The organism is Dactylosporangium sp. NPDC051485, assembly GCF_040682015.1.
Lineage (GTDB): Bacteria > Actinomycetota > Actinomycetes > Mycobacteriales > Micromonosporaceae > Dactylosporangium.
Genome location: NZ_JBFAZW010000088.1, coordinates 1 through 45,688 on the forward strand (window position 1 = coordinate 1; position 45,688 = coordinate 45,688).

The following is a 45,688-nucleotide window of genomic DNA, read 5'->3' on the forward strand; positions in this document are numbered from 1 at the left end:
CCGCGGCGCGGCAGCCCGAGGCGATCGACAACGGTAGCTGTCATGTGGGCTTCCGCCCACGTCCACCGGCCGGCCGGCGCGGCTGCCCAGCAGCGCGCCGATGCGGTGGACCAGCAGTGACGTGCCGCCGTACTCGGTGAAGGCGACGTCGACGGAGACGGTCTCGACCTGGAGCACCTCGCGCCACACGCCGGCGACGAGCTCCTCGGTGCCGGAGGCGGGGGCGACGAAGCCCGCCGCCGCGGTCGCCTCGGCGATCCGCTCGGCGGCGAGGCGCTCGAGCCGGCGCCGGTCGAGCTTGCCGTTGGGCGTCAGCGGCAGCTCGGTGAGGCGGACCAGCCGTCGCGGCACCACCTCGGCGGGCAGCTGCCGGCGCAGGTGGGCCACGACGGCCTCGGTCTGCGCCTCGCCCGGCGGCCCGGCGGTGAGGAACGCGACCAGGGACCGGGCCGCGCCCTCGCCGGTGGCCACGACGGCGGCGTCGCGCACCCCGGGCACCTCCAGCAGCGCGCGCTCGATCTCGGCCAGCTCGATGCGGACCCCGCCGACCTTCACCTGGTCGTCGCGGCGGCCGTCGAAGCGCAGCAGGCCGTCCGGGCCGACGTGGCCGAGGTCGCCGGTGCCGTACAGCTTCGGGCCCGGCACCGCCGCAAAGGGGTTGTCCACGAAGGCCAGGGCGGTGCGCTCGGGGTCGTTGAGGTAGCCGGCGCCGACACACTCGCCGCCGATGAAGATCTCGCCGACCTTGCCCGGTGGCAGCGGGCGCAGGTCGTCGTCGAGCACGAGCGCGGCGGTGTTCGGGATCGGGGTGCCCAGCGGCACGCCGCCCTCCACGGGGCCGCCGTCGAGGTCGATGTCGTGGAACACGGAGCCGATGGAGCACTCGGTCGGGCCGTAGGTGTTCGTCACCCGCAGGTCCGGCAGCAGGGCGTGCAGCCGTTGCAGGACGTGGTCGTTGGCCGCCTCGCCGCCGATGAGCATGCGGCGCAGGCCGGACAGCGCGGCGACGAGGTCCGGGCGCAGCTCGAGCAGGGTGACGAGGGCGCTGAGGACCGAGGGCACGAAGTCGGTGATGGTGATGCCGTGCCGGCCGATGGTCCGGCAGGTCTCCTCGAGGTCGAGGATGTTGCGCCGGTCGGGGATCACGACCCGGCCGCCGGTGGTGAGCGGCCACAGCACCTGCCACATCGAGGAGTCGAAGGTCGGCCGGCTGTTCTGCAGCACGACCTGCGAAGCGCCGTCGCCGAAGTGCCCGGACATCGCGCTGAGCCGGTTCACCAGGCCGCGGTGGCGGTTGAGCGTGCACTTCGGGGTGCCGGTCGAGCCGGAGGTGAAGTACCCGTAGATGAGGTCCTCGGGCCCGGGCCGGGGTCCGTCGAGCGGGAGCGGGGCGGCCGGCAGGTCGTCGACGGCGAGGACGACCGGCGCGGCGCCGGCGTCCGGTGCGGGGGGCACGCGGTCGGCGGTCGCGCGCACGGCCAGCACGACGGCCGGGGCGAGCTGGCGCAGCGCGCCCTCGATCCGCGTGGCCGGCCAGTCCGGGTCCACCGGCACGTACACGGCGGCCGCCTTCATCGCGCCGAGCACGGCGACGGGGAAGTGCAGGTCGTTGGCGACCAGGATGGGCACCAGGTCGCCCGGGCCGACGCCGTGCCCGCGCAGGGCGGCGGCGACCGCATCGGCGGCGGCGTCGAGCTCGGCGAAGGTCAGCCCGGCGGCGGCGTGCTCGACCGCGGGGCGGTCCGGCGCGCGTCGCACGACGGCCTCGAAGAGGTCGAGCACCGACCTGGTGCGGGGGAAGTCCCGCACCGCGCCCACGCCGTGCGTGACGGCGTCGGGGTCGGCTGGATGGTGGTGGTCGGTCGTGGGGCTGCTCGTCATGGCACCGCTCCGGACGCACTGGATCGCCGCCGGCACGGTCGCGCCGGCGTTGCGACAACAATTGGGCTTGTGACCTCGGGTTATGACGGATTGATGAACGGGGAGAGCGTGGGCCGATTTGCCGAGAAATTGGTCCGTTAACAAAGCCGAGGGTATGACGTCGATGAATGTTAACGTCGGGCTCCAGTGAGGACGGCGAATGACGTTACCTTGCGTCGTCGGGGGTCAACAAGTGGTGCCGGGTTTTCGTCGGATCGCCGTCGGCGGCGATTCGCCCGAACGAGAATCCGACACTTCGCAAATGGCATTGCCATCGTTCCATGTCTCGCATATATCATATCGAACATGTATGTTGGAGCACTCGCGGAACGCCGAGTCGGCGTGCTGCAGGGGGGCGGGCTGTCGAGCTCCGCCCTGGGCGTTTGGCTGGCTGAGCGGGGCATTGACGCCTATCACCTGGTGGCCGACATCGGGCAGGCGCCGGCGGCCGAGCTGGAGGCCACCGTCGCCGCCTGGCGCGCCCGCGGGGTGCCGGCCGCCCTCGTCGACCTGCGCGCCCCGATGGCGGCGCTCGCCCTCGACCTGGTGCGATACCAGGCCCGCCACGACGGCGGCTACTGGAACACCACCGGCGCGGCCCGCCTCGTGCTCGTCGAACACCTGGCGCCGCGGCTGCAGGCCGAGGGGCACACGGTCCTCGCCCACGGCTGCGTCGGCGGCGGCAACGACCAGCGCCGGTTCGCCCGGTACACCGCCCGGTTCGCGCCCGGCCTGGACGTGTACGCACCCTGGATCGACCCCGACGCGCTGCACCGGTTCCCGGGCCGCGAGGCGATGCTCGAGGCGGTCCGGGCGGCCGGGCTGCCGCTGGACGAGGGCAGCGGCGCAGACTGGTCCACCGACGCCTCGCTCGCCGGGGCCTCGCACGAGTCGGCCAGCCTGGAGGACCTCGCGGTCCCCGTCGACGCCAGCACGCTGCGGCCCCGCTGGAGCAGGTGGCCCGCCGACGCCCCCGCCGAGCCCGCCACGACCACCGTGACCGTGACCGCGGGACGCATCACCGACATCGACGGCAGCGGACCCGACCCGATCGCCATCGTGCGGCGCGCCGGCGAGCTCGGCGCCCGCCACGGCGTCTGGCTGCGCGACGTGGTCGAGCGGCGCATCATCGGCACCGTCTGCCGCGGGGTCTACGAGGCCCCGGCGCTGGAGGTGCTCGGCGCGGCCTGGCAGCGGGTGCTGCAGACCAGCCTCGACCAGCCCTCCCGCGCACTCTACGACCAGCTCAGCGCCACGCTCGGCGCCGCCGTCTACGAGGCCTGGTATGCCGACCCGGCGGCCCGCTCGGCCCGCGCCGCGCTCGACGCGCTGCTGGAGCGCGCCTCGGCCACCGTCACGCTCACCCTGCACCGCGGCACCGCCCGCCCGACCGCCGTGGACGTCACCGCGTCCGGCGCGCTGCAACAGACCCGGTTCGGCACCGGCGGGAACCGCTGGCGCGAGCCCGTCGCCGTCTGATCACGATTGGAGCATCGATGCGGTACCGCACCTTCGGCCGGCTCGGCTGGCCGGTCAGCGACATCGGCTACGGCATGTGGGGCATCGGCGGCGGCGAGGGCGGCTGGACCGGCGCCGACGACACCACCGGCAAGGAGGCCCTGCTCGAGTCCGTCCGGCTCGGGTGCAACTTCTTCGACACCGCCTGGATCTACGGCCGCGGCCACAGCGAGAAGCTGCTCGGCGACCTGGCCGCCGGCGTCACCGAGACCCCGGGGCCGGGCGGGCTGAAGATCGCCACGAAGATCCCGCCCAAGGACCGCAACTGGCCCTCCACCCGCGACTCGCGCATCGCCGACGTGTTCCCCGAGGAGCACATCCGCGAGTACGTCGACCGCAGCCTCGACAACCTCGGCGTCGAGCGCATCGACCTGCTCCAGTTCCACGTCTGGGAGGACGCCTGGGTCCGCGAGCCCGAATGGCAGCGGGTCGTGGCCGACCTGCGCGACCAGGGGCTGGTCGAGGGCATCGGGATCAGCGTCAACCGCTGGGAGCCGTGGAACGTCCTCGACACCCTCGGCACCGGCCTCATCGACGCCGTGCAGGTCATCTACAACATCTTCGACCAGGCCCCCGAGGACAAGCTGTTCAGCGTCTGCGCCGAGCTCGACATCGCGGTCATCGCCCGGGTCCCGTTCGACGAGGGCACCCTCACCGGCACGCTCACCCGGGAGAGCACCTGGCCCGAGGGCGACTGGCGCAACAGCTACTTCGTGCCCGAGAACCTCGCGGCCAGCGTGGCCCGGGCCGAGGCCCTCCAGGCCGTCCTGCCCCCGGACCTGACCCTGCCCGAGGTCGCGCTGCGCTTCATCCTCGCCAACCCGCAGGTCAGCACCGTCATCCCCGGCATGCGGACGCTGTCGCACGTGCGGTCCAACATCGCCACCAGCGACGCCCCGCCGCTCGACCCGGCGCTGCTGGACGAGCTGCGCCGGCACCGCTGGGACCGCGGGCCGACGGAGTGGTCGCAGTGACCCGTCCCCAGATCATCGCCATGTGGGCGGTACCACGCTCCCGCTCCACCGCCTTCCTCCGCATGATCATCGAGCGCGGCGACCTCGACGTCGTGCACGAGCCCTTCTCCAACCTGGCCGCCACCGGCCGGTTCGAGCTGGGCGAGCACACCGCCACCTCCGTCGAGGAGCTCTTCGAGCTGCTGCTGGAGCGGGCCAGCACCGGCGGGCGGCGGCTCTTCGTCAAGGAGACCACCGACTACCGCTACGACGCCCTGCTGGCCGATCCGCGGCTGCACACCGAGCTCACCAACACGTTCATGATCCGCGAGCCGGCCGCCGTCGTCGGCTCGCACTACGCCATGAACCGCGACGTCACGCGCGACGAGATCGGCTTCGAGCGGGTGTACGAGATCTTCAGCGCGGTCCGGGCGGCCGGCGCCCCCGCGGTCGTCGTCGACGGCGACGAGCTCGTCGCCGACCCGCCGGCCGTGATCGTGCGCTACTGCGAGCTGACCGGCCTGCCGTTCCTGCCCGAGGCGCTGACCTGGGACCGCGGCGAGCGCCCGGAGTGGGCCCGCACCGAGGCCTGGCACCGCGACGTGTCGCGCAGCAGCGGCTTCAGCACCGGCTCGAACGAGCACCCGATCGACCCGGCCGACGCCGAGCGGGTGGCCGCGCTCGTCGCGTACCACCGGCCCTTCTACGAGCGGCTGCACGAGCAGCGCATCGCCGCGGCGGCGGTGTGATGAGCCGGCCGCCCTACCGCGTCTCGCATCTGGACGCGCTCGAGGCGGAGAGCCTGTTCATCATGCGCGAGGTGGTCGCCGAGTTCGAGCGGCCGGTGCTGCTGTTCTCCGGCGGCAAGGACTCGATCGTGATGCTGCGGCTGGCCGAGAAGGCGTTCGCGCCCACCCGGATCCCGTTCCCTGTCATGCATGTGGACACCGGTCACAACTTCCCCGAGGTGCTGGAGTACCGGGACCGGCGGGTGAACGAGCTCAACGTGCAGCTGATCGTGGCCAGCGTGCAGGAGGCGATCGACGCGGGCACCGTACGGGAGGCCGCCGACGGCACGCGGAACCGGATTCAGACGCCGGTGCTGCTGGACGCCGTGGAGAAGTACCGCTTCGACTCGCTCTTCGGCGGGGCGCGGCGGGACGAGGAGAAGGCGCGGGCGAAGGAACGGGTGTTCAGCTTCCGCGACGACTTCGGCCAGTGGGACCCGCGCAACCAGCGGCCCGAGCTGTGGGCGCTGTACAACGCGCGGATCGCCCCCGGCGAGTCGATCCGGGTCTTCCCGCTGTCCAACTGGACCGAGCTGGACGTGTGGCACTACATCGCCCGCGAGAACATCGACCTGCCCAGCATCTACTACGCCCACGACCGCGAGGTCGTGGACCGCGGCGGGATGCTGTATGCGATCAACGAGTTCCTGCCGCTCAAGGCCGGGGAGACGCCGTTCGTGGAGCGGGTGCGCTACCGCACGGTCGGGGACGCGTCCTGCACCGCCGCCGTGCGCAGCGACGCGGACACGACCCAGAAGGTGATCGAGGAGGTCGCGGCGACGCGGATCACGGAGCGCGGCGCCACGCGCGGCGACGACAAGGTCAGCGAGGCGGCGATGGAGGACCGCAAGCGCGAGGGGTACTTCTGAGCATGGATCTGTTACGGTTCGCGACCGCCGGGTCGGTCGACGACGGCAAGTCGACGCTGATCGGGCGGCTGCTGTACGACTCGAAGGCCATCTTCGAGGACCAGCTGGAGGCCGTCGAGGCGACGTCGCGCTCGCGCGGCGACGAATACACCAACCTCGCGCTGCTCACCGACGGCCTGCGGGCCGAGCGGGAGCAGGGCATCACCATCGACGTGGCGTACCGCTACTTCGCCACCCCGCGGCGCAAGTTCATCATCGCCGACACCCCTGGCCACACCCAGTACACCCGCAACATGGTCACCGGGGCGTCGACCGCCGATGTGGCGCTGATCCTGGTGGACGCGCGCAAGGGCCTGGTCGAGCAGTCCCGCCGGCACGCGTTCCTGTGCTCGCTGCTGCGGGTGCCGCACCTGGTGCTCTGCGTGAACAAGATGGACCTGGTCGACTACTCGCAGGAGGTCTTCGAGCGCATCGCGGACGAGTTCACCTCGTTCGCCGCCAAGCTCGAGGCGCCCGACCTGACGGTCATCCCGATCTCCGCCCTGCACGGCGACAACCTCGTGACGCGCAGCGAGAACATGCCCTGGTACGAGGGGCCCTCCCTGCTGCACCACCTGGAGCACGTGCACATCGCCTCCGACCGCAACCTCGTCGACGTCCGGTTCCCGGTGCAGTACGTCATCGCGCCCGGCCGGTACGCGGGCCAGGTCGCCGGCGGCGTCATCCGGGCCGGCGACGAGGTCATGGTGCTGCCCTCGGGGCTGACGACGACCGTCACCCACGTGGAGACCGCCGACGGCGAGCTCGACGAGGCCTACCCGCCGATGTCCGTCACCATCCGCCTCGCCGACGACGTCGAGGTGGGCCGGGGCGACCTCATCTGCCGCCCGCACAACGCGCCCGCGGTCGTGCAGGACGTCGAGGCGATGGTCTGCTGGATGGAGGAGTCACGGCCGCTCACCGTCGGCGCGCGGTACTCGATCAAGCACACGACCCGATCCGTGCGCACGGAGGTGCGCGGGCTGCAGTACCGCCTCGACGTGAACACCCTGCACCGGGACGAGTCCGCAACCGGTCTCTCACTGAATGAGATCGGCCGGGTTCGGCTGCGGACCACGGCGCCACTGCTGGTCGACGAATATCGCCGCAACCGCACCACCGGCGGGTTCATCGTCATCGACGAGACGACCAACCGGACCGTCGGCGCCGGCATGATCGTGAAAAACGTCCAGTGATCCACAAACGTCATTGTCGTATTGTCCGAGTTCGGTACCGGCGGGAATCATGACCACACTGGCCGGCCGCGGCCTCGCCATCCACTACAGCTCGCCGCTCGACCCGCTGGCCGAGCCGCTGCTGCGCGAGCTCGACGAGGAGTACCACGCCCGCTACGGGCCGAACGAGGAGATGCGCCGGCACCCCGCGGCCGAGTTCGCCGCGCCCGGCGGCGCGTTCCTGCTCGTGCTCGACCGCGGCGTGGCCGTGGCCGGCGGGGCGTTTCGCCGCTACGACGCCACCACCGCGGAGCTCAAGCGGATGTGGACGAACCGGCCGTACCGCCGCACCGGCCTGGCCTCCGCCGTGCTGGCCGAGCTCGAGGGCGAGGTGGCCCGGCGCGGCTACCGCCGGGTCTACCTCACCACCGGCCCGCGCCAGCCGGAGGCGATCGGGTTGTACCAGCGGGCCGGCTACCGCGCCCTGTTCGACCTGGCCGACCCGCCGCCGGACGACCTGGCGTTCGAGAAGATCCTGACGGCGGGCGTCGGATGAGCGTCGGCCCGCCGCCCGTCCGGGAGGAGCTCGAGGACGGCATCGACCTGGAGCGGCTCAAGGTCGTGCCGGCCCGCTACCCGTGGCGCTGGATCGCCACCGGTGTCGTCGCCGTGCTGCTGGCCATGGCCGGCCACGCGCTCGTCACCAACCCCGCCTGGGACTGGAAGGTCGTGGGCGAGTACCTGTTCTACGAGACCATCCTGCGCGCGGTCTGGCTCACGCTGAAGCTCACCGCGCTCGGCATCGTCCTCGGCTTCGCGATCGGCACCGTGCTCGCCCTCATGCGGCTGTCCCGGGTGCCGCTGCTGACCTCGGTCGCATGGACATACGTGTGGATCTTCCGCTCGGTGCCGCTCATCCTGCAGTTGCTGTTCTGGTACAACCTCGCGATCCTGTACCGCTACCTGTCCTTCGGCGTGCCCTTCGGCCCCTCGTTCGTCCAGGTCGCCACCATGGATCTCATCGGGCCGCTGACCGCCGCGAGCCTCGGCCTCGCGCTGCACCAAGGCGCCTACGCCGCCGAGATCGTGCGGGCCGGCGTGCTCTCCGTCGACCAGGGGCAGCTCGAGGCGGCCGCCGCGCTCGGCGTGCCGCGCGGCCGGCAGCTGCGCCGGATCGTGCTGCCGCAAGCGATGCGCACCATCGTGCCGACCGCCGCCAACGAGATCGTCGGGCTGGTCAAGGGGACCTCGGTGGTGTACATCATGGCCCTGCCCGAGCTGTTCTACCAGGTGCAGGTCATCTACAACCGCAACGGCCGGATCATCGCGCTGCTGCTCGTGGCGACCATCTGGTACATGATCATCACCTCGATCCTGTCGGCGGCGCAGTTCTACGTGGAGCGGTACTTCGCCAAGGGCAGCGCCCGCGTGCTGCCGCCGACGCCCCTGCAGCGCCTGCGCGCCGCCGTCGCCGGATGGCGCGGATGAGCGCGGCGATGGTCGAGGTGCGGGGCGTGCACAAGAGCTTCGGCGCGCTGCACGTGCTGCGCGGCATCGACCTGCGGGTCCGGCCGGGCGAGGTGACCGTGGTGCTCGGCCCCTCCGGCTCGGGCAAGTCCACGCTCCTGCGCAGCATCAACCATCTCGAGCGCGTCGACCGCGGGTACGTCACCGTCGACGGGCAGCTGATGGGCTACCGCCGCGCCGGGAACAAGCTGCACGAGCTCAAGGAACGCCAGATCCTCAAGCAGCGCACGCAGATCGGGTTCGTGTTCCAGAACTTCAACCTCTTCCCGCACCTCACGGCCCTGGAGAACGTCGCCGAGGCGCCGATCTCCGCCCAGCGCCGGCCCCGCGCCGAGGCCCACGCCGAGGCCGAGGCGCTGCTGCGGCGCGTCGGGCTGCAGGACAAGACGCGGGCGTACCCCAGGCAGCTCTCCGGCGGCCAGCAGCAGCGCGTCGCCATCGCCCGCGCCCTCGCCCTGCGCCCGAAGGTCGTGCTCTTCGACGAGCCGACCTCCGCCCTCGACCCGGAGCTCGTCGGCGAGGTCCTCGACACCATGCGCGACCTCGCCCGCAACGGCACCACCATGATCGTCGTCACCCACGAGATCGGCTTCGCCCGCGAGGTCGCCGACACCGTCGTGTTCATGGACGCCGGACGGGTTGTCGAGCAAGGCCCGCCGTCCGTGGTGCTCGACCGTCCGCAGCACGAGCGCACCCGCGCCTTCCTCAGCAAAGTGCTCTGAGAGGACTTCCATGTCATCGTCGTTCCGGCGGGTGCTGCCCGCCGCGCTCATCCTGCTGTCCCTGTCGGCCTGCGGCACGCCGAGTGACATCGCCGCCGGCTCGCCCGCGTCCGGCGGTGCCTCCGCCGCCGGGCAGCTCCAGGTCAACCTGAGCCCGGACCAGCACCGCGTCCGGGCCCAGAAGATCGACGCCATCGCGAACAAGGTCCCGGCCGCGATCCGCGACAAGGGCGAGCTCGTCGTCGGCGTGAACCCCGACGGCGCGCCGCCGCTGGAGTTCCTGGCCACCGACGACCGCACCCTCATCGGCTCGGAGCCCGACGTCGCCCAGCTGGTCGCCGACGTGCTCGGCCTGAAGCTGGTGCTGGTGAGCACGTCCTGGGAGAACCTCTTCCTGTCGATCCGCTCCGGCAAGTACCAGCTCGGCTTCTCCAACATCACGGTCACCGAGGAGCGCAAGGACCTGTACGACTTCGCCACCTACCGCGTCGACCAGCTCGCCTGGGAGGTCCGCAAGGATAGCAAGATCACCAAGATCTCCGGCCCAGCCGACATCGCGGGCCTCAACGTGTCGGTGGCGTCCGGCACCAACCAGGAGAAGATCCTGCTGACCTGGGACGAGGAGAACAAGAAGGCCGGCCGCAAGCCCGTCAACATCTCGTACTTCGAGTCCTCCGACTACCAGCTCGCGCTGCGCTCCGGCCGCACCGACGCCCACTTCGGCCCGAACCCGACGGTCGCCTACCACGTCGCGGTCGCCGGCGAGACCCGGATCGCGGGCACGTACTCCGGCGCCGGCGCCAGCATCGACGGGCGCATCGCCGCGATGACGGTGAAGGGCAGCGGCCTGGTCGAGCCGGTGGCGGCGGCCCTGAACGCGGTCATCAAGGACGGCAGCTACGCCGAGGTGCTCAAGCGCTGGGGCCTGGCGAACGAGGCCGTCCCGCAGGCGCTGGTCAACCCGCCCGGCCTGCCGCGCGAGAACACGTGACCTTGCGCTGAGACCGGCAACGTCGCGCCGGTCTCCCTGACGACGACCGGCACGAGGTCCTTCGAGCCGTCCGGGCCGCACTGCGCCCGGACGGCCACCCCGATCCGGCGCCTCAGCCGAGGGCGTCCAGCAGCAGCCGCAGCCCGGCGGTGCCGGCGACCGCCGCCACGATGCACGTCAGGTGGGAGCGTCCCACCGCGCGCAGGGCGATGGCGACGCCGAGCCCGGGCAGCACCGTCCAGTCGAAGTCCCGCCAGCCCGGGCCGAGCACGTCGACGGTGAGCAGGCCGGCGAGCAGCACCACGGGCAGCGCGTCGGCCACCGCCCGCAGCCGGGGCGGGAACTCCCGGCCGCCGAGCAGGGCCGGGCCGACCGCCTTGTAGAGCGCGTTGAGCACGGCGAGGGCGACCGTCGCGACGATCATCGTGGTCACGGCTGGGGCTCCTTGATCCGGGCCGGCTGGCGCAGGGCGAAGGTGGCGGCGGCCGCGGCCAGGGTGAGCGCGATCCCCGACGGCAGGAACCGGCAGGTGGCGGCGATCGCGGCGGCGAGCAGCCCCGCCGGTGCCAGCCGCGGGCTCGCGCGTAAGGAGTCGAAGAGCAGCAGGCCGAAGAAGCCGGGGAAGATGACGTCGAGGCCGGTGGCCTCCAGCGCCGCGCCGCCGGGCACGACGAGGGCGCCGAGGGCGGTGCCGAGGATCCAGGCCGGCCACTGCACCAGGGTCGCGCCGAACATGAGCTGCCGGTCGAGGCCGCCGCCGGGGCGCTGCGCGGCGACCCAGGAACCGTCCACGACGGCCTGGCCCTGCGCGGCCCGTTGCAGCGGGCCGCCGGGCAGGAAGCGGGCGGTGGCCGCGGCCATCGGCACGAAGCGCAGGTTCATCAGCGCCGCGCTGGTGAGCGCCGGGCCGAGGCCGCCTCCGCCGGCGAGCGCGGTGACCAGCGCGAACTGGGCCGAGCCGGAGAACACGACCGCGGACGTGGTGATGGTCAGCCAGGCCGGCCATCCGTGCGTCACCGCGAACGCGCCGAAGCCGACCGCGAGCAGGAACGCGCCCGCGGCGAGCCCGACTCCGACCCGTAACCCCTTGGGCCAGCCTCCACCGTCGTCCACGGCACCTCATCTCCGTCGCTCACATGGCCTGACTGACGCAACCGGGCGCGGGTGCTACCTGGTCCAGCCGACGTCGACGTACTGCCGCTCGCTGCGCAGCCCGAAGGCCCCGAAGTTGGCCAGGCCCGGGCGCACCGCCGAGATCTGCGGGGTCTGGAACAGCGGCACGGAGTGCCCGGCCTGCCACAGCAGCGCGTCGGCCCGGTTGAGCAGTTCGGCGGCCTTGGCCCGGTCGGTCTCCGCGCCGGCCTGGTCGATCAGCTTGTCGATCTCCGGGGTGGCGACCCCGCCGTAGTTCTGGTCGCCGCCGGTGCGGTACACCGGGTAGAGCAGCGACGGGAACACGTTGTCGACCTGGCGGAACGAGGCCAGGTCGAACGCGCCGACGTTGACGTACTTGGTGAAGTAGTCGTTGCCGGGCACCTTGCGCAGCTCGACGGTGATGCCGGCCTGGCCGAGCATGTTCTGCACCAGCTGCGGCAGGTCCGTGCTGCCGTTGCCGTTCACGACGTAGACGAGCTTGAGCGCGGCGCCGTCCCTGGTGCGGGTTTTGCCGTCCGCGGAGGCCTTCCAGCCGGCCTCGTCGAGCAGCCGCTTGGCGCGCTCGAGGTCGAAGCGGCCCTCGTCGCCGCTGTTGTCGCGGTATCCGTCCTGGCTGGGCATGAAGAAGTGGCTGCCGAGCGTGTTCACCTTGAACGGCAGCCCGGCGGACTGGGCCGCGGCGATCGCGGCGCGGTCCACGGCGTTGGTGACCGCCTGGCGGACCCGCACGTCGGCGAGCGGCCCGGCGTGCCCGAGCGTCAGCTGTGTCTCGTCCCAGCGGCCGCCGGTGCGCATGACGGTGTTCGCGGCCCCGGCGAGGCGCCGGTAGGCCTCGGGCTGCCGGCCGGGTGCCTGGTCGATCTCGTTGTTGAGGTACGCCTCGGTGATCGCCGTGCTGTCCAGCGCCCGGAACACGATCGAGTCGAGCAGTGGCCTGGTGCCCCAGTACGACTCGTTCGGCACCATGGTGATCGTCTGGCTCGTCTTGTCGGCCGAGCCGATCTTCCACGGCCCGCCCCACACCGGGATCTTCTCGATCCAGCCGGTGTTGAACTTCTCGGGCGTGTCCACCGCGCTGCCGGGCAGCAGCGGGTCGAACAGCGTCTGCCAGTCCGCGTACGGCTGTTTGAACGTCACCTTCACGGTCCGCTCGTCGGCCCCGCGCTCGACGTTCGCGATGTCGTCGTAGCCGGTCGTGCCGGAGAGCTGGAACCGGTCGTCGGAGCCGTTGCGGGTCTTCCACTGCGTGGCGAAGTCCTGCCAGGTGATCGGCGTGGCATCGGACCAGGTCGCCTTGGGGTTCAGCTTGTACGTCACGACCTGGGCGCCCCCGGAGGTGCCCACCTCGGCGGAGACCAGCACCTCCGGGTTGGCCGCCGGCACGCCGTTGTCGTCGGCGAACCACAGCTTCGGCTCGGTGAGCGTCAGGATCGACGCGCCGTCGCCCTGCAGCCCGTCGACCTGCCCGATGTTGTACTGCGTGATCCACTGCTGGATCGACAGCCGCAGCGTGCCGCCCTTGCGCAGGCTGTCGCGCGGCTGCGGGTTGATGTCGGAGCTGCCGGTCTTCGGCGGCGTGCCCTGGTGGCCCGGCGCGCTGGCCCCGCCGCAGCCGCCGGTCAGGCCGGCCCCGGCGAGCAGCGCGGCCAGGGCCAGCGCCGTGGAGTTCCTCATCGAACCCGCCTCTCAATCCATACTTAGCATACCGTCTATATATACATCTTCTGGTACGTTCATCGATACGATGTATGTCAATTGAGGGGGTTCGTTGCTCGCCTTCCTCGCCCGCCGGTTCGCCTACTACGTGGCGCTGCTGGTCTCGGCCGCGTTCCTGTCCTACATCCTGGCGACGTCCGCGCTGTCCCCCCGCGCGTACTTCCAGTCCCGGCTGATCCCGCCGCCGGCCGCGCAGGTGGACCGGCAGCTGCGGGCCATCGGCCTGGACGACCGGCAACCGGTGACCGAGCGCTTCGCGGGCTGGGCCGGCCGGGCGGTCCACGGCGACCTCGGTACGAGCATCACCGGCACCTCCGTCAACGCCGAGTTCGGCCGCCGCGTCGGGGTGAGCCTGCGGCTGCTCGTGCTCGGCACCACGCTCGGCATCGCCGCGGGTGTGGCTGCCGGAGCGTGGAGCGCCGTGCGGCAGTACCGCCTCACCGACCGCTCGTTCACCGTGCTCGCGTTCCTGCTGCTGTCCACGCCGACGTTCCTCATCGCGCTGCTGCTCAAGATCGGTGCGCTGGCCGCGAACCAGGCCGCCGGGCGGCAGGTCGTCGCCTTCACCGGCGAGCGCACCCCGGGCCTGACCGGCTCGGCGCTCGGCCTGCTCGCCGACCGCGCCGGGCACCTGCTGCTGCCGACGCTGTCCATCGGGCTGGTCACGCTCGCCACCTACAGCCGCTACCAGCGCAGCGCCATGCTCGACGTGCTCGGCGCCGACTATCTGCGCACCGCCGAGGCCAAGGGCCTGCCCCGCCGCCGCGTGCTCGTCAAGCACGGCCTGCGCACGGCGCTCATCCCGATGTCGACGTTCTTCTCGTTCGGCTTCCTCGGCGTGCTCACCGGCGCGACCTTCACCGAGAAGATCTTCGGCTGGCACGGGATGGGGGAGTGGTTCATCGACTCGGTGAACAACAACGACGTCAACGCGGTCGTCGCGGTCAACCTCTTCGCGGCCGTCACCGTCCTGCTCGCCGGGCTGCTCGCCGACGTGCTGCACGCGGTGCTCGACCCGCGCGTCCGGCTCGGCAACCGCCGTGGCTGACACCCTCGCGGCCGAGGTCGCCGACGAGGCCCGCCAGGCGCCGCCCACCCGGCTGCGGGTCGTGGCCGGGCGGTTGCGCCGCGACCGGGCCGCCCGGACCGGTGCCGGCATCGTCGCGCTGCTGTTCGTGCTGGCCTTCGCGGGGCCCGCCCTGACCCATTGGTCGTACACCGACATCGACTACACCGCCCTGCGCGCCGCCCCGTCCGCGGCGCACTGGTGGGGCACGAACGGCATCGGCCAGGACGTCTTCGCCCAGACCGTCCGCGGGCTGCAGAAGTCGCTGCTCATCGGGCTCGCCGTGGCCGTCGTCGCCACCGCCCTGGCCGCCGTCGTCGGCGCGGTCGCCGGATATGCCGGCGGCTGGACCGAGCGCGGGCTCGTCCTCGTCGTCGACCTGCTGCTGGTCTTCCCGTCGTTCCTCGTCATCGCGGTGGTGTCGCCGCGGCTGCGGGCCGGCGGCTGGGTCGCCTTCGTCGGCCTGCTCGCCGTGTTCGGCTGGATGATCTCCGCCCGGGTCGTGCGGTCCCTGACGATCTCGCTCAAGGAGCTGCCGTTCGTCCGCGCGGCCCGGCTCATGGGCGTCTCCGCGCCCCGGATCATCGTGCGGCACGTGCTGCCGAGCACCGCCTCGTTCCTCATCATCGACGCCACCCTCGCCGTCGGCGCCGCCGTCATGACCGAGACGGCGCTGTCGTACTTCGGCTTCGGCGTCCAGCCGCCCGACGTGTCGCTCGGCACCCTCATCGCCGCCGGCACCGCCTCGGCGGTCACCTTCCCATGGATGTTCTTCTTCCCGGCCGGGCTGCTCGTCGTCTTCGTCCTCGCCGTGAACCTCGTCGGCGACGGCCTGCGCGACGCCGTCGACCCGCGCTCCGGCCCCGCACGGGCCCGCAGGCCCGAGCCGGTCCCGGCCGGGGCACCGCCCGACGGCGCGGTGCTGACCGTCCGGGGCCTGCGGGTCCGCTTCGGCGACGGGCCGCCCGCGGTGGACGGCATCGACCTCACCGTCCACCGCGGACAGGTGCTCGGCATCGTCGGCGAGTCCGGCTCCGGCAAGTCCGTGACCGTGCTCGCCGCGCTGGGCCTGCTGCCCGCCGGGGCCGCGGTCACCGGCAGCGTCGTGCTCGGCGGCACCGAGGTGCTCGGTGCCGACCCGCCCACGCTGCGCCGGCTGCGCGGCAACGTCGCCGCGATCGTGTTCCAGGACTCGCTGTCCGCCCTGACCCCGGTGTACCGCGTCGGCGACCAGCTCGCCGAGGCCGTGCTCGCCCACCGCGGCGTGTCCCGGGCCGAGGCCCGCCGCCGCGCCGTCGAGCTGCTGCGGCTCGTCGGCATCCCGTCACCGCAGCTGCGCGCCCGGGCGTTCCCGGACGAGCTCTCCGGCGGCATGCGGCAGCGCGTGATGATCGCGATGGCCATCGCCAACGACCCGGACCTGATCCTCGCCGACGAGCCCACGACCGCCCTCGACGTGACCGTGCAGGCCCAGATCCTGCAGGTGCTCCACGACGTGCGCGCGGCGACCGGGGCCGCGCTCGTCTTCGTCAGCCACGACCTCGGCGTGATGGCGGGCATCGCCGACCGCGTCGCCGTGATGCGCGGCGGCCGCATCGTCGAAGAGGCCGAGGTGCGCCAGCTGTACCGCGAGCCGCGCGAGCCGTACACCCGCGAGCTGCTCGCCGCCCAGCCCCGCCTCGACGCCCCGCGCACCCCGCGGGCAACCCCGCCCGGCCCGCCGGTGCTGCGGGTCACCGGCCTGCGGCGAACGTTTCCCGTGTACCGCGGCCGGGTCCTGCGCCGCCGGACCGGCGCGATCCATGCGGTCGACGGCGTCGACCTGACCGTCCACGCCGGACGGACCCACGCGCTGGTCGGAGAGTCCGGCAGCGGCAAGTCCACCACGCTGCTGGAGATCCTCGGCTTGCAGCCGCCGGAGGGCGGCTCGATCGAGCTGTTCGGCCGGGAGGTCGCCGGGCGCCTCAGCGGTGCCGACCGGGCCCGGCTGCGCCGGCGGATGCAGCTGGTGTTCCAGGATCCGTTCGCGAGCCTCGACCCGCGGCTGCCCGTCGGTGACGTCATCGCCGAGCCGATGCTGGCCCAGGGGTACCCGCCGGCCCGGGCCCGGGCGCGGGTGGACGAGGTGCTGCGGCTCGTCGGGCTGGACCCGGCCCTGGCCCGGCGCTTCCCGCACGAGTTCTCCGGCGGGCAGCGGCAGCGCATCGCGATCGCCCGCGCGATCGGCGTCGAGCCGGACCTGCTCGTGCTCGACGAACCGGTCTCCTCGCTGGACGTCACGGTGCAGGCCGCGGTGCTCGACCTGCTCGCCGGCCTGCAGGAGCGGCTCGGCCTGGCGTACCTCGTCGTCACCCACGACCTCGCCGTCGTGGCCAGGATCGCGGACGTGGTCAGCGTCGTGTACCTCGGCCGGACCGTCGAGACCGGTCCGGCCGCCGACGTGCTCGCCCGGCCGTGGCATCCGTACACCCGGGCGCTGCTGTCCTGCGTCCCGGTCCCCGACCCGGACGCCGAGCGGCGGCGGGAGCGCATCCTGCTGCCCGGCGACCCGCCCGCGGCCGACGAGCGTCCCGTCGGCTGCCGGTTCCGGGGGCGCTGCCCGCTGTACGCCACCCTGGAACCGGCAAGGAGAACGATCTGCGCGACCGAGGAGCCCGCGATGGCCGGCGGCGAGCACCGGGCCGCCTGCCACCACACAGACCTGGGCTGAGCGGCTACCCGAGAGTGGGCCAGAGCGGGCTCGCGGCGACGTCCTCCGCATCGCGCAGCACCCGCAGGATGTTGCGGCCGGTCAGCCCCTCAAGCTCGGCGGTGCTCCAGCCCCGCCGGGCCAGCTCGGCCAGCAGGCGCGGATAGCCGGACACGTCGGCGAGGTCGGCGGGGAACCAGTCGACGCCGTCGTAGTCGCCGCCGAGCCCGAGGTGCGCGGGGCCGACGACCTCGCGGGCGTGCTCGACGTGGTCGGCGACCTGGGCGAGCGACACCTCCGGCCGGGGATGCTCGGCGAGCCACTTCGCGAAGCGCGGCTCGACCGGTGCCGCATCCGCCGCGGCGGCCTGCTCGGCCGCGAGGTCGGCGTCGGACTCGCCCGGGCGCGGCGCGCGCGGCCACGTCCACGGGACCGCCGGCAGCCCGAGCCGCACCCGCTCGGCGGCGGCCTCGGCGGTCCACGCGGCGACGTCGGCGGACACGAACGCCGGGACGAACGTGAGCTGCAGGACGCCGCCGTTGGTCTTGAGCAGCCGCAGCTCGTCGTCGCCGACGTTGCGGGGATGGTCGTTGAGCCCCCGGGCGCAGGAGTGGCTGTAGATGACGGGCGCGGCGGACACGGCCAGCGCATCGCGCTGCGTGGACGCCGCGGTATGGGACAGGTCGACGAGGATGCCGAGCCGGTTGAGCTCGGCGACGATCGCCCGGCCGGTGTCGCTGAGCCCGCCGGTCGCGGGCGCGTCGGTGGCGGAGTCGGCCCAGGCGGTGTTGTCGTTGTGGGTGAGCGTCACGTACCGCACCCCGAGCCGGGCGAGGCCGCGCAGCACCCCGAGCGACCCCGCGAGGCTGTGGCCGCCCTCGACGCCGATGAGCGACGCGATGCGACCGCCGCGGATGGCCCGCTGCACCTCCGCGGCGGTGCACGCGATGGCGAACGTCTCCGGGTAGGCGTCGGCGAGGCGGTAGACGGCGTCGATCTGCTCGAGCGTGGCCACCACGGCCTCGGGCTCGGGCAGGTGCGACGGCACGTACACCGACCAGAACTGCCCGCCGACCCGCCCGGCCCGCAGCCGGGGGATGTCGGTGTGCAGCTCCGGGCGGTGCCGGTCGAGGCCATCGACCCCGGAGCCGGCCCGGGCCCGCAGCGCGACCGGCAGGTCGTTGTGCCCGTCGATGACGGGCATGGCCGTGAGGACCTGTTCGGCGAGCGCGTCGGCGTTCACCGCACGGCCTCCGTCCGCGACTGCGCCTCGGCCCGGCGGGCGGCCTGGCGGACCGGATCGGGCACCGGGGCCGCCGCGACGAGCCGCCGGGTGTACGGGTGCCCGGGCTCGTGCAGCACCTGCCGGGTCTCGCCGGTCTCGACGGCCCGGCCGTGCTGCAGGACCATCACCCGACCGGCGACGGCGTCGACGACGGCCAGGTCGTGGCTGATGAACAGGGCGGCGAACCCGTGTTCGCGATGCAGGCGCATGAGCAGCTCCAGGATGTTGGCCTGGACGGAGACGTCCAGGGCGGAGGTGGGTTCGTCGGCGATGAGCAGCCGCGGCTGCAGCGCGAGCGCGCGGGCCAGCCCGGCGCGTTGCCGCTGGCCGCCGCTGAGCTCGTGCGGGTAGCGCCCGGCGTGTCCGGCCGGCAGCTCGACCTGCTCCAGCAGCTCGCCGACGCGGGTCCGCACGGCGGCCCGGCCGAGCTCGCGGCGGTGCACCCGCAGCGGCTCGGCGATGCTGTCGCCGATGGTGAGCAGGGGGTTGAAGCTCGCCGCGGGGTCCTGGAAGACGTACCCGAGCCGCCCGGCCGGCACCCGCACGTCGAGCGAGCCTCCGGTCACCGCGGTCAGCCCGGCGATCGCCCGGCCGATGGTGGTCTTGCCGGAGCCGCTCTCGCCGACCAGCCCGAGCACCTCGCCGGCCGCGATCGCGAAGCTGACCCCGTCGACCGCGCGAGCGCCGCCCCGGCCGAGCCGGCGAGGGTACTGCACGACGAGGTCCTCGGCGACCACGACCGGCTCGGCTCCGGGCGGGGCCACCGGGCGCGCGCCGGCCGAGCCCGGCACCGGGATCGCGGCCAGCAGGTCGCGGGTGTACGCGTGGGCGGGCGCGGCGAACAGCGCCTGGGCCGGGGCCCGTTCGACGATCCGCCCGCGGTGCATGACCGCGACCCGGTCGGCGATGTCGGCGACCACGCCCATGTCATGGGTGATGAGCAGGATGCCGGTGCCGAAGTCGGCGCGGCACCGGCGCAGCAGGTCGAGGATCTCGGCCTGCACGGTCACGTCCAGCGCGCTGGTCGGCTCGTCGGCGACGAGCAGCCGGGCGCCGAGGGCCAGCGCCGCCGCGATGAGCACCCGCTGCTGCTGGCCGCCGGAGAACTGGAAGGGGTAGTGCCCGGCCCGCCGCCGCGGCTCCGGGATGCCCACCGCGTCGAGCATCTCGACCGCCCGGGCCCACCGGGCCGCCCGCCCGCGCATCCCGTGCGCGCGCAGCCCCTCGGCGATCTGCCAGCCGACCGGGTACACCGGGTTCAGCGCCGTGGAGGGCTCCTGGAAGACCATCGCCGCCGCGGTGCCCCGCAGCCGGCGCAGCCGCCGGGCGCCCAGGGCCACGACGTCCAGCGGCGCCGAGCCGTCCGCCGGGCGCAGCAGCACCCGGCCGGTGACCGCCGCCGAGCGCGGGAGCAGCCCGAGCACGGCGTTGGCGGTGGCCGTCTTGCCACTGCCGCTCTCGCCGACCAGCGCGACGATCTCGCCGGGGCCGACGGCCAGGTCCAGCCCGTCGACCGCGGTCACGGACCCGCCGCCGACGGCGAAGCGGACCCGCAGGTCCTCGATGCGCACCAGGTCTTCGCTCATGCCGACCGCCGCCGCAGCCGCGGGTCGGTGAGATCGGTGAGGCTCTCGCCGATGAGGGTGATGCCCAGGACCGTCAGCACGATCGCGATCCCCGGCGGCACGGCCGTCCACCAGATCCCGGCGGTCACGTCCGGCACCGCCTTGTTGAGGTCGTAGCCCCACTCCGCGGCGGAGTTGGGCTCGATGCCGAAGCCGAGGAAGCCCAGCCCGGCCAGGGTGAGGATGGCCTCGGAGGCGTTGACGGTGACCACGACCGGCAGGCTGCGCACCGAGTTGCGCAGCACGTGGTGGAACATGATGCGGCCGCGCCCGGCGCCGATGACCCGGGCGGCGTCCACGAACGCCTCGCCCTTGACCCGCACCACCTCCGCCCGCACGACGCGCAGGTACTGCGGGACGAAGACGACGGTGACCGCCACCGCGGCCGCGGCCAGGCCACCGACAAGACTCGAGCGGCCCTGGCTGACCACGATGGCGACGAGGATGGACAACAGCAGCGACGGGAACGCGTACATGGCGTCGGCCACGCCGACGAGGGCGCGGTCCAGCCGCCCGCCGACGTAGCCGGAGACGAGCCCCAGCAGCACGCCGAACACGAGCGACAGGCTCACCGACAGCAGGATGACCAGCAGCGCGGTGCGGGCCCCCCACAGCACGCGCGAGAACACGTCGTAGCCGGTGACGGTGGTGCCGAGGAGATGGCCGGCGCCCGGGTGCTGCTGGGCGCCGAAGAGCCCGCCGCCGTCCTGCAGCTGGGCGTACCCGCGCGGCGCCAGGACGGGGGCCAGCAGTGCGGTGACCACGAACAGGCCGGCGAGCCCGGCGCCGATCAGCACCATCACACGTTGGGTCATGTCAGTACCGCACTCTCGGGTCGACGAGGGCCGCGACCGCGTCGACGAGGAAGTTCGTCACCGCGACCACGACCGCGAAGACGGCCACGAGCGCCTGCACCGCCACGAAGTCCCGGGCCGTCAGGTAGTGCGCCAGCTCGAAGCCCAGGCCCTTCCACTCGAACGTCGTCTCGGTCAGCACCGCCCCGCCCAGCAGCCCGGCGACCTGCAGGCCGAGCATCGTTACGACCGGCACCAGCGCCGGGCGGGTGGCGTGCCGGTCGCGTAGCCGGCGCTCGGGGACGCCGCGGGAACGGGCGGCGGTGACGTACCCGGCCGAGAGCGTGCCGATGAGGTTGGTGCGCACCAGCCGCAGGAAGACCCCGGCCACGAGCAGGCCGAGCGCGACGCTGGGCAGGACCGCGTGGCGCAGCACGTCGAGCACCGCGGCGCCGTCGCCGCTGCGCACCGCGTCGACCAGGTAGATCCCGGTGACGCTGGAGCGGCGGGCCAGCTCCAGCTGCACCCCGGTGCTGGCCCGCCCGGCGACCGGCAACCAGCCCAGCCACACCGAGAAGACCAGCTTCAGCACCAGCCCGACGAAGAAGACCGGGGTCGCGTAGGCCAGGATCGCGAACAGCCGCAGGACCACGTCGGGCGCCCGGTCGCGGTAGTACGCCGCGAGCCGGCCCAGCGGCAGCCCGACGAGCAGCGCGATCACCAGCGCGTACGCCGCCAGCTCCAGCGTCGCCGTGCCGTAGCTGCCGAGCAGCTCGCCGATCGAGCGGTTGTCGGTCGCGGTGCGGCCCAGGTCGCCGGTCACCACCCCCTTCAGGAAGTCGAGGTACTGCACGAGCAGCGGCCGGTCGTAGCCCGCCTGGTGCAGCCGCACCTGGAGCTGGGCCGGGGTCAGCCGGTCGCCCAAGGCGTTGGTGACCGGGTCCCCGGTGAGCCGCATGAGGAAGAACACCGCGGTCACCAGGGCGAAGACGGTCGGGAAGATGAGCAGGAACCGCACGGCGAGATAGCGGGCCAGGCCCGGACCCGGCCGCCGCTCGTCAGCGCTTCGCAAGCTCGGCCCAGCGGAACTGGTACGCGCTGTCGAGCGGCTGCGGCACCCCGCTGACGCTCGCCCGGGTCACGATCGCGGTGGAGCCCTGCAGCAGCGGCACGATCGGCACGGCCTTGGCGGCGGTGTCCTGGATCTGCCCCAGCGTCGCGGTGCGCCGTCCCGCGTCCGTCTCGGTCTGCTCCTGCTTGATGAGCGTCTTCACGGCCGGGTCGTCGTAGCCGTTGTTGACCCAGTTGCCGTCGGCGAAGAAGGAGCCGAGGTAGTTGTCGGCGTCGAGGTAGTCGGCGTACCAGCCGAGCTGGTAGGCGGGGTACTGGTCGGCGACGCGCTGCTTGCCGTACTGCGACCACTCCGTGGACTGCAACGTCACCTTGAACAGCCCGCCCGCCTCGAGCTGGGTCTTCACCAGCGCGTACTCGTCCTCCGACGAGGAGCCGTAGTGGTCGGTGTTGTACTGCAGGTGCAGGGCCACGGGCGGGGTCACGCCGGCCGCGCTGAGCAGGCTCGCGGCCGCGGCCTTGTCCGGTCCGCCGCGCTTGTCGCCGTACAGCGGCTTGAGGGACTCGGTGGCGCCGGTGATGCCCTGGGGCACGTAGGAGTACAGCGGCTGGAACGTGTTCTTGTAGACCTGCTCCGCCAGCTGCGTGCGGTCGACCAGCGAGGCCGCCGCCTGGCGCACCGCCAGCGCCTTGGCCGGGTCGGCCTGCGGGGTCGCCGAGCCGAATGGCTGCGTCTTGAGGTCGAACACGATGAAGCGGATGCCGTTGCCGGCGCCGGTGTGCACGACGACCTCGGGCTTGGTGCCCAGGTCCTGCAGGTCGGGGATGGTCAGCGTGCGGTAGACCACGTCGATGTTGCCCTGCTGGATGTCGAGCTTGAGGTTGCTCGCGGCGGTGTAGTACTTGAGCACCACGCCGGTGTTCTTCGGCGCGCCGAGGCCGCCGCCGTAGGCCGGGTTGACGGCGAAGGACACGACGGAGTTCTTCGTGTAGCTGCCGATGACGTAGGGGCCGGCCCAGGGCTTGGCCGCGACGATGGCGTCGTCGTCGAGGATCTTGTCGGCGGGGAACACCTGCTCGTCGGCGATGAGCCCGGCCGAGGTGGTGAGGATCTGCGGGAAGAGGGTGTCGTTGGCCGATTTGAGCGTGAACTCGACCGTGTCCGGCGCGGGGGCGGCGACCGAGGCGAGGTTGTACAGCAGCGACGAGGGCCCGTTCTTGTCGGCGATCTTGAGCTGCCGGTCGAAGCTGAACTTCACGTCCGAGGAGGTGAGGTCGTGGCCGTTGGCGAACTTGAGGCCGGGCTTGAGCTTCACCGTGTAGGTCGTCGGCGCGCTCAGCGTGATCGAGGCGGCGAGGTCCGGCTTGGGGTCGGTGGTCCCGTTGGGGGCGCTGAGCAGCGCCGCGTACACCTGGGTCTCGATGGTGCCGGACCCGGCGTCCCAGGAGCCGGCGGGATCGAGGCTGGAGACCTGATCGGTGGTGCCGATGGTGAGGGATTTCGTATCGGTCGCGGCCGGGTCGGCGCCGGACGTGTCGGTGGTGCAGGCGGCCAGGCTCAGCAGGGCGGCGAGCGTCGTGGCGGCCTTTGTGGTTCGCGGCATGACGGGAACGTTACGGAGCGACTGTTAAACAATCTTTCCGATCTGAAAAATAGGGAATAACATCAACGCATGTCGCTCACGTGGGGAGCGGGTCGCGGCTCTCGTCGCGGGACCGGCGCCGGTTGCGGCACCGGGCAGGGCGACGGCAGGACAAAGCCGGCGCGCGGCCCCGACCGGCGCCGACCGGGTGCGGCCGGTCGCCGGCGCGTCGGCGTCGGTCGCGCTCAGCCGGCGTCGCCGGGGCGCTCCAGGGGCAGGCCGAGGTTGTCGCGCAGGGTCGGGCCCAGGTAGTCGTCCTTGACGATGCCGCGCTTGCGCAGGTGGTGCAGCAGCCCGTTGACGACGTAGTCGTGCTGGACCGGGTCGTGTAGGCCGCCGACGGACAGCACGTCGAGCACGCCGGCCCGGAAGCGCTCCTCGACGGCGTCGGCGAGTTGCTCGGGGGTGCCGGCGACGTTCCAGTGGCCGGTGTCCTGCGCGGCGATGATGAGCTCGCGCAGGGTGTAGCCCCGCCGGATGTACCCGCTGAAGATCTCCACGCGGCCGCGCCGCCTGTGCACGCCGGACACGTCCGGCAGCAGGCTCTCGGGCAGCGGCTCGTCCAGCGCGGCCGCGGACAGGTCGACGCCGCCGCCGAGCATGTCGGCGACCAGGGCTCGGCCGGCCTCGAAGTCGATGGCGTCGTGGCGCTCGCGCACCAGCCGCCGCGCCTCCTCCTCGGTCGCGCCGAACGTGGCGTGGAACGAGCTGAAGATGAGCGGCAGTCCCGGCCGGCGACCCAGCTGCGCCGCGCGGCCGCGGATGCGATCGGTGTACTCGTGGGCGCTGTCCAGTGTGGACAGCGCGGTGAAGACCACCTCGGCGTAACGGGCGCCGAGCTCGATGCCGGCCGCCGACTGCCCGGCCTGGATCAGCACCGGCCTGCCCTGCGGCAGCGGCGGGATGTTGAGCGGGCCGGCGACGCTGAAGTGTTGCCCGGCGTGCTCGATCGGCCGGACCAGGCTCGGGTCGAGGATCGCGCGCCCGTCCGGGCCCAGCCGCAGCGCGCCCGGACGCCAGCTGTCCCACAACGCGTTGGCCACGTCGAGCGTCTCGGCGGCGCGGGCGTAGCGCTCCTCGGGGCTGGGCAGGCCGCCGGGGCCGAAGTTCTCCTCGCCGATGGCCGACGTGACGAGGTTCCAGGCTGCCCGGCCGTTGCTGACGTGGTCGAGTGTGCCGAAGAGGCGGGCCAGGTTGTACGGGTGGTGGAAGGTGGTCGACACGGTGGCGATGAGGCCGATCCGCGTCGTCACCTGGCTCAGCGCGGAGACGTACACCAGCGGCTCCTGCGCCCCGATGGTCCCCTGCGCGCCGAAGGTGAGCAGGTCGGGCACGAAGAGCGCGTCGATGCGGGCCGCCTCCGCGAGCTCCGCCACCCGCCGTGCGGTGTCCACTGTGGACCTCTCGGGGTCCAGGGCCAGCTCATATGGGCCGGGATGCCCGCCCGCGCCGGTGACGATGGCGAGGGTGCGGGGTGCGCGTGCCGTCATGGCACGACGATATTCCTATCATAACAGTATGAAAAGTGGCGGGCGTCACACATGATCGAGGGTGGCCGTCGCCGGGGCCGAGCTTGACCTTGACGTGTACGTCAAGGCCTAGCGTGCCGCACATGCGAAGTGACGAGATCAGGCTGGCCCGGCGACCGGGCGGCGCACCGGTGCTGGAGGACTTCGAGCCGGGCGTGCGGGAGCTGCCCGAGCCGGGCGACGGCGAGGTGGTGGTCCGCAACCGGCTCATGGCGCTCGGCGCGGCGATGCGGTCGCTGCTGGCCGGCGGGCTCGGGGTGGTGCCCGGCTACGAGGTCGGGGCGGCGCTCTTCGGCCGGGCGGTCGGCGAGGTGGTGGCCTCGGCGAGCCCGGACCTGCCGGTCGGCGCGACCGTGCTGCACGGGTTCGGGTGGCGCGAGTACGCGTCCGGCCCGGCGCAGCGCTTCCGCCGCATCGACGCGGGCGACGAGGTCGCCCTGCTCTCGGGCGGCCTGACCGCGTATGCCGGGCTGCGCGCCGCCGGGCTGCGGGCCGGCGAGACGGTGTACGTGTCCGGGGCGGCGGGCGGGATCGGCAGCGTGGCCGGCGCGGTCGCGCGGGCGCTCGGGGCAGGGCGGGTGATCGGCAGCACCGGCAGCGCGGGCAAGGTGGCGGCGCTGACCGAGCGGTTCGGCTACGACGCCGGGTTCCAGCACGGCGCCGAGGCGCTGCGCTCGGCGGCGCCGGACGGGGTGGACGTCGGGTTCGACACCGTCGGCGGGCCGGTGCTGGCCGACCTCGTCGGCGCGATGCGCCCGCACGGCCGCATCGCGCTGTGCGGGGCGCTCGCGGCGCAGCTCGGCGGCGCCGCCGACCCGCCGCTGGACCTGATGACGGTCATCGGCCGGCGGCTGTCCCTGCACGGGTTCACCCCGGCCGACGAGCCGCGCCACGAGGCGGAGTTCCTGGGTCTCGGGGTCGCGGTGCCGCACACCGTGGTCGACGGCCTCGCCGCGGCGCCGCGGGCCCTGCTCGACCTGTTCGCCGGTCGCTACAGCGGGACGGTCCTGGTCCGGTTGGCATAATGGGGTGATGCGCATCGGGGCACTGGCGCGGGCCGCCGGGACGACCACCAGGACGTTGCGGTACTACGAGCAGGAGGGCCTGCTCACCAGCGCCCGCACGCCGGCCGGCTACCGCGACTACGACCCCGCCGCCGAGCACCGCGTGCGCAACGTCCGCGAGCTGCTGGCGCTCGGCTTCACCATCGCCGACGTGCGGGAGTTCCTGCCGTGGCTCGACCGGGAGCTCCCGCCGACGTTCGCCGCCGGCGCCGGCTGCGCGGCCGCGATGCGCGTCGCCGAGGAGCGGCTCGCGCTCATCCGTCAGCGGCTGGACACGCTGACCCAGCTGCACGACAGCCTCGCGGCGCGCCTCGACCGCCCGGCGTTCGCCCCCGGCGCGCTCACCGGTTGACCTCGCGGGGGCGGCACGTGCCGAACGGGTCTGCACCGGGACCGTATTACGGTACAGACCATGAGAGCCGTGCAGTGTGCCCGTTTCGGTGGCCCGGAGGTTCTGCAGCTCGTCCACGTGCCGGAGCCGGTGGCAGCCGACGGGCAACTGCTCGTCGACGTCAGCGCGGCAGGGGTCAACTTCGCCGATACCAGCCGGATCGCCGGGTCGTACCGGCCGGCACCCGAGCTGCCGTTCATCCCCGGCACGGAGGTGGTCGGCCGGACGGCTGACGGCCGCCGCGTGCTCGCACCGATCTTCGGCGGTGGCGGTTTCGCCGAGCGTGCGGTCGTCGATGACGCGAATGTCGTGGCGGTGCCCGACACGGTGGCCGACGCCGAGGCGCTCGCGCTGCTCGTGCAGGGGCTGACCGCCTGGCACGTCCTGCAGAGCTGCGCGCGGATTCGCCCCGGCGAGACGGTCGTGGTCAACGCCGCGGCCGGCGGTGTCGGCTCGCTCGCTGTGCAACTGGCCAGGCACTTCGGTGCCGGGCGCGTCATCGCGACAGCCTCCACGGACGCCCGGCGTGACCTGGCACTGTCGCTCGGCGCGGACGTCGCCGTGTCCAGCGAGGCAGACGGTTACGCCGAGCGGGTCCTCGCCGCCAACGACGGCAGGCCGGTGGACATCGTCCTCGAGTCGATCGGCGGACGGGTGTTCGACGCTGGTCTTGCGATCCTGGCGAACTTCGGCCGTCTGGTCACGTTCGGCAACGCCTCCCGCGAAGGCCGCACGCCCGTCGACCCTGCCGCACTCGCGGACCGCAATGCCGCCGTCATGGGCTTCTGGCTGCGACCGGCCCTCACCGTTCCCGGCACGTACGCGGAGCCGCTGACCGAGATGTTTGCGCTCACCGCCGCCGGAGTGCTCAGACCGGCGATCCATGCCGCCTATCCCCTCGAGGACGTGCGCCGCGCCTTCGAGGATCTCCTCGCCCGCAGCACCACCGGCAAGGTCACCATCCGTCCCTGAGGTTTGACCCCGCCCGGGCCGGCGTTACGGGTACACCGGAAGGGTGGGAACCGCGGCGAGCAGTTCGCGGGTGTAGCGGTCGGCGGGGCGGTCGAAGACGTCGTCGGCCGGGCCGCGTTCCACCACGGCGCCGTCCTTCATGACCAGGACCTCGTCGCTGAGCTGCCGGATGACGGCCAGGTCGTGCGAGATGAACAGCATCGCCAGGCCGCGCTGCGCCTGCAGGCCCGCCAGCAGCTCGAGGATCTGGGCCTGGATGGAGACGTCCAGCGCGGACACCGGCTCGTCGCACACCAGCAGCTCGGGGCCGGTGGCCAGGGCCCGGGCGATCGCGACGCGCTGGCGCTGGCCGCCGGACATCTCGGCCGGGCGGCGGTCGGCCAGCGACGTGTCCAGGCCGACGGTCTCCAGGAGTTCGGCGACGCGCCGGCGCCGGGCTGCCCGGTCGCGTTGCGTCCGCAGCGCCTCGGCGACGACCTGGCCGGCGGTGAAGCGGGGGTCGAACGCGCCGAGCGGGTCCTGCTGGATGAGCTGGATGCGGCCGCGCTGCGGGCGGCGGCGCCGCTCCGGCACCGAACTCCAGGGGGTGCCGGCGAAGCGGACGTCGCCGTCGTCGGGGCGCAGCAGGCCGAGGGCGATGCGGGCCACGGTGCTCTTGCCGGAGCCGGACTCGCCGACGACTCCGAGGGTGCGCCCGGCGGTGACGGTGAACGAGACGTCGCGCACGGCGGCGTGGTCGGTGCCGTCGGGGCGGCGGTAGCGCTTGCTGACCTCCCGCACCTCGAGCAGCGCCGGGCCGGGGGGCCCGTCCGGGTCCCGGCGGGGCCGGCCGGTGGGGACCGCGGCGAGGAGCCGGCGCGTGTACGGGTGCCGGGCCGCGCCGAGCACCGATGCCGGGGGCCCCGACTCGACGACGACGCCCTCGCGCATCACCAGGATGTGGTCGGCCATGCGGGCCACCACGGCCAGGTCGTGGCTGATCATGAGCAGCGCGGTGCCGCCGGCCTTGAGCTCCTCCAGCAGGGTCAGGACCTGGGCCTGCACGGTGACGTCGAGGGCGGTGGTCGGTTCGTCGACGACGAGGACCGGCGGGTTCGCGATGGTGGCGGAGGCGATGAGGGCCCGCTGGCGCAGGCCGCCGGAGAGCTGGTGGGGGTACTGCTGCGCCCGCACCGCCGCCTCCGGGACCCCGGCGTCGGCGAGGGCGTCGACCACCCGGCCGGGCCGCAGGGCGCGCGAGATCAGGCGGTGCCGGCGCAGCGGCTCGCCGACGTCGCGGTGCACCCGGTGCAGCGGGTTGAGCGAGCCGAGCGCGTCCTGCGCGACGAGCCCGATGTCGCGGCCGCGCAGGTGCCGCCACTCGGCCTCGGTCAGCGTGGTCAGGTCCCGGCCGGAGAGCCGCAGCCCGGCGGCGGTGACGGTGGCGGCCGGGCCGGCCAGGCCGAGCAGGGCGCGGGCGGTGGCGCTCTTGCCGGAGCCGGACTCGCCGACGATGGCCAGGCACTGTCCCTTGTGGAGGGTGAAGGAGATGCCCCGGACCGCCTCGACGGTACCGCGGGCGGTGCGGAACGTGACGTGCAGGTCGTCGGCGGCCAGGACCGGGTCGGGGCTCACCGCGCCGCCACCGCGGCATCCCGGCGCAGGTCGGCGATCCAGCGCGCGTCGCGCCGCGACCGGCGCCGGTGCTGGCGGTCGGCCAGGATGTCGGCGGCCCGGGCGGCGTCCCCGCTGCGGGCCAGGGCGTCGCACAGCGTGTCCACGACGATGTCCTGCTGCAGGCGGCTGCCGCCGACGAGGGCCACCGCCGCGACCACGCCGCCGAGGTGCTGCGCGGCCACGTCGTAGCGACCGTCGGCGTGCGCGGTGACGCCGTCGAGGACGGCGAGGACGACGTCGCGGTTGGGCCGGGTGGTCTCGGCCGCCCAGGCGGCGCGGAGGGCGACGAGGCCTTCCCGGTCGGCGGCGGCCAGGGCGAGGGCGGCGTGCACGTCGAACAGCGCGCCGCGCGCGGCCGCGAGCTGGGCGCGGGCGAGCTCGGCGACCGGGCGCCACGGCAGGGCGGTGTGGCCGTCGATCCGCAGCCGCCACAGCACGGCGGCGGCGTCGACGAGCGTGGTGCGGCGGGTGGAGACGCCGGGGTCGATGGCGGCGTGGTAGCGCCGCAGCCCGAGTTCGGTGTCGTCGTGCTCCAGCGCCACGAGCGCGTGGTGCCAGCGCAGGTGCGTCTGCAGCGGCGAGTGCGGGTGCCGGGTGGCGAACCAGCCGTTGAGGAACGACTCCACGGTGGCGATGCGCCCGGTCTCGTGCAGCACGTGGACGTACCCGTGACAGGCGGCGCGGTTGTCGGGCCGGTCCCGCAGCGAGCGCTCCGCCGCGGCCTCGGCCTGCTCGAACTGCCATGCCTCCTCCAGCTCCAGCGCGCAGATCCCGGCCAGCGCCCAGTCGTCCGGGAACGCGGCCGCCGACGGCGCGGCCAGCGCGAGTACGCCGTCGCGGCCGGTGCCCGCGGCGATGCGCCGGCCGCTGAGCAGCCCGGCGGCGAACCCGAGTACGAGCAGGTCGCCGGGGTGGGCCTCCAGATGCTCGGCGTAGGCGGCGAGGTGGGCGGGCGGCGCGGTGACGAGGTCGATCTGGCGGACCTCGCGCGGGCCGAGCCGGTCGGGGTGCTCGCGGCGCAGCCGGACGGCGGCGGTGAACGCCTCCCGGGCCTCGGCGTCGCGGCCGGCCGAGGCCAGGCTGAGCCCGAGCCCGAGGTACGCGACGGCGAGGCCAGGGTCGAGCGCGGTCGCCTGGGCGAAGCCGTCGACGGCGGTGTCGTCGAGAGCCAGGTACGCGTCGACGGCGTCGAAGTAGGCCGCGGCGGCCTGCGGGTCCTCGGTGGACACGCGCTGCCCGTAGCGGTCGGTGGGCACGGGGGTACCTCCAAAATGGCTCACGGCCGGACCGAGCCGATGCCGAAGCGGTTGCGCAGGTCGCGACCCAGGATGGTGACGGCGACCGCGGTGACGGTGATGAGCAGGCCCGGGAAGACCCCGGCCCACCAGGCGACGGCCAGCGTCGAGCGGCCCTCGGCGAGCATCGCGCCCCACTCCGGCGTCGGCGGCTGGGCGCCGAGGCCGAGGAAGCTCAGCCCGGAGGCGAAGATGACGGCCACCCCCAGCCCGAGCGTCGCGGTCACCAGCAGCGGCCCGGCCGCGTTGGGCAGGATGTGCCGCCACAGCGAGGTCCACGGGCCGACGCCGAGCCCGGTGGCCGCCTCGACGTAGCCGGCGTTGCGGACCACGAGCAGCCGGGAGCGCAGCAGGCGGGCGTAGCCGGGCATGTCGGCCAGGCCGATCGCCAGCAGCAGGCTGAGCTCGCCCCGGCCGGCGATGGTGACCACGACCAGCGCCAGCAGCAGTGCCGGGAACGACAGCAGCACGTCGAGGACCCGGCTGACGACGCTGTCGGCGAACCGGCCGCCGAGCGCGGCCAGGACGCTCACCGGCACGGCCACGAGCAGCGCGACGAGCGTCGCGCCGGCGGCGATGCGCAGCGAGTGCCGGGCGCCGTAGACGGCCCGGGCGAACAGGTCCCGGCCGAGCTGGTCGGTGCCGAACCAGTGCCCGGCGCCCGGCGGGCGGAACGAGGCGAGCGGGTCGGTTGCGTTCGGGTCGTGGCCGGTGAGCAGCTGCGGCCACAGCGCGGCGCCGACGACGGCGAGGATGACCAGCGCCGCGGCCGATACGGCGAGCCTACGTCCCATCGCGACGCACCCTCGGGTCGATGACGAGATAGGAGGCCTCGACGAGCAGGTTCACCGCGACGTACACGGCGGCGGCCAGCATGACCACGCCGGTCACCATCGGCAGGTCCTTGTTCGTCACGGCGGTCAGCGCGACCTGGCCGAGCCCGGGCCGGCCGAAGACCTGCTCGATGAGGACCGAGCCACCGAGCAGGCTGCCGACGAACCAGCCGGTGAGCGTGGTGGCCGGGACCAGGCAGTGCCGCAGCGCGTGCCCGGTCCGCACGGCCAGCGCACCGGCGCCGCGGGCCCGGGCCGCGGTGACGAACGGCTGGGCGAGGGCGGTGTCCATCTCCTCGCGCAGCACCTGGGCGAGGGTGCCGGCGATCGGCAGGGCGACCGCGACGGCCGGCAGCACGAGACTGCGCCAGGTGCCGGCCTCGATGACCGGGAACAGGTGCCAGCGCAGCGACAGGAACGTGATGAGCAGGATGCCCAGCCAATACTGCGGCAGCGACACGGCGACCATCTCCAGCCCGGAGAACAGCGCCCGGGCGGCGCGGCTGCGCTCGGGGACCAGCACCGCCGCGCCCACCGCCAGCAGTACCGCGAGCAGCAGCGCCGCCCCCGCGAGCTGGACGGTGGGCAGCACCTGCTCGGCCAGGGCGCCCCACACCGGCCGCTGCAGCTGGTAGGAGGTGCCGAGGTCGCCGCGGGCCAGGTCGCCCAGCAGCCGCAGGTACTGCACCGCGACCGGGTCGTCCAGCCCGTAACCGGCGCGCACCTGGGCCTTGAGCTCCGGCGAGACCAGTGCCTGGTTGCCCATGATGATGTCGACCGGGTCGCCGGGGATCAGGTGCAGCATCGCGAAGCACAGCGTGGCGGCGCCCCACAGCTGCACGACCGCGATCGCCGCCCGGCGGGCGAGGCGGCCGGCGTCACGCCGGGTGGGCACGGCCCAGCACCGACCGCTCGCCCGCCTCGACCGCGGTCGTCAGCACGTTCTCCCGGGGCGGGAGCGGGCAGTTGTACCAGTCCGAGAACGCGCACGGCGGCAGGTACGCGCGGTTGAAGTCCACCACGTACCCCTCCGGCGCCGTGCGGGCCTCGACGAAGCGGCCCGGGCGGTACGTGCTCACACCGGTCGTCGCGTCGGCGAACACGAACCACAGGCCGCCGTGGCCCTCGAACGCCCGCACCCGGTGCTCGGCGTCGCCGAGGGTGAACGTCAGCTCGCCGGGCACGACGTGCGCGCGGACCACGTCGTCCCGCTGGTAGGGGATCGGGGTGGCCTCGGGCGCGGCGAACGGCTCGAACGTCGCCGGGACGCGGAAGCGCTCGTCGTACGGGTACCGGTCGATGCCGGCGAAGTCCGTCCGGCCGGGCGCGGCGTGCTCGTAGGTGCGCACCACCGGCCCGTCCTCCCGCGCGAACGTCCGGATCGTCACGCCGGGTGCCTCGAGGTCGCCCTCGACGAACGCGGTGCCGGTCACCGGCGCGCCGTCCTTGCTCAGCGGCGCGCCCGGCTCGACGGTGACGGTGAGCCGACCGTCCTGGACGCTCCAGGTGCCGGGCACGCCGTCGATGACGATCGGCTCCGCGACCGGGTACGTGCCGGTCAGGGCGGTGTGGCCGGCCGGGCCGGCCACCTCCTCGGCGCGCGCGGCCAGCCAGGCCTCGAAGTCGTCGGTGCTCACTTGGTCCGCCACACGGTGTAGAAGGAGTCCGGGTACCCGGAGACGGTGAACTGCACGCCCTGCACGGCGTTGGAGGCGCCGAGGAGGTACTGCGGGACGTAGATCGGCACCGCCGCGGCGTTGTCGATGACCCACTTCTGCAGCGGCTTGTAGGCCGCCGGCCGGTCCTCCTGCCGCAGCGCCGTGGTGCCCTGGCTGAGCCACTGGTCGACCTGCGGGTCATCGACGCCGGCGTAGTTGGCGCCGCCCTTGGTGGCCACGAACTTCGACGACCACACGTTGTAGAGCATGTCCGGGTCGGCCCGCTGGTTGCTCTGGTCGGCGATGTCGTAGTCGCCGGCCTTGGTCCGGGCCGAGAACGTGCCGGCGTCGAGGCCCTGCACGCTCACCTCGAAGCCGAGTTTCTTGGCGTTGTCGGCGATGGCCTGGGCGACGACGTCGCGCTGCTCGCGCATGACGGTGCTGTTCTGGACCCAGCCGACGGTCAGGCGCTTGCCGTCCTTGGTGCGGTACCCCTGCGCGTCCTTCTGCTGCCAGCCGGCCTCGTCGAGCAGCCGGTTGGCCAGCGTCAGGTCCTGCGGCCAGCTGTTCTCCAGCGTGCTGTCGTACGAGTACGGCGTGCTCGGCGTCAGCGGGCTCCAGGCGCGCGGGAAGCGGCCCGCATAGACCGACTTAACGATGTTATCGATGTCGATGCCGCGCTGGAACGCCTGGCGCACCTTGACGTCGTCGAACGGGGCCCGCTTGGTGTTGAGGTACGCGGTGAACGGCGTGCCGGCCGCGGTCGCGCTGAGCACCCGCACCCCGCCGCCGGCCTCGAACGACGCCGCGGTCACCGGCGGCACGTTCGCGGCGAGCTGGGCCTGGCCGCTGCTGACCGCGCCGACCCGGATCGCGTTCTCCGGCAGGAAGCGGACCTCGACCTTGTCCAGGTACGCGGCGCCCTGGTGCGCTGCGCCCTCCGGCGGCCAGTTGTAGGCGTCGTACCGCGCGAACGTGAGGCTCTGCCCCTTGGTGTACGTGGCCGTGGTGAACGGCCCGGTGCCCACGGCCGCGCCCGGTCCGCCGGCGCACAGGGCGGCCTGGCCCTTCGCGAGTGCCGCCGGGGACTGGATGCCGAGCACGGAGAACGACACCAGCTGCAGGAACGGGGCGAACGGCGACTTGAGCTTGACCACGAGGGTGCTCGGGTCGGTCGCGGTCGCCGAGGCGAACGGCAGCGAGCCGGCCAGCGGGGCCTTGGTCGCCGGGTCGGTGAAGTGGTCGAAGGTCGCCTTGGCCGCGGTCGCGTCGAGCTTCGTGCCGTCGTGGAACGTCACGCCGTCGCGCAGATGGAAGGTGTACGCCGTACCGTCGGCCGAGACGTCCCAGGAGCTGGCCAGCCAGGGGTGGAAGGCGCCCTTCGCGTCCTGGTAGATCAGCGAGTCGTACACGTTGCGCTGCAGGATCTGCGTGGCGATCTGGCTCGGGGCCGCGGGGTCGAGGCAGGTGGGTTCGACATCGGTGGCGAACACGACGGTGCCGCCGCGCACGGGGGCGCCGGACGCGGCGCCGTCACCGGGCGAACCGGTGCTGCTGCATGCGGCCAGCAGCGTCACCGACGCTGCCGCCACGGCCAGCCTGCGGACCATGATTACTCCAGTATTCAGACGTGATTGCTATGAAATCTGCCCGAGCGTATACACGCGTCGACGCTCGGACAAGGGGCTGCTACCTGTGACGTAGCTTGCTTGAGGTGTTACGCGCCGGCGGCGAGCTTCGCCAGGCGGGCCTCGCGGGAACGGTCCAGGTGGGCCACGAGGGCCCGCCGCGCCTCCTCGGCGTCGCCGGCCTCGATCGCGTCGACGACCTTCCCGTGCTCGGCCGCGGCCTCCTCCCGGTCGGCGAGGGTCGGCTCGTCGGCGTCGTACACGGCCAGCAGTGTGTCGAGCCGCTCCAGCAGGTCGATGATCGTGGCGTTGCCCGCCGCGGCGCGCAGGGCCTTGTGCCAGGCCGCGTGCAGCTCGCGCAGCTGCACCGGGTCGTCGGTCGCCGCCGCCTCGCCGGTCAGGTGCCGCAGCCGGGCCAGGTCGAACGCCGAGCGCCGCCCGGCCGCCGCGGCCGCGCACGTCGACTCGAGCGCGATGCGGGCCGCGTAGATCTCCAGCAGCTCCTCGGGGCTGCGCGTGCGCACCCGGTAGCCGCGCCGGTCCCGCTCCAGCAGTGCGTCGCGCTCCAGCATCGCGAGGGCCTCGCGCACCGGCGTCCGCGACACCCCGAGCCGCTCCGCGAGCACCGTCTCCAGCAGCACTGTGCCCGGCGCGATCCGGCCGGTGACGATCTCGTCGCGCAGCCGCTCGTACTGGGTCGAGGCCGAGTCGCGGTTCACCGGGTCTCCTTCGGGGCAGTGTTGACAGCCGAATACGTGTCGCATCCGCGATCGTGGCGGGCCTCGGGTGGCCGTGCCCCCGGCGATGGCCGCCGAGTTCGCCGATTATCTCCGCCCGCCGCCGTGCCGCAACCGCCACTGTCGCTTTCGATGTGCCGCCGGCCACGTCCGGGATCCTCGACAATTAGCTATCAAGTCGATAGGTTTTATAGGTATGACGTTAGTGCTCGCCGTCGAGATCGACGGGGACGGGGCTCATCCGGCCGCCTGGCGGCGGGCCGCTCATCCGCGGGCCGAACTGGTCACGCCCCGGCGCGTGCGGCACGTGGCCGAGGTGGCCGAGCGGGCCGGGTTCGCGCTGGTGACCCTGGACGACGACCTGGTGACGCCCGGACGGATCGGCAGCGTGGAGCGGGCGGGCTTCATCGCCGCCGCGACCAGCGTGCTCTCCGTCGCGCCCGTGGTGTCGACGACCTACACCGAACCCTTCCACGTCTCCTCGCAACTCGCCTCCGTCGACCACATCTCGGCGGGACGGGCCGGGTGGGTCGTCGCCGCGAGCCCGCAGCCCGAGGTGGCCGCGGCGTGGGGGCGTCCCGCCGCCGATCCGGCGCAGGAGGCCCGGGATTCGGTACTCGTCGTGCGTGAACTGTGGGACTCGTGGGAGGACGACGCCGTCATCCGCGACGTCGCCACGGGCCGATACCTCGACCGGGACCGGCTGCACTACATCGACCACCGGGCCGCGACGTACTCGGTGAAGGGGCCCGCCATCGTGCCCCGGCCGCCGCAGGGGCAACTCGTGGTGTTCGCCGCGCACGGTCTGGTGCCCGACGCCGAGCTCGACGTCGCGCTCGTCGGCGGCGGGAATGTGGATGCGGTGCTGGCCGCGGCCGCCAAGACCACGACGCCGCGCACCTTCGTGGAACTCGAGGTCGCCCTGGACACGGCGGCGGCCGACGGCGTCGATCGGGTCGCCGAGCTGGACGCGTATGCGCCGTGGGTGTCGCGGGGGCACCTGCGGTACACCGGAAGCCCCGAAGGCCTCGTGACACTGCTGCGCAACCTCGCGGGCCGCGGCGGCGTGGACGGGGTCCGGCTGCATCCCCTCGTGCTCGATGAGGACCTGGCCGTGCTTTCGCAGTACGTCATCCCGGCATTGATCGCAGCGCGCGTCGCGAGCCGGCCGCTGCCGGGGCACACGCTGCGCCAGACGCTCGGACTGCCGCGTCCGAGCAGCCGCTACGCGACCCTGGGAGGCGCCGCATGACCCGCACCGACCCCGCCGACGTGCCCCGGCCGGACGCGCAGGTGCATTTCGGCGTCTTCTTCCAGGGCGTGAACTACTGGACGATCTGGTCGGACCCGGCGAGCGGGTCGCAGATCTCCCCGGAGTCCTACCGCCGCGTGGCCCAGACCGCCGAGCGTGGCCTGTTCGACGCGTTCTTCCTCGGCGAGGGCCTGCGGCTGCGCGAGGTCGCCGGGCGGGTCCACGACCTCGACGTCGCCGGCCGCCCCGACGCGATCACCCAGCTGTCGGCCCTGGCCGCCGTCACCGACCGCATCGGCCTGGTGTCGACCACGAACACCACGTTCAACGAACCCGCCGACCTGGCCCGCCGCCTGTCCGGCCTCGACCTGCTCTCCGACGGCCGGGCCGGCTGGAACGTCGTGACCACCGACAATGCCTGGACGGGCGAGAACTTCCGCCGCGGCGGGTTCCTCGACCACGCCGACCGGTACAAGCGCGCCGAGCAGTTCCTCAACGCGGCCCGCGCGATCTGGGACGGCTGGGGCGTTACCGAGACCGTTCGCGTCCGAACGGACCAGTTCACGGTCGACGCCCCGCCGACCCTGCCCCGCAGCCGCCAGGGCCACCCGGTCATCTTCCAGGCCGGCGACTCCGGCGAGGGGCGCGACTTCGCCGCCCGAAACGCCGACGTCATCTTCTCCGCCCACGGCACCGAGTTCGACGACGCCCTGGCGTTCGCCGACGACATCCGCGCCCGCCTGCGCGCCGCCGGCCGCCCGGAGGACGACATCCGCATCCTGCCGGGCACGGCGATCGTCATCGGCGACACGCCAGCCGAGGCCGAGGAGAAGGCCGACTGGGTCCGCCGCGAGCAGATCACCCCGGCCACCGCGCTGGCACAGGCGAGCCTGGTGTGGAACCTCGACCTCAGCGGGTACGACCCGGACGGCCCGCTGCCGAAGGAGGATCCGCTGCCGCCCGACGACAGCGGCGCGTTCGGGACCACCCGCGTCTCCAACGCCGAGAGCATCGTGCGGCAGTGGCGCGAGGCCGCCGACGCCAACAACTGGTCGATCCGCGAGACGGTCATCCACCTGGGCGCCCGCTCCCGCGGGCACGTCGGCACGCCGCAGGCCCTCGCCGACAAGTTCGCGCACTTCGTACGGCACGGCGCGCTGGACGGCTTCAACGTCTCGCCGTATCTGGTGCCGCACGGGCTGGACGACATCGTGGAGCGCCTGGTCCCGGCGTTGCAGGAGCGCGGGGTGTACCGCACCGCCTACACCGGGACCACGCTGCGCGAACACCTCGGCCTGCGCCCCCGCCCGTGACTCGCCACCGAACCTGACCCGCGGCGCGTGCCGGTCGCGATCGGACCTGGCGCGCCGCGGCCACCCGGGCGGCAAGGTCGCGCTCATCCCGTGGTGTCGCAGCGGGTGACCCACGCGTGCTCGGCCCCGGTGACGGCGACAACCGGGGCCGGCAGCGGCGATGATGTTCGTGAGGTCACCGGCGGGGAACGCTAGCCATCACGAACGTCACGCACGTTGACAAGGAGCAGCACATGGCCGGACTGATCGTCGTTGGCGCGGGGCCGCTGATCGGCACGTCGACCGCCCGGAGGTTCGCCGCCGACGGGGTGCCCGTGGCGGTGATCGCCCGCTCGGAGGCATCGGTCCGGGGCCCGTTCCCCGGCTTCACCGCCGACGTGACCGACGAGGCCGCGATCCGTTCCGCGCTGGACCGGGCCATCGCCGCAATCGGGGTGCCGGACGCGGTGCTGTACAACGCCGCCCACATCCGTTACGACGAGCTCGGCGACCTCTCCGCCGCGCAGCTGCTGGACACGCTCGCCGTCAACGTCGTCGGCGGCGTCACCGTCGCAACCCACCTGGCCCCGGCGATGGTGGCCAACGGCGGCGGCTCGCTGCTGTTCACCGGCGGCATGGCGGAGCCGATGCCGGCCGTGGCCTCACTCTCGCTGGGCAAGGCCGGCCTGCGCACGGTCGCCGACCTCCTGCACGCACAGTACGGCGACCAGGGACTGCACGTCGCGACCGTCACCGTCTGCGGCGTGGTGAAGCCGGGCACGCCGTACGACCCCGATCTCATCGCGGAGGAGTTCGCCGCCCTGCACCGCGAACCCCGCGACGCCTGGCGCCACGAGGTCATCTTCCGGCGCTCGTAGGGCGCGGCGGCGTGTTCCCTTTCCTTGGGGCGATTTTTAGGGGCGACCGTGGCGGCGGTCGCCTGCTCAGGTGCGGGTGAACGTGCGGCGGTAGTCGCGCCGCACCTGCACCCCGGCCTCGACGGTGGTCATGCGTTGCCGCGGCGGGCCCACTCGCCGGCCAGCAGCTCGTAGGAGCGCACCCGGTCGGCGTGGTCGTGGGTGATGGTGGTGACGGCCAGCTCGTCGGCGCCGGTAGCGTCGCGCAGCTGTTCGAGCTTGTCGGCTACGGTCTGCGGGGAGCCGACCAGCTGCGTCTCGACGCGGTCGCGGACGAGGTCGCGGTCCTCCTCGGTCCACTCGTGCCGGGCCGCCTCCTCGGGCGTGGGGAAGGGGATCGCGCCCGAGCCGGCGCGGATGCTGCGGACCCACAGGCCGTATCCGGAGGCGAGGACCGCGGCGTGTTCGTCGGTCTCGCCGACCACGACGTCGGCGGAGACGGAGACGTGCGGACGGTCGAGCTCCGCGGACGGGCGGAACGCGGCCCGGTACGCCTCGACCGCGTCCAGGACGGTGCTCGGGCTGTGGTGATAGGAGGCCGCGAACCGCAGCCCCCGCTCGCCGGCGACGGTCGCGCTGGAGCCGCCGGACGCGCCGAGGATCCACACCTGGATCGCGGCGCCCTCGCCGGGGTAGGCACTGACCGCGACCCCGTTCGGGGACACGTACGTGCCGGCCAGGAACGCGAGGATGTCGCTGATCTGCGAGTCGTAGCTCGGCGTGTACGCGCCCGGCTGCTGCAGCAGGTCCAGCTGGGTGGCCACCTTCGTCGCCGACGTGGCGAGCAGGCGGCTGAAGTCGAACTGCTTCGGCAGCAGCAGCCCGTTGCCGGTCCGCTGCTCGGTCGCGTGGTCGCCGCCCCCGCGGTTCGCCGCGTACGCCGAAACCGCCGCGACCAGCGGCTGGCCCGCGTCGGTGCCCTCGGTGGCCGCGGGCTTCTGCCGCCCGATGGAGCGGCCCAGGCCGAGGTCGAGCCGGCCCGGGTACACCGCGTCGAGCAGCCCGAACTCCTCGACGGTGGCGAGGGGCTGCCGGTGCCCGAGCTGGACCCCGGCCGAGCCGATGCGGATGGCGCTGGTGGCCCCGGCGACCAGCGCGATCGACACGGCCGGCGACGCGCCGAGCACGCCCGGGTTGAGGTGGTGCTCGGCGAACCAGTACCGCTGGTAGCCGAAGCGCTCGGCCTGCCGCGCGAGGTCGATGGCGTTGCGCACCGCGGTGGCGTTGTCGACGCCGCTGCTGCGCGGGATGAGGTCGAGGACGGCCAGGGGTGTCGCGCTCATGGTGTTCCTTTCGAGCCTCAGCCGAGGATTCGCGCGCCAGTCGGTCCGGCCGCGCTGTCCCGGGCGATCCCGGCCGGGAACCGGTTGGTGCCGGAGGTCCGCACGGCACCGGTGGGGCCGCCCGCGCGTCGGCTGCGCCGGGCCGGGTGGTACGCGGCGGTGACGCCGGGCACCCCGGCGCCGCTGATGCCGACGTCATAGGGGCGCATTGATCGAACGATAGAGGCTCGCCGGGCGAATGTCTACCTATCAGATAGGATTAGCAGGGCGTCGGCGGTGCTACGCCGGGCTGACGCCCGCGATGGTCAGGCGCAGGAGGCGGTTCGCCTCCCCGCCGGCGTCCGGGTGGTGCTCGGTGGCCAGCGCGATGCCGGTAACCAGGTTGAGCAGGTCGGTGATGGTCGCGCCCGGGGTCAGGGCGCCGTCGGCCGCGGCGCGGCGCACCAGGGGGTCGCCGGCCTCGGTCAGCCGCGCGGTGGCGCAGTGCTCGTGGGCCTCGCCGGGGTCGGCGACGTGGTCGCGGTTGAGGGCCTCGGCCAGCCCGCGGATGGTGGCGGCGAACGACAGTACGGCGTGCAGCCATTCCAGCAGCGCCGAGCGGCCGTCCGGGTGGTCTTCCAGGCCTCGGGCCCGCTCGCAGAGCGCGTCGACCTGCTTGCGGAAGACCGCCTCGAGCAGGGCGTGCCGCGTCGGGAAATGCCGGCGTACGGTGCCGGATCCGACCCGCGCCGTGCGGGCGATCTGTTCCAGCGACGCGTCGGCACCCTGCTCGGCGATCGCCTGCTCGGCCACGGACAGCAGGAGCGCGTAGTTGCGGCGGGCGTCCGCGCGCTGGCCGGTCATGGTGTCTCCACACGCTTGCTAAGTGGCGGGGTCCGCCGTATGTTAGCAGACACGGAAACGGCGGGGTGCGCCGTTTCTGCTTCCCGCTTTCCAGGAGGGCCCATGCCTGCTGATTCCGCTCCCGTGCTCGTTGTCGGCGCCACCGGCAAGCAGGGCGGAGCGTCCGCCCGTGCGCTGCTGGCGGCCGGGATTCCCGTAAGGGCAGTGGTTCGCGACCCGCAGAGCGACCGGGCGTCGTCCGTCGCCGCCCTGGGCGCGGACCTCGTGCAAGGCGACCTGCGAGACCCCGGCTCGCTGGCCGGGGCGGTGCGCGGCGTCCGGGCCGTGTTCTCGGTCCAGTTGGCCGAGGAGAAGGACGGCACATTCGACTTCGATGGCGAACTGCGGCAGGCGGCCAACCTGATCGCGGCCGCACGCGCCGCGGGGGTACCGCAGTTCGTGCACACGTCCGTGTCGGGCTCCGGCCGGCTACCGGCCGCGCCCGGCTACGACTCCGGCCGATGGGCACCCCTGGAGCCGTACTACGCCGCCAAGTCCGGCATCGAGAACCTGGTCCGGCAAGCGGGCTTTCCGCTCTGGACACTGGTCAAGCCGGGCTTCTTCATGGAGAACTTCCTGCCCTCCATGGCGTACCTGCTGCCCCGCGGCGCCGAGGGCGGCATCGTGACCGTGCTGAGGCCATCGACGCGACTGTCCCTGGTCGCGGTCGACGACATCGGCACGACGGTGGCCGCGGCCGTGGCCCAGCCGCAGCGCTTCCACGAGGTCGAGCTCGAGCTGGCGAGCGACTACCTGTCGCTGGAGGAGATCGCCGAGATTCTGTCCCGCGCCCTCGGCGTCGCGCTCACCGCGCCCGACATGACCGAGCCGGAGGCCCTCGCCGCGGGCATGCCGGCGTACGCGGGCCTGCCGATGGAGCTGATGAACGTGGCCGGACAGCCGGCGCGCCCGGAGTTCGCGCGCGCGCTCGGCATCCGGCTCAGCTCGTTCGAGGAGTGGGCGCGGGAACACCTGGCTCCGGCCCGTGCCGGGCGGCACACCGCCTGACCGCCGTCGCGGCGTGTTCGCCCCAGCCCGGTCTCCGCATGGCCTTCGATCGTTGCGGGCCGGGTCAGGCCGCCGGCTTCCCGGGCGTCCGCACCACGCTGAACGTGGTGTGCCGGCGCAGCTTGAAGCCGAGGGACTCGTACAGCCGGATGGCGTTGGAGTTGGTCGCCGCGGCGTGCAGGAACGGCGTCTCGCCCCTGCGGCGGATGCCGGCCGCGACCGCCCGGACGAGCCGGGTGGCGAGCCCCTGCCCGCGGTGGGCGGGATCGGTGCAGACTGCGCTGATCTCGGTCCAGCCGGGCAGGTGCAGCCGTTCGCCGGCCATCGCGACGAGCGCGCCGTCGCGGCGGATGCCCAGATAGGTGCCCAGCTCGATGGTGCGCGGCCGGAACGGCCCGGGCTTGGTCCGCTCGATGAGGGCGAGGATCTCCGGCACATCGGCGGCGGTGAGCCGCACCGCCTCCGGGTCGTCGGCGGCATCGACGGCGACGTCGACCAGCTGGACGCCGGCGTCGCGGGCGACGACGTCCCAGTCCTCCGGCGGCGTCAGGCTGGTGCCGGTCAGCGGGATCGTCGCGCCCGGGCCGACGAGTCCGGCGAGATCGTCCCACACCCGCTCGTCGGCCCGGTCCGAGACGGTGACGAACGGCGCGACGTCCGGGTGGTAACGGGCGGCCTGCCCCCGGATCTCCGCGAAGGACCGGTGGTACGGCCCGGTGAGGGCTGCCCAGACGACGCTGTCGAGCACCTCGCTCATGCGGTGCCGATCGGCGGGGTGGGGCGCGCCGGTGACGTGGACACGGGGCTCATCGGTTCCGGCCGTGGTGCAGGGTGCCGTACCGTCCGGCGTGGTAGACCAGCGGCGCCGCGAGCTCGTCGTCGGCGTGCTGGCCGGCGACCGGCGTGGCCAGCACGATCGTGTGGTCGCCGGCCGCGATCCGCTCGGTGACCCGGCAGACCAGGCGGGTCGGCACGCCGTGCAGCAGCGGCACACCGTCCAGGCCGGGCTCCCACGCGACGCCCGCGGCGAAGCGGTCGATGCCGCTGGTGGCGAACGTCCGGGCGATGTGCTCGTGCTCGTGGCCCAGGACATGGACGGCGACGGTGCGGGCGCGCTCGACGGTGCGCCACGTCGACGCGGTGCGGGACAGGCTGAACGACACCAGCGGCGGGTCGAGCGAGACCGACGTGAACGATGTGGCGGTGAAGCCGGCCGGGGGAGCACCCGCCGCGGTGATCACCACGGCGGAAGCGGCGTGGTGGCGTAGCAGGCGCCGGAACAGGTCGGCGTCCACGGCGGATGTCTCCGGTCGGACGGGAGCGACGGTCATCATGGGCCTCCGGGCGTGATGTGCGGACAGCATCGACCGCTCGGCCGGGGTGCTACGCCGAGGTGGTCTGCTGGGGATTCGACGGGGTTACGCCTACCCGGACGTGCGGGGGCGGTGAGCGCTGGTCAGGCGGGACAGCGCGACGACCCCACGCGACCGAAGTCGATGTGTCCGCGGATCGTCAGTCGCAACGCTGGTGCCATGGCGCAAGTGGAACAGTACCCGTCGATGGTGTCAACGCTCTGCGGTCAGTCCTGTCGCCCTTGTCACGACCACGGGGAAAATCATGGACTGTCGCATACTAATCACATAGGATTGCTAGGCTATGCCCGCTGCCGGCCTGCCCCGGAGGGGCGGCATCACGACAGTCGCGACGGTGTCGGCGGTGAAGGCGGCTGGCAGCTTCCCGATGTACCGCCGCTGATCTCCGATGTGGCGGAATGCGCAACGGCGGCAGTGCGGCGTGGGTCTGCTTGCTGGCGGTGGGACTCTCGCTGAGAGCTCGCCCGAGATGCCGCCGCGGGGGCGGAGGTATCCGCGAACCGGTTGCTGCCGGAAACCGGCTGAGCAAAGGTTGAAGACGAGGCGGATGCCGGCGGGGGTGGTCGTGGTGGAGCTCGCCGTCTTCTTGATTGTCCTGGTGGTGGTGGCGATCTTGTCGTCCGGTAGCGCGTGGATCGCCAGGCGCCGGAGCCGGGAGTCGCTCGGACTGCCGCCGGCTTCACTGCGAGGCGAGCGGGCCGAGGCCGTGCTCACCAAGTGGCTGCTGGCCGGGTACCTGTCGGCCGAACAGTACCGGCGCGACATGGCCATCCTTGCCGCGCGGGAGGCGCAACGCCATCCGCCGCTCACCCCCCTCGACCCGTGACCGCCCACCTGCGGGAGGGGATCTTGCGCGCGCTGCCGAACGCGTGGCGGCCGGACGACCAGGTCGAGGGGGAGTGGCGATCCGGCCGCCACGCGACGGGCTGGTTACGCGGCGGTGGCGGCGAAGCGCAGCGCCAGGTCGACCAGCCGGTTGGTGTAGCCCCACTCGTTGTCGTACCAGCCGAAGACCTTCACCAGGTGCCCGTCGGCCGCGGTGAGCCCGGCGTCGAACACGCACGACGCCGGGTCGCCGATGATGTCGCGGGACACCAGCGGCGCCTCGCTGTAGCGCAGGATCCCCGCCAGCGGACCGTCCGCCGCCGCCGCGAACGCGGCGTTGACCTGGTCGGCCGTGACGGCCTCGGACAGCCGGACGGTGAGGTCGGTCATCGAGCCGTTCTCGACCGGCACTCGCAGCGCGACCCCGCCGAGGCGCCCGGCGAGCTCGGGCAGCACCAGGCCGATCGCCTTGGCAGCACCGGTTCCGGTCGGGATGATGTTGGTGGCCGCCGTCCGGGCGCGGCGCAGATCCTTGTGCGGGGAGTCGAGGACGACCTGATCATTGGTGTACGCGTGCACCGTGGTCAGGAAGCCCTGCTCGACGCCGAACGCCCGGTGCAGGACCTGGGCCATGGGCGCGGCGCAGTTCGTGGTGCACGACGCCGCCGAGACGATCTCGTGCAGCCGCGGGTCGTACGTGCTGTCGTTGACGCCCGGCACGAGGGTTGCGTCGACGTCCTTGCCGGGCGCGGAGATGAGCACCTTGCGGGCGCCGGACTTGAGGTGCGTGATCGCGTCCTCGCGGCCGCGGAACCTGCCCGTCGACTCGATCACCAGGTCGACGTCCAGATCGGCCCAGGGCAGGAAGCTCGGGTCGCGCTGGCGCAGCACCTCGACGTAGTGCCCGCCGATCGTCAGGCCGCCGCCGGACGGGTCGACGTCCACGGTGGCGCGCAGCCGGCCGAAGGTCGAGTCGTACTCCAGCAGGTGCGCCAGCGTCGCCGTGTCGAACAGGTCGTTGATCGCGACGACGGCGATGTCCCGGCCGAGCAGGTCCCGCTCGACCAGGCACCGGACGAGATCCCGGCCGATCCGGCCGAAACCGTTGATGGCGACGCGGTACGTCATGGCTTCCTCCTTCACCGGTGGGGCAACGCTGCCCCATACCCTCACCCTCGCCCGTCAGGCGACCGCGCACACGGGCCGGAAGGCCTGTCGTGGAGAGTCCCCCGACTCGCGTGCGACGTGAACCGGTCCCGGGCCTGAGGCCCGGGACCGGTTGCGCGAGTGGTCGGTTACGCGGTGATGAGATCCTTGGCGGCGGTCCGCTCGGGCTCCGCGAAGCCCTGGCTGCGCGGCGTGCGGGCGGCGTGGATCAGGCCGGCCGCACCGACCAGGAACAGCAGCCCGGCGCCGAGGTAGGCCACCAGCGCGGCCTGGGCCGCCTTGGCACCGAACTCGCTGAAGCCGTACGAGGTGAGCAGCAGGCCGCGCAGGGTCTCGCCCTTGAACACCGTCTCGCGGGCGCCGTTGATGTCGGTGAGCTG

The 45,688-nt window shown here is 73.2% G+C and carries 42 protein-coding genes and 1 pseudogene; 19 read left to right on the forward strand and 24 right to left on the reverse strand.

Annotation, left to right across the window (positions count from 1 at the left end; all coding sequences use genetic code 11):
* Positions 1-1,881 (reverse strand): amino acid adenylation domain-containing protein (locus AB0M46_RS37175; protein WP_363344043.1); only part of this gene is annotated, 1,881 nt, incomplete at its 3' end.
* A gap of 345 nt (positions 1,882-2,226) precedes the next feature.
* On the opposite strand from AB0M46_RS37175, the gene AB0M46_RS37180 reads away from it, so the two are divergent.
* The 9 genes from AB0M46_RS37180 to AB0M46_RS37220 are packed head-to-tail and all read left to right on the forward strand — an operon-like array spanning position 2,227 to position 10,502.
* The gene (locus tag AB0M46_RS37180; protein WP_363344045.1) at positions 2,227-3,399 is read left to right on the forward strand and encodes an argininosuccinate synthase domain-containing protein; all 1,173 of its coding nucleotides are present in this window, start codon (positions 2,227-2,229) and stop codon (positions 3,397-3,399) included.
* Positions 3,400-3,416: 17 nt separating this feature from the next.
* Positions 3,417-4,412 (forward strand): aldo/keto reductase, encoded by a 996-nt coding sequence (locus tag AB0M46_RS37185; protein WP_363344047.1) that lies wholly within the window; start codon positions 3,417-3,419, stop codon positions 4,410-4,412.
* Positions 4,409-5,140 (forward strand): hypothetical protein, encoded by a 732-nt coding sequence (locus AB0M46_RS37190; RefSeq protein WP_363344049.1) that lies wholly within the window; start codon positions 4,409-4,411, stop codon positions 5,138-5,140. Before AB0M46_RS37185 ends, AB0M46_RS37190 begins: the two co-directional genes overlap by 4 nt.
* Positions 5,140-6,048 carry a sulfate adenylyltransferase subunit CysD gene (cysD, locus tag AB0M46_RS37195; RefSeq protein ID WP_363344051.1) on the forward strand — a complete coding sequence of 303 codons (909 nt, stop codon included), beginning with the start codon at positions 5,140-5,142 and terminating at the stop codon, positions 6,046-6,048. The genes AB0M46_RS37190 and cysD overlap by 1 nt, the downstream gene beginning before the upstream one ends.
* A gap of 2 nt (positions 6,049-6,050) precedes the next feature.
* Complete coding sequence (locus AB0M46_RS37200) at positions 6,051-7,283, forward strand: GTP-binding protein (RefSeq protein ID WP_363344053.1); 1,233 nt, start codon at positions 6,051-6,053, stop codon at positions 7,281-7,283.
* A 49-nt stretch (positions 7,284-7,332) separates the two neighbouring features.
* A complete protein-coding gene (locus AB0M46_RS37205; RefSeq protein ID WP_363344055.1) occupies positions 7,333-7,818 on the forward strand; it encodes a GNAT family N-acetyltransferase in 486 nt (161 codons plus the stop codon).
* Positions 7,815-8,750: an amino acid ABC transporter permease gene (locus tag AB0M46_RS37210; protein WP_363344057.1), complete on the forward strand. Its 936-nt coding sequence runs from the start codon at positions 7,815-7,817 to the stop codon at positions 8,748-8,750. The genes AB0M46_RS37205 and AB0M46_RS37210 overlap by 4 nt, the downstream gene beginning before the upstream one ends.
* Positions 8,747-9,511, forward strand: coding sequence for an amino acid ABC transporter ATP-binding protein (locus tag AB0M46_RS37215; RefSeq protein WP_363344059.1), 765 nt, complete (start codon positions 8,747-8,749; stop codon positions 9,509-9,511). Before AB0M46_RS37210 ends, AB0M46_RS37215 begins: the two co-directional genes overlap by 4 nt.
* A gap of 10 nt (positions 9,512-9,521) precedes the next feature.
* Positions 9,522-10,502, forward strand: a complete 981-nt coding sequence (locus AB0M46_RS37220) for an ABC transporter substrate-binding protein (RefSeq protein ID WP_363344061.1) — start codon at positions 9,522-9,524, stop codon at positions 10,500-10,502.
* A gap of 112 nt (positions 10,503-10,614) precedes the next feature.
* On the opposite strand, the gene AB0M46_RS37225 is transcribed toward AB0M46_RS37220, so the two are convergent.
* From AB0M46_RS37225 to AB0M46_RS37235, 3 genes are read right to left on the reverse strand one after another with little or no spacing between them, the layout of a single operon-like run.
* A complete protein-coding gene (locus tag AB0M46_RS37225) occupies positions 10,615-10,926 on the reverse strand; it encodes an AzlD domain-containing protein (RefSeq protein ID WP_363344126.1) in 312 nt (103 codons plus the stop codon).
* A 5-nt stretch (positions 10,927-10,931) separates the two neighbouring features.
* The gene (locus AB0M46_RS37230) at positions 10,932-11,615 is read right to left on the reverse strand and encodes an AzlC family ABC transporter permease (RefSeq protein WP_363344063.1); all 684 of its coding nucleotides are present in this window, start codon (positions 11,613-11,615) and stop codon (positions 10,932-10,934) included.
* A 54-nt stretch (positions 11,616-11,669) separates the two neighbouring features.
* Positions 11,670-13,331 carry an ABC transporter family substrate-binding protein gene (locus tag AB0M46_RS37235; protein WP_363344065.1) on the reverse strand — a complete coding sequence of 554 codons (1,662 nt, stop codon included), beginning with the start codon at positions 13,329-13,331 and terminating at the stop codon, positions 11,670-11,672.
* Positions 13,332-13,425: 94 nt separating this feature from the next.
* On the opposite strand from AB0M46_RS37235, the gene AB0M46_RS37240 reads away from it, so the two are divergent.
* Both AB0M46_RS37240 and AB0M46_RS37245 read left to right on the forward strand, forming a co-directional pair.
* A complete protein-coding gene (locus AB0M46_RS37240) occupies positions 13,426-14,421 on the forward strand; it encodes an ABC transporter permease (RefSeq protein ID WP_363344067.1) in 996 nt (331 codons plus the stop codon).
* Positions 14,414-17,149 carry a dipeptide ABC transporter ATP-binding protein gene (locus AB0M46_RS37245; protein ID WP_363344069.1) on the forward strand — a complete coding sequence of 912 codons (2,736 nt, stop codon included), beginning with the start codon at positions 14,414-14,416 and terminating at the stop codon, positions 17,147-17,149. Before AB0M46_RS37240 ends, AB0M46_RS37245 begins: the two co-directional genes overlap by 8 nt.
* Positions 17,150-17,153: 4 nt before the next feature.
* Here AB0M46_RS37245 and AB0M46_RS37250 read toward each other — a convergent pair whose 3' ends face one another.
* The 6 genes from AB0M46_RS37250 to AB0M46_RS37275 form a co-directional block, all read right to left on the reverse strand.
* The gene (locus tag AB0M46_RS37250) at positions 17,154-18,371 is read right to left on the reverse strand and encodes a dipeptidase (protein ID WP_363344071.1); all 1,218 of its coding nucleotides are present in this window, start codon (positions 18,369-18,371) and stop codon (positions 17,154-17,156) included.
* Positions 18,368-19,999, reverse strand: a complete 1,632-nt coding sequence (locus AB0M46_RS37255) for an ABC transporter ATP-binding protein (RefSeq protein ID WP_363344073.1) — start codon at positions 19,997-19,999, stop codon at positions 18,368-18,370. The genes AB0M46_RS37250 and AB0M46_RS37255 overlap by 4 nt, the downstream gene beginning before the upstream one ends.
* Positions 19,996-20,853 (reverse strand): ABC transporter permease, encoded by an 858-nt coding sequence (locus tag AB0M46_RS37260; protein ID WP_363344075.1) that lies wholly within the window; start codon positions 20,851-20,853, stop codon positions 19,996-19,998. Before AB0M46_RS37260 ends, AB0M46_RS37255 begins: the two co-directional genes overlap by 4 nt.
* 1 nt (position 20,854) lies before the next feature.
* Entirely contained in the window at positions 20,855-21,904 is a 1,050-nt protein-coding gene (locus tag AB0M46_RS37265) for an ABC transporter permease (RefSeq protein ID WP_363344077.1), read from the reverse strand.
* Complete coding sequence (locus AB0M46_RS37270; RefSeq protein ID WP_363344079.1) at positions 21,891-23,507, reverse strand: ABC transporter substrate-binding protein; 1,617 nt, start codon at positions 23,505-23,507, stop codon at positions 21,891-21,893. Before AB0M46_RS37270 ends, AB0M46_RS37265 begins: the two co-directional genes overlap by 14 nt.
* Positions 23,508-23,731: 224 nt before the next feature.
* The gene (locus AB0M46_RS37275; RefSeq protein WP_363344081.1) at positions 23,732-25,036 is read right to left on the reverse strand and encodes an NtaA/DmoA family FMN-dependent monooxygenase; all 1,305 of its coding nucleotides are present in this window, start codon (positions 25,034-25,036) and stop codon (positions 23,732-23,734) included.
* A gap of 122 nt (positions 25,037-25,158) precedes the next feature.
* On the opposite strand from AB0M46_RS37275, the gene AB0M46_RS37280 reads away from it, so the two are divergent.
* The 3 genes from AB0M46_RS37280 to AB0M46_RS37290 are packed head-to-tail and all read left to right on the forward strand — an operon-like array spanning position 25,159 to position 27,502.
* A complete protein-coding gene (locus AB0M46_RS37280) occupies positions 25,159-26,100 on the forward strand; it encodes an NADP-dependent oxidoreductase (protein ID WP_363344083.1) in 942 nt (313 codons plus the stop codon).
* Between the two features lie 7 nt (positions 26,101-26,107).
* A complete protein-coding gene (locus AB0M46_RS37285) occupies positions 26,108-26,491 on the forward strand; it encodes a MerR family transcriptional regulator (protein WP_363344085.1) in 384 nt (127 codons plus the stop codon).
* Between the two features lie 60 nt (positions 26,492-26,551).
* Positions 26,552-27,502, forward strand: a complete 951-nt coding sequence (locus tag AB0M46_RS37290) for an NADPH:quinone oxidoreductase family protein (protein WP_363344087.1) — start codon at positions 26,552-26,554, stop codon at positions 27,500-27,502.
* 24 nt (positions 27,503-27,526) lie between these two features.
* Here AB0M46_RS37290 and AB0M46_RS37295 read toward each other — a convergent pair whose 3' ends face one another.
* The 7 genes from AB0M46_RS37295 to AB0M46_RS37325 all read right to left on the reverse strand — a co-directional run bounded on the left by AB0M46_RS37295 (position 27,527) and on the right by AB0M46_RS37325 (position 35,291).
* Positions 27,527-29,116, reverse strand: a complete 1,590-nt coding sequence (locus AB0M46_RS37295) for an ABC transporter ATP-binding protein (protein WP_363344089.1) — start codon at positions 29,114-29,116, stop codon at positions 27,527-27,529.
* A complete protein-coding gene (locus tag AB0M46_RS37300) occupies positions 29,113-30,414 on the reverse strand; it encodes a hypothetical protein (protein WP_363344091.1) in 1,302 nt (433 codons plus the stop codon). Before AB0M46_RS37300 ends, AB0M46_RS37295 begins: the two co-directional genes overlap by 4 nt.
* Positions 30,415-30,434: 20 nt before the next feature.
* Entirely contained in the window at positions 30,435-31,247 is an 813-nt protein-coding gene (locus AB0M46_RS37305) for an ABC transporter permease (protein ID WP_363344093.1), read from the reverse strand.
* On the reverse strand, positions 31,237-32,181 hold the full coding sequence (locus AB0M46_RS37310; RefSeq protein ID WP_363344095.1) for an ABC transporter permease: 945 nt from the start codon (positions 32,179-32,181) through the stop codon (positions 31,237-31,239). Before AB0M46_RS37310 ends, AB0M46_RS37305 begins: the two co-directional genes overlap by 11 nt.
* Positions 32,165-32,923, reverse strand: a complete 759-nt coding sequence (locus tag AB0M46_RS37315) for a DUF1684 domain-containing protein (protein ID WP_363344097.1) — start codon at positions 32,921-32,923, stop codon at positions 32,165-32,167. The genes AB0M46_RS37310 and AB0M46_RS37315 overlap by 17 nt, the downstream gene beginning before the upstream one ends.
* A complete protein-coding gene (locus tag AB0M46_RS37320) occupies positions 32,920-34,554 on the reverse strand; it encodes an ABC transporter substrate-binding protein (RefSeq protein ID WP_363344099.1) in 1,635 nt (544 codons plus the stop codon). The genes AB0M46_RS37315 and AB0M46_RS37320 overlap by 4 nt, the downstream gene beginning before the upstream one ends.
* 107 nt (positions 34,555-34,661) lie before the next feature.
* Positions 34,662-35,291 carry a GntR family transcriptional regulator gene (locus AB0M46_RS37325; protein ID WP_363344101.1) on the reverse strand — a complete coding sequence of 210 codons (630 nt, stop codon included), beginning with the start codon at positions 35,289-35,291 and terminating at the stop codon, positions 34,662-34,664.
* Positions 35,292-35,505: 214 nt separating this feature from the next.
* Here AB0M46_RS37325 and AB0M46_RS37330 point away from each other — a divergent pair, with 214 nt between their 5' ends.
* From AB0M46_RS37330 to AB0M46_RS37340, 3 genes are all read left to right on the forward strand, one after another.
* Positions 35,506-36,561, forward strand: coding sequence for an LLM class flavin-dependent oxidoreductase (locus tag AB0M46_RS37330; RefSeq protein WP_363344103.1), 1,056 nt, complete (start codon positions 35,506-35,508; stop codon positions 36,559-36,561).
* Positions 36,558-37,874 carry an NtaA/DmoA family FMN-dependent monooxygenase gene (locus tag AB0M46_RS37335; RefSeq protein WP_363344105.1) on the forward strand — a complete coding sequence of 439 codons (1,317 nt, stop codon included), beginning with the start codon at positions 36,558-36,560 and terminating at the stop codon, positions 37,872-37,874. Before AB0M46_RS37330 ends, AB0M46_RS37335 begins: the two co-directional genes overlap by 4 nt.
* Positions 37,875-38,107: 233 nt before the next feature.
* The gene (locus tag AB0M46_RS37340) at positions 38,108-38,731 is read left to right on the forward strand and encodes an SDR family NAD(P)-dependent oxidoreductase (RefSeq protein WP_363344107.1); all 624 of its coding nucleotides are present in this window, start codon (positions 38,108-38,110) and stop codon (positions 38,729-38,731) included.
* A gap of 128 nt (positions 38,732-38,859) precedes the next feature.
* Here AB0M46_RS37340 and AB0M46_RS37345 read toward each other — a convergent pair whose 3' ends face one another.
* The 3 genes from AB0M46_RS37345 to AB0M46_RS37355 form a co-directional block, all read right to left on the reverse strand.
* Positions 38,860-40,053, reverse strand: a complete 1,194-nt coding sequence (locus tag AB0M46_RS37345; protein ID WP_363344109.1) for an LLM class flavin-dependent oxidoreductase — start codon at positions 40,051-40,053, stop codon at positions 38,860-38,862.
* Between the two features lie 17 nt (positions 40,054-40,070).
* Positions 40,071-40,262: a hypothetical protein gene (locus AB0M46_RS37350; RefSeq protein ID WP_363344111.1), complete on the reverse strand. Its 192-nt coding sequence runs from the start codon at positions 40,260-40,262 to the stop codon at positions 40,071-40,073.
* Between the two features lie 70 nt (positions 40,263-40,332).
* Positions 40,333-40,896: a TetR/AcrR family transcriptional regulator gene (locus AB0M46_RS37355; RefSeq protein ID WP_363344113.1), complete on the reverse strand. Its 564-nt coding sequence runs from the start codon at positions 40,894-40,896 to the stop codon at positions 40,333-40,335.
* A gap of 102 nt (positions 40,897-40,998) precedes the next feature.
* On the opposite strand from AB0M46_RS37355, the gene AB0M46_RS37360 reads away from it, so the two are divergent.
* Positions 40,999-41,943 (forward strand): NmrA family NAD(P)-binding protein, encoded by a 945-nt coding sequence (locus tag AB0M46_RS37360; RefSeq protein WP_363344115.1) that lies wholly within the window; start codon positions 40,999-41,001, stop codon positions 41,941-41,943.
* A gap of 64 nt (positions 41,944-42,007) precedes the next feature.
* On the opposite strand, the gene AB0M46_RS37365 is transcribed toward AB0M46_RS37360, so the two are convergent.
* Entirely contained in the window at positions 42,008-42,700 is a 693-nt protein-coding gene (locus AB0M46_RS37365; RefSeq protein ID WP_363344118.1) for a GNAT family N-acetyltransferase, read from the reverse strand.
* 49 nt (positions 42,701-42,749) lie between these two features.
* Positions 42,750-43,238 (reverse strand): flavin reductase family protein, encoded by a 489-nt coding sequence (locus AB0M46_RS37370; RefSeq protein ID WP_363344120.1) that lies wholly within the window; start codon positions 43,236-43,238, stop codon positions 42,750-42,752.
* A gap of 646 nt (positions 43,239-43,884) precedes the next feature.
* Between AB0M46_RS37370 and AB0M46_RS37375 the strand changes: the two genes are divergently transcribed.
* The gene (locus AB0M46_RS37375; RefSeq protein WP_363344122.1) at positions 43,885-44,142 is read left to right on the forward strand and encodes a hypothetical protein; all 258 of its coding nucleotides are present in this window, start codon (positions 43,885-43,887) and stop codon (positions 44,140-44,142) included.
* A 104-nt stretch (positions 44,143-44,246) separates the two neighbouring features.
* On the opposite strand, the gene gap is transcribed toward AB0M46_RS37375, so the two are convergent.
* Positions 44,247-45,269 (reverse strand): type I glyceraldehyde-3-phosphate dehydrogenase, encoded by a 1,023-nt coding sequence (gene gap, locus AB0M46_RS37380; RefSeq protein WP_363344124.1) that lies wholly within the window; start codon positions 45,267-45,269, stop codon positions 44,247-44,249.
* A gap of 167 nt (positions 45,270-45,436) precedes the next feature.
* Positions 45,437-45,688, reverse strand: a pseudogene (locus tag AB0M46_RS37385) (hypothetical protein); the annotation flags it as partial.

Bases quoted from the DNA above. Each gene is read 5' to 3' on its own strand.
- AB0M46_RS37180 (WP_363344045.1), top strand. From the start codon at position 2,227: ATGTATGTTGGAGCACTCGCGGAACGCCGAGTCGGCGTGCTGCAGGGG.
- AB0M46_RS37185 (WP_363344047.1), top strand. From the start codon at position 3,417: ATGCGGTACCGCACCTTCGGCCGGCTCGGCTGGCCGGTCAGCGACATC.
- cysD (WP_363344051.1), top strand. From the start codon at position 5,140: ATGAGCCGGCCGCCCTACCGCGTCTCGCATCTGGACGCGCTCGAGGCG.
- AB0M46_RS37200 (WP_363344053.1), top strand. From the start codon at position 6,051: ATGGATCTGTTACGGTTCGCGACCGCCGGGTCGGTCGACGACGGCAAG.
- AB0M46_RS37205 (WP_363344055.1), top strand. From the start codon at position 7,333: ATGACCACACTGGCCGGCCGCGGCCTCGCCATCCACTACAGCTCGCCG.
- AB0M46_RS37210 (WP_363344057.1), top strand. From the start codon at position 7,815: ATGAGCGTCGGCCCGCCGCCCGTCCGGGAGGAGCTCGAGGACGGCATC.
- AB0M46_RS37215 (WP_363344059.1), top strand. From the start codon at position 8,747: ATGAGCGCGGCGATGGTCGAGGTGCGGGGCGTGCACAAGAGCTTCGGC.
- AB0M46_RS37220 (WP_363344061.1), top strand. From the start codon at position 9,522: ATGTCATCGTCGTTCCGGCGGGTGCTGCCCGCCGCGCTCATCCTGCTG.
- AB0M46_RS37225 (WP_363344126.1), bottom strand. From the start codon at position 10,926: ATGATCGTCGCGACGGTCGCCCTCGCCGTGCTCAACGCGCTCTACAAG.
- AB0M46_RS37235 (WP_363344065.1), bottom strand. From the start codon at position 13,331: ATGAGGAACTCCACGGCGCTGGCCCTGGCCGCGCTGCTCGCCGGGGCC.
- AB0M46_RS37255 (WP_363344073.1), bottom strand. From the start codon at position 19,999: ATGAGCGAAGACCTGGTGCGCATCGAGGACCTGCGGGTCCGCTTCGCC.
- AB0M46_RS37260 (WP_363344075.1), bottom strand. From the start codon at position 20,853: ATGACCCAACGTGTGATGGTGCTGATCGGCGCCGGGCTCGCCGGCCTG.
- AB0M46_RS37270 (WP_363344079.1), bottom strand. From the start codon at position 23,507: ATGCCGCGAACCACAAAGGCCGCCACGACGCTCGCCGCCCTGCTGAGC.
- AB0M46_RS37275 (WP_363344081.1), bottom strand. From the start codon at position 25,036: ATGACGGCACGCGCACCCCGCACCCTCGCCATCGTCACCGGCGCGGGC.
- AB0M46_RS37280 (WP_363344083.1), top strand. From the start codon at position 25,159: ATGCGAAGTGACGAGATCAGGCTGGCCCGGCGACCGGGCGGCGCACCG.
- AB0M46_RS37285 (WP_363344085.1), top strand. From the start codon at position 26,108: ATGCGCATCGGGGCACTGGCGCGGGCCGCCGGGACGACCACCAGGACG.
- AB0M46_RS37290 (WP_363344087.1), top strand. From the start codon at position 26,552: ATGAGAGCCGTGCAGTGTGCCCGTTTCGGTGGCCCGGAGGTTCTGCAG.
- AB0M46_RS37305 (WP_363344093.1), bottom strand. From the start codon at position 31,247: ATGGGACGTAGGCTCGCCGTATCGGCCGCGGCGCTGGTCATCCTCGCC.
- AB0M46_RS37320 (WP_363344099.1), bottom strand. From the start codon at position 34,554: ATGGTCCGCAGGCTGGCCGTGGCGGCAGCGTCGGTGACGCTGCTGGCC.
- AB0M46_RS37330 (WP_363344103.1), top strand. From the start codon at position 35,506: ATGACGTTAGTGCTCGCCGTCGAGATCGACGGGGACGGGGCTCATCCG.
- AB0M46_RS37335 (WP_363344105.1), top strand. From the start codon at position 36,558: ATGACCCGCACCGACCCCGCCGACGTGCCCCGGCCGGACGCGCAGGTG.
- AB0M46_RS37340 (WP_363344107.1), top strand. From the start codon at position 38,108: ATGGCCGGACTGATCGTCGTTGGCGCGGGGCCGCTGATCGGCACGTCG.
- AB0M46_RS37345 (WP_363344109.1), bottom strand. From the start codon at position 40,053: ATGAGCGCGACACCCCTGGCCGTCCTCGACCTCATCCCGCGCAGCAGC.
- AB0M46_RS37350 (WP_363344111.1), bottom strand. From the start codon at position 40,262: ATGCGCCCCTATGACGTCGGCATCAGCGGCGCCGGGGTGCCCGGCGTC.
- AB0M46_RS37355 (WP_363344113.1), bottom strand. From the start codon at position 40,896: ATGACCGGCCAGCGCGCGGACGCCCGCCGCAACTACGCGCTCCTGCTG.
- AB0M46_RS37360 (WP_363344115.1), top strand. From the start codon at position 40,999: ATGCCTGCTGATTCCGCTCCCGTGCTCGTTGTCGGCGCCACCGGCAAG.
- AB0M46_RS37365 (WP_363344118.1), bottom strand. From the start codon at position 42,700: ATGAGCGAGGTGCTCGACAGCGTCGTCTGGGCAGCCCTCACCGGGCCG.
- gap (WP_363344124.1), bottom strand. From the start codon at position 45,269: ATGACGTACCGCGTCGCCATCAACGGTTTCGGCCGGATCGGCCGGGAT.